Genomic DNA, 46,369 nt, shown 5'->3' with positions numbered 1-46,369 from the left:
AATGCAGCTAAAAAATAAAAATAACAGAAATATCAGCTTATAAAATTGCTTTTCAACATAGAAGAGCACCGAGGACACAAAGCATAAGTCTCTGTGCTCTCCGTGCCCTCGGTGGTTAATAAAACCTACGCGAGCGGTTCTTCTTGTAAACCACAAAGAACACCGAGAACACAAAGCATAAGCCTCTGTGCTCTCCGTGCCCTCGGTGGTTAATAAAACCTACGCGAGCTGTTCTTTTTCTAAACCACAAGAACACGGAGGACACAAAGCAGAAGCCTCTGTGCTCCCCGTGCCCTCGGTGGTTAATAAAACTTTCTACTTTGTAGTGACATCGAGGATAACCATTCCTTTACCAGGAATTCGTACTCTGAATGCTGTGTTTTCAAAACGAACCGGCACGCCGGGAAACGAAGTTTTTACCTGGATCTTTTCTATCGCACGCCCAACATCAATAGACGGTGTTGTGTAGTAAAAACTATCGCTTCCAATAAGCAGACGGCTCCTGTTTTTATCCATTTGATAGGCAAATACCCTGATCACATCTTCTTTTACGGTCACTTTGGGGAAACCGGCATAAGCCATGATGACGTTCGCGCAATTCTTCAGAAAGGACCGAGATACTTTGCGGTAGTACAAACTCTCTGTCCAGGAAAAAGGATCTGCGGGTTCCTGCTCGATTTTCTCTTCGCCCTCCTTTTGCAAGGGCATCAGCTCCAGGGTCCGTTTTGCGCCATACACACTGCATGCAAGTGCGGAAGGACCATATACGTCTCCGAAAGATGCAGCAGGCACTCCCCCCGTGTTCACCTGCCCCCCTATCGTAATCAACGGACCATTTTTGTAGGCAAAAACCTTCTCAAGTTCCGTTGCAGGGAAAAGATGCGGGTTGAGTACCAGCAACGGGCCCTTTGTTTTTCCTATGTCCGCAACGTTGACAACTGCGTTTACAGGGGCTCCGGCAGCCATCAGCTCATACAACAGCTTATGCGTGGAATACCGACGGGTTTTGATATAATCACGCAATTGCTCATCGAGCGCCTGGTCGGACCATACGAGGGTAGCGCCGATTATACTTTGAGGCGTATCCGAAAAGCCGAGATCCCAACGTTGTTTCAGCCACTTCCACTCGTGGCCGGCTACCGAGTCTGACAAACAGCCAAGCGGTCCCGAAGAACACCGGGCAAGCGAGCCGTCACTTTTTTGGAGATACAGATTGGCCATCGAGTAGATTTCCCTTTCCACCACCGTAGGCACATGCCTAAGCGCGTCATATTGTTCCAGCGTATCATGGATACCGGTAAAAGGCCGCAACGGTGTATCGGGCGCCTGGGCCTTTATCAGCATCAGCATCGCCATGGCGTTGTAATGAAACTTCGTGTAGTCGTCGTTCAATTCGGGTTCCATCGCTACTGCCGATGCTGCCGCTTCCACCACAAATCCATCAATTCCTGCCTTGGCAATCCGGCTGTAATCAATACCGTAGCGGTAGATGGCTTCGAAGGGTGCACGCGTCCAGGCCGTATTGAAAACTACCTTTTTCTGAATGCCGTGCAGCATTTCGACCGATTTTTTCCAGAACATTTCCCAGCGGTCTACATGAAAACGAATCCATTCCTCCCTTTTGTTTTTCCAGATCCACCGGCTTCGCTTCGCATATGCTTCTTTGTTAAGATCGAGCGCGCCGGAAATATCACCGGGCAGCGACACCCGGGTATGAGCCACGAACTGCCCAACCATGTCATCGGAATAGTCGATGTCATCCAGCGGTCTTCTACCGCTGGAGTACCCGTCTGCGCCATGAAAACCATCGAATTCATAATCCAGCATCACCTCCTTCAGCTTTCCTAAAAAGAAGTCTTCATACAGCCCCTGCCCTTTTATGTTCTTGAGCGGATTGATGATCTGGTAGGCAACACCGTCTTTGCTTGTCTCGCGGATTTCCGGATATTGATAGGCCCATCTGCCCACACCTTTTTCGTTGATAAACATATCAAAAAAGCTGCAATAGGTCTTCACATTGTGTTTGCGCAACTCCCTGTTCAATCCTCTCAACTGATAGTTGGTCCAGGCCTGGCGGTCGCGTTCCAGGCTGGTGGGCCGTGCGCCGTATGAGCAGAATTCCGGCGGAAAAGTCCATTCCTTTGACATACCCGTATGCGTATGAACAAAGTCTGCGGTAAACATCAGAAATGATATCGCCTCCGGCACAAAACCTGTATTCTCCAGGAAATGCGCTACCCCGTAGTCCGGCCTGGTATTATCAAAACCTATAAGCTCAATCCAGAGCCATCTTTCATATTTCCCGACTGTTGTCGGATCTGCCGCGCCCTGAACCGGGGCAACAGAAACAGCGAGGTTTTCATTTTTCGGGAAAAATACCGGCGCCGCAACCCACGCAGCACCGAGTTTTAGGAATTCTCTCCTGTTATTGATCATCGAGTTAGGATTAGTAGGTATACTTTTGAGAGTGATTTATCAATGGTTCGGGTTCTGGACGAGCGTCGAACTTCCGTCTTTTACACTTAAATCGATCTGAGCCTGCGGAATGGGAAACAATTCATTCTTGCCTTTCTGGAATTTCGCCCCCACAAGATACGCGCAACTGAAATTCGGAACACCCGTTTCGAAGGTAACAAATGCATTTAGTTTCTCTGCCATGTACCCGCTTCCGTTATCATAGCGGCGGAGGTCAAAAATGCGGTGCCCTTCCATGGCCAGCTCAATTTTACGTTCGAACCTGACTGCTTCCCGCGCGAAGTTCTGCCCTTTTGACTCAAATTCACCCTTATACAATCCTATTTTGTAATTCGCTGCGGGCACTGCCGAAAACCCTTTGGAGGGGTCGTTTTTATCAAGATACTGCTTCACCCAGCCGGCCGGGTTGGCCGCCCTCGCCCGTACGCGGTTGACGAGTTCCTCTGCTTTTTTGAGACTTCCTACCTCTACCTCCGCTTCGGCTGCCCAGAGAAGTACATCTGCAAAACGAATCATGTTATAGTTATTTGCCGTCGCGGTTGCCCAGCCATTATAGCTCGTGCTGGTGCTTGCCTTGGCGGCTTTGTAATAGACGTTTTTAATACCAATATACGGACCGGCATCGGACTGCGCGCGTACCCAGGCCGATCCCGGCATGATACCCCAGTCCAGGTACGGAATTCCGCGCCGGCCTACCGTATAGTCAAGCCGGGGGTCAATAGCTCCTTCATCGGGCGTAAATGGCTGTACTGAGGGCGTTCCCTGGTCACTTTTAATGGCATGGTCATTAAACGAATCCAGGTACGGCAACCCGTTGGGATCGGTTCTGAAAGAGTTAACGAGGCTGAACGAAGGCTGATAAAACCCGCAGCAGGAGCTCGGGCCGCCAATCGGCATGGTCAGTACATCGCCGGGATTTCCGGTCTGGCCATTTGTACCGGCCTGGATCGACATCTGCACCGCAAATACCGACTCCGGGCCATTTTTCCGGGAAGGATTAAAATTATCGGAGAAAAGCCCCAGGTCATATTTTTGCCCGGATGCAGTGGTTCCGCCCGCAATTATTTCGGTCAGTAACACCCTGGCCTCTTCATACTTATGCTGAAACAGGTAAGACTTGGCTAAAAATGCTTTGGCAGCCCAGGAATTGGCCCGACCCGGCAAGCTTTTAGTAGGCGTAAGCCGTTCGGCTGCATATCTGAAGTCGTCTTCGATCTTGGGCCAAACCGGTATTTTATTGCTCACTTTGTAGTTCTGGTTGGCAAAGCTTACGTCCTCGCTGATAAAAGGAACGTTTTCCCATATCTTGGCTGCCTCCAGGTGGTAAACTCCGCGGAGAAAAACGGCCTCTGCTTTTATCTGGGTTGCTTCGTCTTCAGAAAGCACCCCGGCCGGTAATTTAGCCAGGATACGGATCACCTCATTGGCGCGCTGAACCCCGTCATACAGCGCAATCCATTTGTCGTTGTAAACGTTGTTAACCGATGTCGCGCTGTAGTTTTCGATTTGCTCAAATGCTACGCCATCTCCAAACTCGGAACCTTTGTGCGCATCGTCAGAAGCCAGAGAGAAAATCCAGTTGCTCACCGCTCCAAACCAGGACCCTTTTCCTACCTCCCGCGTACCTACGCCGTCCAGGTAGGAGTAAGCGCCCGTTAGAAGGCCGTTCACTCCAGCCTTTGTCATCAGCGTAGACTCATTCACAGTACCTTTGGGGCCGATTTCTAAAAAACTCTGCCGGCAATTATGAAACAAAAGGCCAGCCAGGAGCAGATAATATTTGAGTAATTTCATTTGAATGATAGGTTTGAGGTGTGAGCTATGAGGTGTGAGACTTAAGGTGTGAGGTATGCGCTCATACCTTACAGCCCATACCTCATGGCTGTTTAAAATGCCAGGTTAAGACCGAGGAGAAAGCTCTTCTGATTTCCGGGATAATTGCCGAAATCGGCGCCGAAACTGGCGCTGCTCCCGCTGATTTCCGGATCCAGGCCCGTGTACCGCGTGACGGTAAACAGGTTGGCCGCCTGCAGGTATACCCTCAGTTTGCTGAGCCCGATTTTACGAATGGCTTCAGGGGTGAACTGGTAACCCAGAAGTAGTGATTTCAGCCTGAGATAGGAGCCGTCCTCCCGGTAGTAGGAATTTGCCACCCCAGATGTACTGAATGAGCTGACGGTTTCTACTTTCGGGACGGTTGTGTTTGTATTTTCGGGCGTCCAGGCATTCAGCAACACATTGCTTTTCCCACCGGGATTGCTAAAAAAATCGGTAAAATACCGTACGTGGTTAAGCAAGTCATTACCCTGTGAACCGTAGAAAACCGCCGAAAAATCGAATTGGCGAAACTCCAGCCCTGCATTGAGGCCGTAGGTAAAATCAGGATTCGGATTGCCGAAAAAAACGCGGTCGTCGGTTGATATTTTTCCATCGCCATTGGCATCCCGGTACTTGAACCGACCGGGCGCCGCCTCGTTTTGGACGGGCGATTCGGCCACGTCCCGGTCGCTTGAAAACAAGCCGATTACCTCATAGCCATAGAAAGAGCTGACAGGGTGGCCCACCTGGTTGCGAATCAGCGTACCAATAATGGAGCCGCCGCCGGCACTCTCAAAATAACCCGGATCAGGTATATGTACCACTTCGTTGCGGTAAGTGGTTACGTTTACCCCGAGGTTGTACCGCAAGCTTTCGCCGATTCTGTCACGGTACAGAAGCGATATATCGACGCCCCGGTTCCGTATATCGCCGATATTAATGGTAGGCGGTTCTGCACCGCCGGCCGTAGCAGGCAATGGTTCCGGAAAGAGTAAGCCTTCTATTGATTTGTTATAATATTCAACGCCGGCTTCCAGCCTGTTGTTAAACAAAAGTGCGTCCAACCCGATATTCGTCACCACGTTCCGCTCCCAGCCTGTGCGCGGATTGCCATTCCTTGACTGGAAAAAACCTTGTGTCAAGCCGGTACTGCTCCCCGCCAGGTCATAGTAAGAATTGGTCATGGTACTTCCGAACAAGCTGTAGGCATTCTCAGGATTGATATTGTTCTGTGAACCCAGGATTCCGTAACTTGCTTTCAGTTTCAAATCGTTGATCCAGGCGACACCTTTCAGGAATGCTTCATCCGATAAGCGCCAACCGGCGGAAACAGACGGGAAGGTACCGAACCGGTTTTCACTGCCGAAACGCGATGAGCCGTCGCGGCGGACGGTTACACCCAACAGGTATTTTTCGTTAAACGAGTAATCGAGCCGGCCGAAAGTAGAAAAAAGCGCTTCTGCGTATGCGCTGCTGCCTGTAGCAAAATTTTTGGTGCCATTGCCCAGAACCAGGTAGTCAAAGTCAGTGGCATACAGGCTGTTTGAAGAGCCTGAAACGCTTCGCCCACTGCTTTTCAACGCTTCTGTCCCAAGCAGGACCTGCAGCTGATGCCGGCCGAGTTTTTTTCCGTACCGGAGCGTATTGGTCCAGATCATGCTGTTGCCATAACCCGACCCCTCCGAAAGTGCATTTTCCCGGTTATTGAAGAATGCGTCGTTGTAAGAATTGAAAGTAAAATTAACGGCATAATTACTCGAGATCGTTCCGCCGAAGCTGGTCCTGAGCGTCAGGTCTTTCAGTAAGTCTGCTTCTGCATAGACGTTCCCCATCAGATTCCAGGTATTGTTCCTGTTGTTTTCAGTCCTTTTCTGCCTGGACACGGGATTCTCCCCGCTTCCCAGCTCGGGCCCGGCAAATGAACCGCCGAAATTGCCCATAATGTCATAAACCGGTACAATCGGCATCATCCGGTAAATGTGAGATACCGAGTTACCAACGGCAAGGTTGTCAAGGCCGTTATTCTGCCTGTAGTAGCCGTAAATATTTTGACCCACACGAAGGTGATTGCGTACTTTAAAGTCGGTGTTAATGCGCATCGAGTACCGTCTCAGATAGGTATTGAGCAGGGTTCCGGTCTGGTCGAAATACCCCAGGGAGACCATGTAGCTCGACTTGGCGGTGCCGCCGCTGATCGCCAGGTTGTGGTTGGTCATCGGCGCCCTTTTGAACACTTCCCTGAACCAGTCGGTGCCCTGCTTATTGACGCTTTGAATCAGGTAATTGGACGGTGTATTGGACTGGTCAAACACGTATTTCGACGGGTCGGCACCGGGATCTCCCTCCTTGACCGCTCCTACAACGCCCGGGCCTGCATACAAATAATCCGGCATCCCGTTTTTAAAAATATTGCTGGCAGGATTGGCGATCAGCGTCAACCGCGCGAAGTCTTCCGAGTTCAACAGGTTGAAAGGATTTTTTTTCAGCGGCAACTGCTGCCCGTAAAAGGCATCATACGTCACTACAGGCTGACCTGATTTACCTTTCTTCGTGGTAACGACAATTACGCCATTGGCCCCCCGAACGCCGTAAATAGCGGCAGCACCTGCGTCTTTCAGCACCTGCATCGATTCCACTTCGTCGCTTCTGAGGTCATTGATGCTACCAGGGACACCGTCGATCAGCACGAGCGGTCCGGTGCTGCCGAATGAGGTTATTCCCCTGATAAAAACCGTGCTGTTGCCTCCCGGCACACCGGAGCTGATCACGTTGACGCCCGCTGCCTGCCCCTGCAGGGCCTGCAATGCGGAGCCGGTCGGAATGGATTTGAGCGCCCTCACATCCACAGCAGAGACAGAACCGGTGATATCCACTTTTTTCTGCGTTCCGTAACCAACAACCAGTACTTCCTCGAGCGCTTTTTCGTCAACCTGCAGCGTCACCTGCAAATCGGAAACGTTCCCAGCCGTAATTTCCTGCGTCATATAGCCCACGAACGAGAACACCAGCACGGACTCCGGCCCGGCAATATTCAACCGGAAATCACCGGAAGCGCCGGTCACCGTTCCCTGCTGCGTCCCCTTTACCAGGACACTTACACCCGGCAGGCCCTCTCCCTTTTCATCGGTTACTTTTCCTGATATTTCCTGGTTTTCAGCCATTGGCGGGGCGGGATGTTCGGTAACCGTTATACCGGATGGGGCACGTTTCCGAAGCAAAATTCTCGAATCCAGCACTTCGTAGCGGATCTGCAGGGGGGTAAGCAACAATTGAAGCACTTCGGAAAGCGGGCGGCCTACTGTCTGGAGGCTCACCCTTTCACCGGCGTTTATTTTAGTACTGTAAACAAATTTAACGCCGACAGATTTTTCGATTTTTTCCAAAACGCTACCTAACCTCGCATGGGTTTCAGACAGGGTAACAGACTGGTTCAGAATGCGCTGTGCCCGACTGTCGTGTGCTGCCGCCAAGCCGGCAAACAGGCCTGCCAGTAAAACCTGGTACAACGTAATTCTCATAACCATCCACAGCGATTTGTGAAACAATACATTTTTTTTCATAGATTTAACTGTGTTTTTTAGAATGAAAAGATAGGAAACACCACTCCCGCCGGCAGGTCTCAAATGCAGAGGGAGGTAAACTGAAACCGGGAATGTTCGCGCATTACCGGTTTCTTTTTCTTCACTTCAGAACAGGCTGCTAGCAGCCGTCACCGCTGATAAAAACAACTGTTCCGCGCTGTTCATAAGTGGCGTCAATTGACTTGCAGAGCAGTTCCAGTTGCGTGAACATCGGCAGACCGGTCAGGTCCGCGTTAATGCCGCAGTCCCTGATCCTGGGATCCGCAATGAAAAATTCGATGCCATAGTGTTTCGTCAATGCGTCAAGTACATTTCCGAGGGGAACCGACTTAAAATCGAGCGACGGTAAGGGTGCATCCTCGCTGAGGCGGGGAACCGGCTGTTCCACAATTCCGGCCGCAAGATGCTGGGTATCCCTGTTGTACCGAATGAGCTGATTAGCCGTGAGGATCATCCCGTTCAGCTTTTCCTTACTGCCTGGAGTTTCAGTATATACGGAGACCTTTCCTGAGGCAACCGACACCTCCGTGGTAGTCTGCTTCGGGTGGTTCCTAATGAAAAAGCTCGTCCCCAAGACCTCTGTAATCAGGCTTCCTGCGTGTACGACAAACGGTTTCGTCTCATCGCGCCTTACCTGGAAAAATGCTTCCCCGGTCAAAAAAATCTCGCGTTTCTCCCGGTTAAAGCGGTGATCATAGGTGATCCTGCTATTCGGTTTCAAAAGTACTACCGTACTATCCGCCAGTCTCACTTCCTGATCGGAACCGGTAGTGTTCCGAATTTCGAAGTGTTCCGTCCCGGCAACAGCCCGGCTCTCTTCCACCGGTAAACGATCCGGCCAAAACCACCATACCGTCACCAACAAGCATGCAGCAGCAGCGCCCCAGCCCGACCACTTAAAAAACAGCAGGCTCCGTTCGCCAACCGCACCGAAACGTATCTGTCGCCACATCTTTCGCTCCGTTTCTCGCTTCTCCGTTGGTGACATGGGCGGGAATGGTAGCTCGGCCTCATTCCGGTGCCATTCTTCCAGGAAACGGTTCTCCTCTTCGCTGGTATCTCCCTCGAGGTATTTCTTCAGAAGCCTGTTAAATTCTTCCGCACTTTTCATAGATAATTCCTTTCAATTGTCCGACTGGTAGGGCCTCAGATTTTCCCGCAGGAATTTCAGCGACTTCGTAATGTGATACTCGACGGCCTTTTCGCTTAGGTTCAGACCCCGGGCAATCTCCCTAACCGATTGGTTTTCGAACCGGCTGCGTTTAAATACTTCCGCACTTTTTTCGGGAAGCCTGCTCAATACCTGTTCAACTGCCGCCATCAACTCTGTAAAATTCACAATTTCATCCGTAGCGTACTGCCGTGTGATTTCATGAAACACCTGGTATTCCCGGTATTTCCTGTAACTGAGTTTTGACTTGAAATAATCGTATACCTGGTTTTTAATAGCGATGGTCAGGTACAGATCAAGGTTCCTGACTTCCACGCCGGCACGCCGCTTCCACAAATCCAGGAAGACTTCCTGCAAAATTTCTTCGGCTTCTTCTCTGACGCCCGTATGGTGGTAAGCAATACTGAAGAGCTTTTGCCAGTAGCGCCGGTAAATCTCCTCAAATGCAGCCAGTTTTCCCCCTCGTAAAAGAGAGGTAAGCTCTGCATCATCAGATCGTTGAAAATTCATAAGGTCAAAGGTTAGGAGCCCATATCGGAAGACACAGTAGAATATTCCTGAAAAACCCCTAAAAAAGAGAAAAAAAAATTTGGCCGCCGGCGTATTGAAAGGTCCGCGGGACTCAGTTTAATTTGGGGAAGCGCGGCAGGCGCCGGCTTCCGGTTGCGGCCTAGTAAACTACGTTCACCATCCCGCTGTAGTTGTACCGGCCATGCACCATAAGCCTGTAGGTATAAGTGCCGGCCGGTACAGGCTGCCCTTTATAGGTACCGTCCCATTCCCGGCTACCGCCCTTCATATGGAAAACAACCTCGCCCCAGCGACTGTACACCCATACTTCGAGTTCGTCTGCATCCCTGATAGGCTTCCAGACATCGTTGATCCCGTCACCATTAGGCGTAAACGAGCTGGGATAAAGGGTACTTCCGGGCACGTCTTTCCCCATTAACCGAACCGTGGCAGATCCGTCGCACCCGTCTTCAGATTCAATGTAAACGGTATAGGTGGCATCCTGGTTCACGACGACCGTCTGCTTCGGCGCCGTAGGATCGTCAAAAAGCGAACCGGGCTCCCAGGAAACAACCGTGAATTCATCGCGGTTGACTTTCGGGGTCAGCGTAACGACCTCGCCCAAAAATACGGATGCGGGGTCAGAACTGCTCAGGAGTTCGGCTTCAAGCGGCTGAACGGTGATATTGATCACCCGGTGGAGACTGTCGCAGCCGAGTGCATTTTTATAAACCTCATCCAGCACCGTACTTTGCGTATACCGGGTATCCTTATAATCCACGAACTCACAGCCGGATAAATCCCGGCTTTCTTCCGTGACTTTTCCCGGGTAAACCACGATTTCGGTTTCCCTAATGAGGCTGTCGCAGCCGGAAGCCCCCTTGATCGATTCCTTCAGCATGATACTTTCCGTATAGTCGGTACCATTGAAAGAAACCTTCCCGCAGCCGGTCAGTTTTGAGGTTTCTGTTTTAGGCGGATCGGAAAGCACTTTTACCTTAACTTTTTCGGTAACCTTTCCGCACGCGTCCGACAATGTGACGGTATAGTCGGTTGTTTTAGCGGGTTTCACTGTGAGAGTTTCTCCGGAAAAGCCTCCGGGGGTCCAAACATAGCCATAACCGGAACCCACAATGCCAAATGCAGCTTTAGTGGCCAACCGAACTTCTTCTCCATTACAGATTTCTGTCTCCGCGGCCGGAAGAACAAAGGCGGCACGAAGGGTTTCTCCTTCTACGGTAACGACGAAAGGTCCTACTCCTCTTACGCAGTCAGCGCCGCAACCGGCAGTTCCCATGCATTTACGCATTATGGAGAGCCTGATATCGACGGCTGTCGGATCACAGGTTGGTTGAAGACAGTTGTTGTAATTATCTACATCCCGTTTTTCAACAGTTGCAAACCCTGGTTTATTGCCTTCATTGGTTTCAACTTCGGGTATCCAGTAAACTTTTAGTCCGCAATTCCCGGTGCCGATACGGTACTTGTAAAACAAGTTTTTCATCGCGCAGGGGGCAAGCGCCTCGACCCGCGCATCAAAATACAATTTCGTCACGGTAATTGCTCCCGGTACCTGAAGTTTCCATCCGTAGCTGCAGCTTTCAGCGAATCTGTCCTCCGTGCAATTACTATTGTCGCCGTCAAAATGTGAGTTGAGATGCCCGGCCTGGGCAAGTTCGGACCTGGCGCCGGTTACGGTAGGATCAATTACAAAAGATCCGGCTTCCAGCAATGTCCCCAAAACGTTTTCGCTCAAAACGATAGACTGATTGGCTCCTTCCAACTGGTAGGGCAGATCCACCGTGAGGTCGCTCCTGCCTGAGACGTAGGCGAAGGCTTTCCCGATTGCGGCCAACTTTTTGCCGTCAACGGACAAGGCAAGCTTTCCGACGCCTGATTTCAACTTTTTATTAGTTGGAAAGTGTAGGGCAGTGCCCTTTGCATGTTGGTAAGTATCTTCAAAGAAATACTTTTCATAACCGGGAAATTCCCACTTTCTAACGATAAGGCTCGACTTAACCTCGCCTCTTTCTACCCTCATTTCGGCGTCCACGCCAGGAAAGATATCACGCACCAGAACACCATCGTCTCCCGCCTGGCAGTTTGACCAATCAGCGGTAGCCAGCAGTTTTTTCACCTTTCCTTTCCCCCCATAAAGCTTCCAATGGTTAAAAGAAACGGTACCGGTACCGGTCTTGATGTAAGATTCCTGCTTTTTCAGATCGAACCCGACGGGTTCCTCCTGGTGTGGCGCTTCGAGAAGATATTGGCTTTTCTGTTCAAGCCGTCTGTCTATGAGCAGCCACTGGCCATTTTTTTTATAATGCAAGGCACCATAAGCCGACTGGGAAAAAACGCGCCCGGGATTTTTTCCATCTACATAGTAGCGTGACGTTTCGGTTCGCTTTTCCAACACTTCTATTGCGTTGGAATCCGGCTGTTCTGCTGCAATTCTCCCTGCATCCGGATGGCTGGCCATGCCCGGGTTATGACTCAGCCAGGCAGAATCTATCAACCTTTTTTTTGCTGTAAAGTGAGTAAAATTAAGCGGTTTAGACGGCACGCCGACCGCGTCCACACCGGGAATACCGGGCACCCGGGCATTTTGTGCCTGAACGACCGTACCGAGAAAAATCAGCCACCATGCCAGCCACCCCGTGAAACGCCGGCTCCAAAAACCCACTTTCTTCATAGTGTATATATAAAACTTCCATTTTTCTACTTCAAATACAAACGCTTATTCAGGAAGGTTTATCTGCATGATGCAATTCAGACGCAAAATAACGTATTAGCGGTTTAAAAATACGGTTTTTCCTGTTTTTGATGATTCCCGGGCCGCCTCGAGGATTTCTACCGTCGTTACATTCACCGGCAACTCGTACCAGTCGTTTCGCTGCAGTTCGAGCGCGCCGGTAATGACGCCTGCAAAAATCTGGAACGGATTTTCGAACGGAGCAGGCAGAGGCGGCACTTTGCGCGTTTCTTCCTGCTTTTTTGCTTCCAGCCGCTGGCGAACGTTTTCCTTGTCGACAGCGACGGCGTACCCTTTCGTGCCGTACACTTCCATGTCTTTACGGCTGAAACTCCAACTCCAGGAAGCCTGGATCACACATTGTACGCCCGGATACTGCAACACAATAGTCGCTTCATCGTCTACCTTCGGATACAGGTCCGGCCGGTTCTGATGGGTCACCGCCGTGACAGACAATGGCCTTTCTCCTTTCATGAGCCACGTCATCAGGTTCCCGCCATAACATCCGAAGTCGGTTAGCGCACCACCTCCGTTTTTCACCGGATCAGCCAGCCAGGCGATAAAATGCTTGTCCATCTGCGACGGTCCGCCGTGACCGTCGTTGACCATTACCTTACGCAAATCTCCCAAGGCCCCTTTTTCGTACAGATCCTTTACATATTGGTTGCTGGCGTACCAGGAAGTTTCAAAATTGGTCAGTACTTTAATGTGATTTCGGGCAGCGAGCTTTTGTATTTCCAGCGCATCCGCATAAGTAGTTGCCAGCGGCTTTTCAACCATGACGTGAACTTTTCTCGGGGCAGCGGCCCGAACCACCTCCACGTGTTCATTGACCGGCCCGAAAGCCATTACGCCGTCAGGCTTCAACTGGTCCAGCATAGCGCCCAGGTCGTCATAAAAAAGCGTAGCAGGAAGCTTATAGCGACTACGGAATGCGTTGACCAATTCCCGGTTCGTTTCATAAATACCGACAATCTCGATTCCGGTGAGGTCGAATCGATTGAAAATCCAGCCGCTATGCCCATGGCTAATACCGGCTACCGCCAGGCGAACCGGCTTCGCAATTACCTGCGCCGTCGCGGCGAATAAAATGAGTGAGAAAACGAAGAGAATTCTATTCATGGTTATGAGGTGTGAGGTATGAGGTATGAGGTATGAGGTGTGAGGGATTAGGGCTAACACCTCATCCCTCACACCTCACACCTGTTAAAACGGATACGCTACGCCTTCAGGCAGGGCTTCCACCGCTACTTTCATCCACTTTCCTTTGATTTTGATCACGACAATGTCACGATCTTTGTCATAGAAAATAGTCCCGTCCCCTCCGTGCTTCAGTTCGTTGTAGTTCACGTACTTCGCGTCCTGCCCGTAGTTTTGTTCGGCGTCCTTTTCCGGTTTTTCCGCTAACAGGTCATCTTTGCCGATCCGGCCCAGTGTTAGCGCATTGGTCAGCTGCAGGGAACCATAAAAAACTGCCTTGTCGCGACTGAACATGTAAGAATGCTGACGAACGTCGGACCCGATCCGAAACCAGTTATAGGCAGCGTCCGAATGGTCGTATACAGTGCCGTAATAGTACAGCTCTGCCACCGGTCGGGCTTCTTCCGTATGCTTGTTGAGAAGCATGGTAATCCGCGACCGATCGTCACGGGCATAACCTTCAAATACATGAAATCCCCATCTTTTTTTGTTGCGTTCATCCTCGTTGCCGCGGACCTGTACCATGAACGGTGTGCTGAGAATGCCGTTCACGGTTGTATACATGGGGGTCTGATGCTTATTGAAGCCGAAATGATAGCCCCTGTCAGCCCAGCGCGTCCAGTTCGAATCTATGTCTGACGCCAGTTCAAGCACATGCTTGCCGGGTGAAGAAGATTTAAGCCGGATATAGTCCGACAACGTGGCCCGCTGCGCACGGAGGCCCGCCGGGATGAAAAAAAGAGGTAGAAAAAGCAGAAGGAAGCGGTTCATGAACAAGCGGTTAACGTTGATTCGAAAATAAAAAATGGAGCTACGAGCAGTTGACTAGCCCATGGCCTGCCATATACCATACAAACTAACCAACAAAATGGCAATGACGCTTAACCAGAAGAAAAAATCATAGGTACGGGAGGGTGTCAGCGCAGCCGGCAGGGACCGGTACCGAAACAATATGGCCACGTACGCAACCAGAACGAGCAGGATCGAAGTAGCAATACCTCCGAGCACAACCATCAATACGGGCGTCTGCATAAAAAGGAACAAGAGGCACCAGGTCGCGGGGAAAGCCCATGAAAAAATAGCAACACTTTTCTTCCGCTCGGCTTCCGTCCCGAATTTCATCCATCCGAGCTGACCGAAAGCATCTCCCCAGACCAGCGCCCAACTGGCAGTAGCCGTAAACAATGTGGAGTAAAGCACCACAAACGCGCCGGCAAGAAACAACCACCGGGCGCTCTCGCCGAGGGTTTCGGTAAAAATACGGCTCAATACTTCCACCATGCGGTAGCCCTCAGGTACGTGCCCCGCTTTGTGGAGCACCGCCGCGCCCAGCAGATAGAAAGCAGCCGTTACGATGGTATAAACGACCATCGACACCAATGCGTCAAGGTACATTACGTTTATCCAGCCCCTGGCTCTTTCCGCCCACTCTGCAGTTCCATCGTTCGGACCTGTAAAACGGGCGTATCCCTTTTCGATACACCAGTAATTATAAAACATGATTTCATCGCCCCCTACCCCGGTAATTCCAAATGCGCCGAAGGCGATGAGCACCAGTTCGGGCGGCAGCTTGAAACTCAGTCCGGAACTCACTTCGTTCCAGGAAATTGCATACGGCGTAAACTGCAGCATAACCATCGCCACCATCATGACGCCGGTAAAAAAGAGCGTCATCAACAGCGCCCCCTTTTCGATGGTCCTGTAATACCCTTTGTACACCAGGACCGACGTAAAAATTGCCGCCAGAACTGCCCAAAGGTTTACCCCCAATAAAGGGAATACCATGTGCAGTACAATGGCGACGCCGCCTATGATGCCGCCCACCTGGAGCAGCTTCAATCCCTGAACCGAAAGCCAGACCCAGATAGCCCAGTGTGCCTTCCCCCATTTGGGGCCGGGAAGCGTGTTGAAACTTCTCATCGTATACACGCCCGTATAGATGGCGTTTTTACCGAATTCAAGCTGGATCGCTACTTTCACCAGGCAGCTCAGCAACACCACCCAAAAAGTAATAAAACCGGCTTTAGCCCCCAGCGTGGTCGTGGCAATAAGCTCACCCGAACCTACAATCGCAGCGGAAAGAATGAATCCGGGCCCAAGATGCCGGAGCTTCCCTGCCAGGCTGGTCGGAGGAGATTTAACATGCATCATGATATGTCAGAATGTACTGTGAACCGGATGGCCTGCTGACCGGTACGTTTGCAGGAGCGACCGCATACCTGGTAAAGTGCGCGGACCGCGTTTATTACTGAAACCGTCTGCTAACATTCGTGGAACCAGCTTTTTAAGGACAAATCAAATATGAGCGGCCCGATTGCCCCCAAACAATCTTTTACGTACCTTGCACAAGCAACTTAAATACGGATGAAGTTATTTGCCACCGGCCCCGGCGATTCAGAAATCATTGAAGGAATCGTTTCCAACTCACCGCGGAGAAGACTATTTGAGGAGAAACTTTACAGACGTTATGACTATCTCATCAGGGAAGGTGTTTTCAAGCACAGGCTTTCGGAAGATGAGAGCTCGATTGCCTATTCCGATTCGGTACTGTCAGTAATCGAAAACATCGAAAACGGCGCTTTTGAGGGGCGCTCTTCCTTGAAAACCTACATTCATAAAATTTTTTCAAATAAATGTGTTGACCAGATCCGAAAAAATACGACCAATAGGGCGCAGGTCAATTTTGGCGATTCTGTCGAAGATCATCTGAACCGGCTGCAAGACAGTACGCGCTCGGTGATTGAAGACTTAATGGAACAGCATGACAACCGCCTGCTCTGGAGCTGCCTGGCTGCGCTGGGCGAAAAATGCCAGCAGATGATCCGGTCGTGGAGTGAAGGAATCGCCGACAAGCAGATCGCACAGGAACTGGGGTATCAATCGGCAGAAGTAGTAAAAACAAGCCGATTGCGCTGTCTTGAAAAGCTTAGGAATACGTTTTTACAGCATTTTAACTAGAAGCCTGCCCAGGCAACCAGCGGTTTCAAATCTGACCGGATAATGGATAAGCGAATCGAAGCATTCTTAAATAACGAACTCTCTGAACAGGAACTCCAACTGCTGGAGGAACAATTAAAAGCGGACAAAAGCCTCGCTGAAGAATTGGCTTTTTACTTATCTGTCAAAAAATTGGCGGCGCGGTCGCCCAGGGAAGATCGTCTGCAGGACCGGCACCGTGAATGGACGCAAATGCCGAAGAATGGCCAGGCGCGCCCGCTTGGAAAGTGGATTGCCTCCGTTGCTGCGGCTATCATCGTACTGATCGGCGTGGTCTGGCTACTGAACACCAACCGGGGAACAGACCTCCGGGTTGAATCATCGCGCTATATGGCGGATCATTTTCAAACCCTTAGCGTACAAATGAGCGCAGAGCAGGATAGCCTTCAAATGGCAATAAGCGCTTATAATGCGGACCGTCCTGCGGAAACCCTGGCCATTTGTGAACACATACTGGCCGGTCAGCCGGGACATTCCGAAGCCCAGCGAATAGGCGGTCTTGCCGCACTCCGACTGAAAGACTACGACAAGGCAATCCGACTATTCACCGAGCTTGGCGACAATACGTCGCTCTTCGGTAATCCCGGCCGGTTCTACGAGGCAATTGCGCGGCTTCAAGAGGGAAGCGAAGCCAATAGAAAACAAGCGGAATTACGGCTTCACGAAGTGATAGACCAAGACCTTGAAGGAAAAAAAGAAGTACAAAAATGGCTAAACCAACCCTGAAGCACCCCACCCTTAACCTTTGGTACAATGAGCTCTTTTTTAAAAATCATCCTGTTATTCTTTCTTCTGCTGTTCCTCGCGCTCTCTTTGCGGTATTGCTTCAAAAGCGAAACCGAAGGGGCGCCATTTGCAGGCTACCACATTCGCCTGTCCGGTCAAACCGCCGGAGAGTTAAAAAGCCAGCTTGAAAGCGGATTAGGCATCACGCTTACGCCCGAGAACTTCCACGTTTGTCCCTGCGACTCCTCCCTTGTCAACCTGACGCTCAGTGATGTTACCATTGAGGGCCACGGGCCCGCGCAGGTAAAAACAGGCACTGGCGGCGTGGGGCTGGACCTGGATATTGACTACGGTAAAAACTATTTGCTGGCTTCCGAAACCGACTCGCTTGGCCGTAATTTCATTGGGCAGTGGTTGTCCGCACTGAAAGACTCCACTACCGGGTCAGTAAAAGAAGGCCGGTTCAATCCCTATAGCCTTACAAACGAAGAACGGGCGGGCACTGGAGCCGAAAACCTGGTGGCCATTTTCGACAGCGGCATCCACCCCGATTTAATGTCGTTGCCCTATCAGAATGCACTCGGACTGCCGGCATCCGCCCAAAACCTGCTTTGTGTCCCGCCGGTAATGGTACCGCCCGCCAGTCCGCTTGCCAGGTTATTCGGCATTAACTTCATGCCCGAAACAGATGGCAGCCTGAACTATGGCGACATCCGTGATCAAACCCTCATGCAGCACGGCACGAAGGTGACCCACCTGCTCGCCTCGCAGCGCATTGGCCGGGTTAGCGCGCCGCTGCGCGTGATGACAATGAAGGTGCTGAACCGGGAAAATCGCGGCGACCTGTTCTCGCTGATGTGCGCCATGTCACAGGCCAAGAAAATGGGAGCCAGGATCTTTAATATGAGCCTGGGCTATTACGGATCGGAAGACAGCCTGTTCAGATCTTACATTCAAAGCCTTGCAAGTGACAAAATATGGCTGGTCACTGCCGCCGGCAACGCTTTGCCGGGTTCCGACATCGGAAGCACCGACCTGCCCGAAAACCGGGACCTGGATCAAAGACCGCTCGAAAGCAAATTTTTCCCGGCCTTCTTCGCCAGGGACATGAACCATGTAATTGCCGTTACCACCGTTCATGATGGTCCCGATAAGGTTTGCGACATGCAGAACTACGGAAAATCCGTTGTGGACGTAGGCGTTTTGGCGAATGACTGCAAATTTGCATTTAACGCTCCCGGACAACAGGTAACAGTGCGGGGCAGCTCGTATGCTACACCCGTCGTGGCCGGCTGGATTGCCCGCAAACCCAATCTGGGCAGCTACAGCGACAAAGCCGCCTTGCTCGGCGATGCCCTTGCCGATACGGCCCTGGAAAGCAAAATTAAAGGTGGAAAATACATCAAACCGAACGGTAATTAGCTTTGAAAGACGCTTTGGGGTGATATACATCCTGGCCGCCTTCCTGTCATGCGGATCGTTCAATGTACCCGCGATACCGCTTTGCGGAACCAGCAGGGACTTCAGTGACCGCATTGATGCCGCACTTGAAGGAAACCACCCGGCAGGCGTAATAGACCGGCTGGAAAACTTAAAAAATGATTGGGAAAACTGTCACCTGGCGAAGGACTCTACCTTCGCCAGGCTTTACCATATTCTTGGCCGTTACTATTGGGAAAGTGGTAATATTGAAAAAGGTTTGACATATACGCGAACCGCTATCGGGGTTAATTCCGAGACATCGCCCGCCGCATCGGGGAAAGCGCTTGCGAATAGCTTTTTCAATATGGGTGCCATGTACGCCCAAAAAGGGGAAATAAATGCCGCCGTAGAAGCCTACCGGCAAGCCATTGCAATTGGCTCCCGCCATGACGACAAGCAGTTCATCGTGGCGAAAGCCTACAAAGAACTGGCCAGCATTCTTTTTGGCCAGGGCGATCTCGGGAAATCCGTCCTGGCTGCCGAAAAAGGATTCGCCGTCTCCCGAAAACTTGGAGATTCGACACTAATGGCCGAAAACCTTATAGAAAAATCTCAATCGCTGATTGCACTCGAAGCGCTGGCGGAGGCCGAAACCTCCCTCCAAAGCGCCAAGCTACTTGGCAGTGAAAACCAACGATTGCTGGCGGCTATCTATTCACTTTTCGCAGAGTACCACGTCAAAAAAGAGCAGATCCCAGCCGCAATCAGTAACTACGAAATTTCATATCGCCATTTCGTCAAAAGCGGGTTTCTGTATGGATGCGGGCAGGCTTCCGTCAACCTCGGCTACCTGTATGCAGAACGCGCCGGCAACTACAAAACGGCGCTGGAATGCTATCAACGCGCTTTGGGATATTTCCAGGCCCCGCAGGACAAGGCCATAGCCAGGAACGCGATCGCCGGTGTGTACCGCAAGATGGGGGCCGGAGAACAGGCGCTGGCCTTCAATCAGCATGCTATCCGGGAATTTCTCCAGGCTCCCGTTCCCCGCAACCGCTACGAAAACCCGGAAGCGAAACACATCAGGCAAGTAGTTGATAAAACCAACCTGCTCGACATGGTAGTGCTGAAAGGACACCTCTTGCTGAGCGATTATGAGACAAGGGGTGAAACACCGTCACTAAAGGCTGCGCTGGCGACGTACATGCTTGCGGACACGATGATTGATTTCATGCGATGGGAACATGTGGGGACAGTTTCCAAACTATTTTGGCGAAATAAAACCAGGGATGTCTACGAACACGCTATCCGCACCAGCTATTTACTGAACGACCCCGAAAAAGCGTTTTTCTTTTTTGAAAAAAGCAGGGCCGCCCTGCTCCAGGACCAAATAAACGAACTGGGGGCCAATGCGCTTCTGCCTGAAAAGGAGCGGATAAAGGAGCGGCAACTGCAAAGCCGGATCAATGAATTGCTTATCCGGCTCTCATCAGAAGACGGGGGAGAAGCTCAAAAAGGCAGTCTTCGAGCCAGTCTGTATGACGCGCAGGAGGCATTGCAACACTTTGCGAAGCGGGTGGAGGGGTCGCATCCGGCCTACTTTGCCTACAAATACGGTCAGCGTATCTCGACTCTTAAAAATCTGCGCGACCACGTGCTCGGGAGCAACCAGGGCTTTCTCTCCTACTTTATCGGGGAAAAATTTGCCTACGGCTTTTATTGTGATGGAACGTCGGCCTCCCTGCGGGAAATAGATTTTGAACGCTACCAGGAAACGGTCCGGGATTTTGAGCGCTACCTTTTAGCGCCGCAGCTTCAGAACCAGGATTTCAAGGCCTATTTAAAAACCTCGTTCCAATTATTTGCTCTTCTTATCCAACCATTTGGAGTTACTGAGGGCAAGAGGCTGGTCATATCCCCTGACGGAAAATTTCTTCCTTTTGCTGCCTTAAGCCGCAATGCGGACAAAGAAGATTTCCTGGTCCGCCATTCACCGGTCAGCTACGCCTATTCAGCTTCTTTCCTGGCCAGTAAACATACCCCTGCCACGAAGCAGTCCTTCTTTCGTACTTTTTTTGGGATGGCCCCTGTCGCGTTCTCTCCTGAGCTTGGTCAGGCATCGCTACCGGGTTCAGACAAGGCCGTCAATAAGCTCGGCCGCCAGTTCCTTTTTCCCAAAATCCTTTCAGGAAAAGCTGCCTCGAAAAGTGCATTCTTAATGAATATGGCTCAATTTCCGGTAGTTCACCTGTTTACGCATGCCAGCGCCGCTTCCGAGCATATGTCCAAACCCGCACCGGTGCTCTATTTTTCAGATTCGGTCACTACACTATCGGAACTCGACCTACCCTACCGGCCGGCGACAAAACTAATTGTTTTGTCTGCCTGTGAAACGGGCGTTGGTGTAGATCAGTCGGGCGAAGGCGTATTCAGCTTAGCCCGCATTTTCGCCGGGGCCGGCATTCCTTCCACACTCACCACTCTCTGGAAGATTGAAAGCCGATCCGCTTACCAGGTATCTTCCTGGTTTTACGAAGGACTATGCGACGGTCTTCCCCTCGATTGCGCCTTGCAGCAGGCACAGCTCAAATGGCTGAACAGCTCGGACAAGACGGAACAATTGCCCTATCAGTGGGCCGGGACGGTACTGATCGGGAAAACCGGGAAAATCTCCGCCGGGCCTCACCCGATGACCATGTGGTTGATACTGGCTGTTGTTGTTCTTGCCGCTTTCGCTATGGGGTACGGAAGCAGGCTTATGAAGCGAAACAACACGGGTACGTCAAAGCCGGTGCCGAAAAAAAGGCGCTTTGGCCTATTTATCTGAAGGCTGTTCGAGTTGCCGCCTGAAGAATCGCCATACCTCGGTATAGAAATCCATATCGGCCGGCTGACCGTGAACGCCGTTAATTACCTTAATCAACGTCACTTCCGGGTGGCCCTTCTTTTTATGACTATAACGCTCCATCGTGATTTCATTACCGGGAACCGGATCTGGCAGACTTTCTTTTTGGGGTAGTCCTTTGTAGCCCGCCAAACCGGCCCAATAGGCGAAAGAATCATCGGTCGAAACCACGGTTCCAAGCGAGAAACCGGCTTTCATTTCTCCACCTTTATCGGGATTGACAGGATCGGCCGTCCCGTTGATAATCAATACAGGCAGCGCTTTCCCTGCCGCCACGCAATCCATATTTTCCTTTGTCGGAAGGTTGGCGATGAGCGCCGCGATTCCCCTCAGCTTTTCAGGTATCCGCATCCCCATTTTGTACGCCATCTGCCCGCCGCCGGACGCTCCCGAAACAAATACCTTAGTCCTGTCGATGCCGTAACTTTTGACGAAATAGTCAATCATTGCGACAAAAAAGGCTTCCTCATTGATGTTAATCCGGTTCGCTTCCGCTGTTGACGCTTTCCGGCATTCGTTCCAATAGCGCCGGTATCCTTGCGGAAAAACGAGCAGGAAGTTCTCTCTCTCCATCTTGTCGTCTATACGAGCAGTCTGTTTCATATACTGCCTCGCTGCACCGCCCGAGCCATGAATAACAAAAACGAGCGCGTCACCCCCGGTTGAATGTCTGGGCTTGTTAAAACAGAATGAACGATAATACCCCTCGACCAGAATCGAATCTTCAATTACCTGGGCCATCGGGGCACCGGGCAGTGTCATCAAAACCAGCAGGGTAGTCAGGATTCTCAGTTGCATCATCCGGGTATCGGTGTTAGACCTCTATTTGATGGTTAGAATGTACCGCACCATAGTTTCCACGTCCGCCTTTTCCATTCCGGGGTGCGGTGTCATAGGAATATCGCCCCACACACCGGAGCCGCCGCTTACCACTTTCTGGATCAATCTGGGCACATCCGACGGTTTATACTTCCTGGCGATGTCTGCATAGGCCGGCCCGACCAGTTTTTCCTTTTCCTTGTGACAGGCGAAGCAGTCGGAAGCGGCAATCAACGCTTTCGCTTTTTGTTCCGGGCTTTGCATTTCCGGCGTTTCGCTCCGCCTGGCCAGCAGGTCTTTCCTGAACTGCTCAACAGCCGGGTTTCCCTTCAGCATCTCATAGTCGTTATCGGTCAAGGCTTTCCATCCATACTTCGGCCATTCAGGATCATCCGTAATAAAGCCCGGAACCTTCAGTTCTTTTTCGTTGGCAAGGGACCCCAGTAGCAGGGCAGCTTTTTGCGGCTCATTGGCGAGAAAATCTTTTTGTCGCCTGAACAAATCCCACCATACTGGCTTCAGGTACCTGAAGGCCTCTTTCAAGGCATAGTCAATATAATAGTCTGTGGCAAGCATACCGGCCTGCAAAAGCGCAGTCACCGAATGCTCCTCTTTGAAATCGCTAAGCGAGACAATGGCCTGAAGCCTGACTTTCATAGAACTGTCTCTCGAAAGAACCGCCAGCCTTTCTACAGGGTTTTTAACTGCATCTTTCCAGTATCGCAGTACGCGCGTTGCGGCTGTTCTGATACCGGCATCATTGCTCTTCAATAAATCGTCAAGCAATTTCAGGTTGGTTTTATGGAATTGCTGGTACACCCATAGCCCCTCCAGCCGGTGCTGATCATACAAACTGTCGGCTTTATCCAGGCCTGTAAGCCACTTTTCAGTTGCAGGTATGACTGTTCCGGCATCCATTTGGCGAAGTTGTGTTCTTGCACGGTACCGGGCTCTGTCTTCATACGTTTTCAGTTGATCAAGTAACGCGTCAACCGTGAGCTGCGTCATATCGACCGGCTTGAGCTTTTCCTTATTTTTATAGGTAATACGCCAGATGCGACCATGTGTATGGTCACGGAGCGGGTCACGGAGCGCCCGCTCGCCGTGATTAATGATCGGGTTGTACCAATCCACCACATAGAGCGCCCCGTCCGGGCCGAACTGCAGGTCAACAGGTCTGAAGTTTGGATCATTTGATATCAGCAGCGGTGCTATTTCCTGTCCGACAATGCCGCTTCCACTCTCGAAAACACGGTGCTGCTTGACTCCCAAAGATCCGACGAAGGTGTTAAACAACACATCTCCCTGCATTTCTGCCGGGAATTGGCGGCTTGAAATAATCTCGGTGCCGCAGGTTTTCGGCTTGCTGGTCGACGTAAGGAAATCCCGCATCTGTGTTCTCTTTACGGGGTACTCCGAGGCGACCGTGAGCGGTGGGGCGAAGTAATTCATACCGGTAGACACGTCGCTGATGATCTCAGTTCCGTTCCGTGTAAAAACATGTCCCCAGGGATTGGCATAGGGATAAGAAACATACGGTTCCAGACGTTGGGTTTCCGGCTCAAAACGCCAGGTTGCGCCATAGTCGCTTCGCCGGGGCCCATAGGGCGTCTCGACCTGGGAATGGAGAAACGTCCCGGTATGCCAGTACAAGGCGCCATCCGGTCCCCAGGTATAGGTATCCAAAGTGTGATGGACATCTTCTGTACCGAATCCGTGCATAATTACTTCCCGATGGTCGGCTTTGCCGTCGCCATCCGTGTCTTTCATCCACCAGATATTAGGGGGTTGAGATACGTATACACCGCCTTTTCCCAGCTCAATACTATTGGGCATATACAGGCTGTCGGCAAAAATGGTTTCTTTGTCGGCAACGCCATCCTGGTCGGTATCTTCCAGGATCAGCACCTTATCATTGGGCTGCGCACCGGGCAGATACTGGGGGTACGAAGGCATATCGGCCACCCAGAGCCTGCCTTTGGGGTCAAAAACAATCTTGACCGGATTGGTGAGCGAAAAATCAACTTCAGACGCAAACAAATTCACTTCAAAGCCTTCCGGTAACGTGAACTGGTCTGCGGAAGGTCTTTTGAGTTTCGACTTATCCGGGTAGGCAAACTGTATCGTGTCGTTCAGAATTTTATTGGCCGCGGCCAGGTGCGCCGGACTGGCGGCTTCACTTTGTTTCCAGACAACACTATCGAGCCTCGTAACCATGTTTTTAAGCTTGGCAAGCTCCGACGGATACGAAATCGGTCCTCCTGCGGGCTGGACCCACGGCTCCTTACGCCTTCCGACGATATATTCGGCGCTCACCGCCCGGTACAGGTAAAAGAATTGCTGATTCTTCTGGTCAATCACCTTCTTCAGACCGTTGTAGTCCTCCTTCCATGAAATCTCCGGGAAGCCCAGCGACTGCGCCATGATTCCGCTTACCCATTTATACCCTTTGTCATTCAGGTGGATACCATTTATAGTAAGGGAGTCGGGCTCCCGCATCCGCTTTTCGGTAATGCTGAGTAAATCAATGAAGGGAATCTCAAGTTCTCTTGCAACCTCCCCCATTCCGTGCGTGTAGGCTGCCAGATTTTTCTGATGCCCTTCGGGGTCAGGAAACAAGCCGCCAAGCTTTTCATGGGAAATGGGCGAAACAAGGATTACCTGAGGACCGGATTTCCCGTTATATGATTGTGATTTGATTTGTTGTAGAAAACCGGAAAGCTGTTTTTTAAATGACTCCAGGCTGTCCGGACCGTTAAAAGCCTCGTTCATTCCGTAACAAGCGAGAATAATATCCGCTTTCAGACTCGAAAGAAGCTCATCCTGTGTCGGAAAATTCAAAGGGCGCGAGCGGAGCCCGATCTCATCTGCGCTCCAGCCCAGGTTTCTCACCGTTAACTTTTTACCAGGAAAGCTTTTTTGGAGAAGAACCTCAAAGTAGTTGTAGTGTTGCAGGCGGTCGGCAAAAGTATTGCCTATTATCACAACACTGGCATTTTCGGGAGGTGAGAGTTGATGAACCAGCTTTGGTTCTCCCGAACCGCAGGAGAGAAGAAAAGCCGGCATACAAAACAAAAGAAACTTGACAGTGGTGCCCACCAGTCGGTCAAATGCCATCATATTCGGATTTAGGTAGTTTTATTAGGAGGTAAAAGTGATTTTAACACCGATTATATCGTTTTTTAATAAACTATTTAGCCCAAAATTCATTCAGATGTGAAACCACAGTTAAGTTCCGGCGACCTAAACCACTGAGCCACGAAGAACAAGAAGAAAAACCTCTGTGCCCTCCGTGACCTTTGTGGTTAAAATAATCGCGGCGAAGAGCAAAAAAAATAAACCACTGAGCCACGAATTCCAGCGGGCCGGACGACCTGATTTAGGTGTACAACAAATTCTTCAAGTGTTTGATTTTGCCCTGTTTGAACATCCGAAGGCTGTGAGTTTGGGGCATAAAAAGGGTTCGACGGGCTCACCCACCATCCGGACGGTGTCCTCCGGATGGCGCCTGAGCTTGTCGAAGGACGGTGCCTGAGCTTGTCGAAGGCCTTTTATCCTTGAACACAAACTCACTAGAAACCCAGCGTCTGACGATCAGGTACTTGCACTTTGTTGTACAGAAATTCACGAAGAAAAACCTCCGTACGATCTAAATCTGCTGGCGTGCAACCGGATCGGGGAGGCCAAAAGAGTATTTTAACGCCCGGTTCGGATTTACTAAGTGTTTGCGGTTCCCAATGCGGGCTTGTCTTAATGAAGAACCTTATCCAATAACTGTCAAATCAATGTGATAAATGATAAAAAAACACCTTTCACATCTAAAAGCGGCCCCGTTGCTGCTTGCTTCCCTGCTATTGGCCGGGCTATTGGTTACCTCATCCTTTGTCAAAAAAAGCAAATGGATCGAATTGTTCAACGGGAAAGACCTCAACAGCTGGCACAGCTACAACCAAGACAAAGTGACCGGCTGGATGATTGAAGATGGATTTCTCACTACCGATGGAACAGGAGGCGATCTCACCTCCAACCAGGAGTTCGGAGATTTTGACCTTCGCTTCGAATTCAAGATACCACCCGCCAGCAACAGTGGTGTATTCTACAAGGTTATCGAAAAGCCTGAAATTAAAAGAACTGTTCACTCAGGGCCTGAATACCAGATAATCGACGATACGGGGTATATCATTAAAGGTGCGAACGGCGAACAGATAGCTCTGAAGGAAACTCAGAAAACAGGGGCCAATTACGATATGCACCCTCCTCGCGACGCTTCGGCTTTTCTACCCGCCGGAACCTGGAACAAAGGCAGGATCGTAGTAAAAGGGGCTCATGTCCAACATTTTCTCAACGACAAACTCGTGGTTGACTACCAATACGGTGACGACGCCTGGAAAAAGTTTGTAAAAGAAAGTAAGTACAACGAGTGGCCTCACTATGCCACTCCACATCACCGCGGAAAAATTGCCCTGCAAAGTCACAACGCGAAAGAAAAAATGTGGTTCCGTAATATCAGGATAAGAGAGATTTAAAATTCAGCTACATATAGCGACAGGCCTGCAGGATGGAAGATTTCTGCAGGCTTTTTTTGTCAAGTCTTAATCCGTTTGCAGAACGAATAATCGTAATTTGCGGTTCATCAGAAAACCACAAAAAACCAGGACCACGTAATGACATCACCCAATATTTTCACGCTTGAAGTTTCGGAAGGCGCCATCAGCCGCATCACACACCTTAAGCCTGAAAGCACACCGCTTTGGGGCAAAATGACTGTAGATCAAATGCTTGCCCATTGCTGTGTGGCTTATGAAATGGTATATGAGAATATACATCCAAAACCCAATTTTTTCAAACAACTGATGTTGCGCCTCTTTGTTAAGAACCTGGTAGTCGGTCCCAGCCCATACCCGCGCAACGCCCCGACCGCCCCTGCTTTCAAGATCGTCGAGAGAAAAAATTTTGATTACGAGCAGAAAAGACTGATTGACTACATCCGTCGGACCGCAGCCCTCGGAATTAAGGAATTTGAAGGAAAAGAATCCAATTCTTTTGGAAAATTAAGCGGGGACGAGTGGAATACGATGTTTTACAAACACCTGGATCATCACCTCAGGCAGTTTAATGTATAAGTATTGTAACCGGGATTCTAACCAACGTTGGTTAGAATCCCGGTTACAGAGCATCTATCTTTCCTAGTACAGGAATTTGCCGCACTCTTTTTGTTTCAGGCAAACCAGGAACAACTTTCCTCCGCCTACGATACGTTCAATGCGCTCCGCGGGGATGTACCGTCGCACCAGTTGCGGATCATCCGTTACAACGTATTGATAGCAAAACTGACGGGCCGCATTTTTTAAAACCGAATATTCTTTTCTGAAAAATGCATAGTCAAAATCGGCATTCACGTTGGTCGCAGCCCGCAGGGACCCCTGGTAAAAATAAAAACCTTCGCCCTGGTGGCTGATGACAGCCACGCCGGGGTGTTCGCCTTTTATCTCACTAAAGAAAGGTTTAAAAAAATCGTACTTTTCCTTGTCATTGATATAATAGAGTTCGGCACGCGGTGTATTCAGCACTGTTTTCTTAATCGGGTCGTAGTAACCGAGACTGTCCAGGCTTCTGAATATATTCCTCCGCTCGGAATAACCCGGGAAATCTCCAAGTTCCAGGCAGTCTTCCATTTTTGAACGGGGTGTATAATGCCCGCCAAGCAAATGCCTGTAGCTGGTCAGTTCTTGGGGGCTTAACTTGCAAATCGCAGAAGGCACATGCGCAGTGAACCGTTTCGCGTAATAAGGCAACGGCAATACCGGTTTCGACGGATTCCCGAACACAAAAAATAAAGCCGGGACAAACAACACCACCAACACCAGGCTGACGAAGGCGTTTTTGAAATGACTCAGCGTGGCACCGATCAAGACCGAACCCATTACAAAAAAAGGCAGATGGGTCCTGGTACTCCAAAGTTGGAATTTTAATAAAGTGCAGAAAATAAAGAATCCGCAAATACCCAGAAGCCAGAAGATCTTCAGCTCCCGGTTCCCCTTTCTGACAAGCAGCGCTACCGTACAGACGACCAGCAGGTAAAAATGGATGCTGTTCGGCACCATATCCTCATGTACTGAAAAGCGTACCGAAAATTCATCACGCGATATTTGAGGCTCATTTACGTCTACGCCAATCGCCTCATGAATTCCGAGAATGGCATTTTCCAGCATACGGTTGAAACCGGTATAAGGCAAACCCAGGTGAAGGCTGCTGTTTTTCAGGATACTGGAGACGGAAAAGCGGAAATTATGGGTGTCGGCCTGGAGCTTTTCAGCGAAAAGCGGAGTATCCTCCGCCGGGCTCACGATGTTATCGAACAACTGGTAGTTTCGCGACCAGAAGGGAGCATATACCAGGCCCAGCAGGAAGGCGGCAGTGACTGCTACCCTGACGGTGTCGCCCAAACGGAAACGTCTCAGGTAAGAAATTCCGAAATAAATACAAAACGGTAAAGCATAGAAAAAGGCGGGATATTTGGTGAAAGCGGCAAAGCTCAGAGAAAGGCTCATACCCCATAGCATGGTCCAGGAAAACCCGGAGCGCAACCGGTAACCAAAGTACAAAAATGAAGTAAAGAAAAACGACAGGACGTAATCTACCTGGGTCGTGGTGAATTCGAAAATTCCGACCGGCAAAGTCAACAGAACGAACGCGGCCAGCAATTGCCCTCTCCGGTTCAGTCCCACCTGCTTCGCTACGAGCGTGAGCGCAGCCAGACAGCCTAGCCCGAAAACATATTGCACCAGGTTGACCAGTTGATCGCTTCCCGTCACCAGGTACACGCTCAACACCATGTATTCAGCAAAAACATTATGGTAAAGCTGCTGAACATGCAGTGTCGGGAAAAAGTCAAGGTTCTCAAAATGTACCCATGCCAGGATCCGGTGCATGTGGTAGTGGTTGGAATCAAAATTGTTTGGCGGTGTACAAACAGCCAGCAACAACAATGGTAACAGGATAATACCCGACATCACCAATATGCGCCGCGCCAGCGGCTCCGAAGTCAGACGCCCTAAATAGTAGTCGATCCGCTCGATGAATAGCGGAACGGGTGCACGCAGCCGGGCAAAAAAAACCGCTTCTGTCAACAGAACACCACCCCAGAAAACCCGGGCGGAGGTATAACTCAACCCGTTGAAAAGGGATGCTCCTTCCGCGTAAATCCAGCAGAGCGCTGCATTCCACAAAAGGAACCACAAAATTGATTCACGGAGGCCCGCTTTGGGGACTATTCGCCGGAGAAGGGAGAAAGTAAGAAAAATATTAAGGACCCCAAACAAAATAAAAATACCCATATATCCCGAAAGCGCTTTGTAGTATTCGTACTTCCGACCGGCTTGCACCATAAGTTCCCGGTCACCGGGCCTCGGTCGAAAGCGCAATAATAACCAAAAAAGCCTTTGTTTCGCTGCTTTCTATTGTGATCGGCCCGTTTGTTAATACCGGGGAAATGGTCTGACCCGCGTCCTTCAGGTGAAAAGACAAGAGGGGCGGTAATGATTTAGCCGGCTCGCCGGCGCCTAAACGGGGAAACTAAAGTAGAAAGTACTCCCCTCACCCACGGTGCTATCGACGCCTATTGTTCCACCCTGGCTTTCGATAAAATCCTTGCTGATCGAGAGACCGAGCCCCGTACCGCCTTTCGCACCGCCTGGGATCTGGAAATAACGCTCAAAAACCCGTGACCGGTAACCGGCTTCGATTCCCGGTCCATAGTCCCGAACGGAAAAAGTAACGGTGTTATCCGTATTTCGAAGCGTTAGCAATATTTCTCCCCCCTCAGCACTATGTTTGATTGCGTTGGTAATAAAATTGATCAATACCCAGGCCGTCTTCTCCTGGTCGACATTCAAAACCGGGAGATCCGAAGCAAAAGCGCGCCTGATCAAAACACGCTTCTGTTCCGCTTGTCCCCTGGTAGCATCGACAGCCAACCCCACGATCTCTTCGGGCAAAACATATTGTTTTTTCAGTTGTATGTTCCCCGTCTCCACCTGTGACATATTCAGAAGTTCGCGGGTTATTTTCAGAAGCCTTACATTGTCCTCCCGGATGCTCTCAACGAGTTTATGCTGTTCACTGTTGAGCTCGCCTGTACTTTTGTGATCGAGCAGGTCAAGGCTCAGTTGTATAGAGGAGATAGGCGTTTTTAGTTCGTGCGAGACCGTGGCAATAAAATTGGTTTTCGCAAAGTCCAACTCTTTGAAGGGAGTGATATTGCGAAGCCAGATAAAATGACCGATCGACTGGTAAGTTTCTTCACCGGTGGGGAGAATCCTGATTTCAATTATTTCTTTTTCGAAATAGCTCTCTTTCCGATCGGCAAAAATCTTGATCGGCTTCGCTTCCCCGGCACCGTTTTCAGGGTTCAGCAGGTCGCGGGCAAGCATTCGGATCAGGTCGTTGCCGACGGACAACTCGCGGACCGTACGCCCCAAAGCATCCGGCCGTCTTAAGCCTGTGATATTCAGCGCCTCATCATTAATAAAAAGCACCTTTTTTTCCTCGTCTATGCCAATTATCGGGTCATGAATATTGCTGATCAGCGTTTCAATTCTTTTATTTTCCTTCAGGATCTTTTCCAGCTTGCTATTGGCATATTCCTCGAGCTTTTCCGCCATGGTGTTGAACGACCTGGCCAGCGCGCCAAACTCGCTGTGGCTTTCAAAATGCACCCGCTGGTGGTAACGCTGGGCGGCAATGGCCTGGATGCTCCCGGTCAATTCCTCTATCGGATTGGCAATGCTTCCCGGAAGGTTTACCAGCAGCGTAAAGGCAATCAGAAAACATAGCGTGCCGGTAAGGGAAATCCAGATGACAGCAGATTCTGCAGTCTGGTTCGCAATCCCACTCTTTTTCTCGATGGAAAGCATGTTGATTTCCATCAGCTCGGCAATATCCCTCCTTATGGCGGATCGCAACGCAGAATCCTGCGGCATCTGCCTGAGCGCTTCGAAATGAGCGCCGACTTGCCCGGTCACCCGGTCCTCCCCTATTTCCGTGACATTACCCTTCTGCTTCTCCAGGTTGTGGCCAAAGTCATAGGCTGCCTGGGGATTCCGCCCAAACTCTTCGAGTGAAATCAGCATATTCCGCGCGTATTGCAGCGTATTGTAATTGGCAGTGAGGATGTTTTCCGTGTCCGATTTCAAACCGTTGACATACCGGATACTAACGGCCGCCAGCAAAATAATCAGTACGAAGAGCAATCCAACCCCGAATGTGAGCTTTAATTTAATTTTCATTGGATGTGAGGTATGATATGTAAGGTGTGAAGTGCTGTTCCGGCAGGCTCTACGATAAAACAATAAGGTCTATCTCGGTAACCGACATTTTTTTCAGCAAGGTGTTGAAAATTCCGGTAGATAGGATGACCCCGAGCAAAGTTATCGCCGGCTTCCCGAGACATACCGTTGTAATTTTCATCTTGACAGCCTGATCGATAATGGCGGTAGGAATATTCCGGCTGTGAATCTGCACAACAGTACCGCCCAGCTCAGTGGCCAGTTTGAAATTGTTGATGAGCATACGCTGCCTGGCGAGCGAAATTTTGTCAAGCCGTTCTTTCGGGGTCTGGACATATAAAACAAACCATTCGCCACTGTAATAGCCGGCCATCCGGGCGGTTTTCCGGATTACATTTTTGGCCTTCTTCGCGTCGCTCCCGATACAGGCCATAAACCGTTCATGGCGCAATCCGACTCCCTTTTCTACTTCCGCATCCACCTTCCTGACTACGTGGCTGGCAACTTCTTTCAGCGCAAGCTCCCTGAGCTGCAGAATATGATCAGCACGGAAAAAGTTTTCCAGAGCGGTTTTTACCTTATCAGCACCATATATTTTCCCCTCTTTCAGCCGTGTGATGAGGTCGGAGGCCGTGAGGTCGATGTTAACAATCTCGTCAGCAGCAGCCACTATCTTGTCCGGAATTCTCTCCCGGACCTCAATACCGGTTATTTTGTGGACTTCTTCATTGAGACTCTCTATATGCTGGATATTTACCGCGCTGATCACGTTTATCCCGGACTCCAGTATTTCCAGCACGTCCTGCCAACGTTTCTGATTTTTGCTTCCTTCTACGTTGGAATGAGCCAGCTCGTCGACCAGTACCACTTCCGGCCTTAGGTTAATAACTGCCTGTACATCCAGCTCTTCAAGCTCTTTCCCTTTGTAAAAAATTTTCCGCCTGGGTACTATTGACAACCCTTCCGTCAGTGCCTCGGTTTCGGTCCGTCCGTGGGTTTCAATGAAGCCAAGCTTCACATCTACCCCGTTCCTGAGAAGGGTATGTGCCTCCTGTAACATCCTGTAGGTTTTACCCACCCCGGCGCTCATCCCGATATAGAGCTTGAATTTCCCTTTCCGGGACTTCCTGATCAGATCAAGAAAGTGCTCTGCATTTTTTCTGTTATCCATTTCCGGTTACAAGGCGGCTTATCTCTCCCGGCCCCGGCCGAAAGAGACAAGCAATGTTTTCAAAAGCTTATTGCCAATGCGCTTGTCGCCACCCAGCTACTGGTATGCGGTTGATGACTACCATCCGCGAAAATCGCACTGCGCGCATTCAGGTTCCTCACTTCCGCACGCCACATGACGTTTGATCGTATGACCCAATCCGTGTTTAGTGAAAATCCCCAGGTTTCAAAACCTCCGGGTGCTGTCACTATAACCCCAGCCGGGTCGCGGTAGTATTCTCCCCGGCCGCTTATCGAGAACCTTTCGGAGAACGTGCAACGCGCAACCAGGACGGGCGTTAACCACATATTCTTCCGCGCGCTGCCTTTATGCTTTTGTTCTGCACCCACATCAAAGCCGGCCGTTATTCCCCAGCGCGGACCGAGCTGGTAAATCGCGTAAAAATTGTGAAAATAGCGCATTTGCCTGAGGCTGTCCGGTTTGTCATTCCCAATAAATGAAGCGCTGTTGATTACCAGGCTCTCCGTCGGTCTGAACGTAAGCTGATGCCCGAAAGCAGGTGTACTGTTCCCGTCAGCCCGCTGAATTCTCTGCCAGCCATTCAGGATAAGCCCGCTCATCAGCCACCTGTTATCCTGCGACGTATAGGATACCTTAGCACCCGCTTCAAAATAGGGTGAATTGTCTGCAAACAAACTCCTGGTCAATGTCCAGTTGTCTTTTCCGGTCGCGCTCTCAAATCCGAGGTGGGACGGGAAAACGCCTGCATCCAACCATAGATTGTGTTTTTTCGATATTTTCACTCCCGCATAGGCTTCATAGATGTTTTTCAAAACGCCCGGCTCCGCCGCGTAATTGGCATTCATATACGAGCCGGTCGCCAATGCGAGGCTAGCCCGAACGTGTTCGTTCCGGTAGTCGGCTTTCAGATAGGCGAGGTTGACCGACACTTCATTCGCCCGGTTATGACTATACACAAAAGCGGGTCTGGTGTTGGATGCCGGGTTCCGGAAGTCCCTGCTGTAATAAACCTCGGCGTATCCGCTCAGGGTTACCGGTGTTTTTTTTTCGTCCTGCGCAGGTAACAGGGTGCTTTTCACAACAAGTGCCGCAATAAATAAATACTTTTTCATCAAAATTCGATAGGCTTACCGGATATCGTCCAGGGCCAGGTTGAGTTTTAAAACATTAACTTTTTCTGTACCGAACACTCCCAGAACCGGTTTTCGGGTCTGTTGTTGCACAAGCCGGTACACCTCAGACGCGGCAATCCCCCGTGCGGCCGCCACTCTCGGCACCTGTATATTAGCCGCATCAGGTGAAATATCGGGATCCAGCCCGCTCCCGCTGGCGGTAACCATTTCTACGGGCACCGCAGAACGTCTGACACCGGGATGGTATACCAGGAACGTGTCAATTCTCGCGCGTACTTCTGCCAGGTACGCCTCGTTGGACGGCCCTTTATTACTGCCGCCCGAACCGGCGGCATTGTACCCCACCGCCGACGGTCGCGACCAGAAATGGGTTTTGTCCGTAAACGACTGCCCCACGTTGGCAAAATAGGTCCTGCCTTTATGAACAATGGTTTCGCCGGCGCCCCGGTGAGGGGTAATCTGCGCAACTCCCCAGAGCGCCAGCGGATAGGCAACTGCCAGGAGGATTATAGTGAACAGCGTCAGTTTAAACGCTTTAATAAAATGGAGTTTCATCTTTCTTTGAATTAACATCTACACAAAAACAGACACAATAAGATCAATCAGCTTGATACCTGCAAACGGTACAATTAACCCGCCGAGACCAAAAACAAGAAGGTTCCGGCGAAGCAAAGCCGACGCGCCGATGGGCTTGTACGCCACCCCTTTAATGGCGAGGGGAATTAAAAGCGGTATGACCAGGGCATTGAAAATAACAGCAGAGAGCACAGCACTTTCCGGGCTCCCGAGGTTCATGATATTCAGCGACCGGAGGGACGGGATAGCGGTGATAAAAAGTGCCGGGATGATGGCAAAATACTTTGCAACGTCGTTCGCAATACTGAAGGTCGTCAGTGTTCCCCGGGTCATCAGCAGCTGTTTGCCAATTTCCACCACTTCAATCAGTTTGGTCGGATCATTGTCAAGGTCCACCATATTGCCCGCCTCTTTGGCCGCCTGCGTGCCGCTGTTCATGGCTACACCGACGTCAGCCTGCGCCAGCGCAGGCGCGTCATTGGTGCCGTCGCCCATCATCGCCACCAGTCTGCCTTCAGCCTGTTCCCTTCTGATATAATTCATTTTGTCTTCGGGTTTTGCTTCGGCAATAAAATCGTCGACACCCGCCACTCTCGCGATGTATGAGGCTGTCAGGGGGTTGTCTCCCGTCACCATAACGGTTTTTATCCCCATTTTCCGAAGCCGTTCAAATCGCTCCCTGATCCCCGGTTTAATCACATCCTGCAGCTCAATCACACCTAAAATCTTTTCATTTTGCGCAACCACCAGCGGCGTGCCGCCGTTTTCGGAAATTCTCTCTACGCGGTCATCTACGTCAGCCGGAAATGTGTTCCCGGCGTCAACCACCAGCTTCCGGATCGCGTCAGTGGCGCCTTTCCGGATCCGGGTTTGCTCAAAATCAATACCCGAACACCGCGTTTCGGCAGTGAAGCGTATAAACCTGGGAGCACTGACCCTATATCCGAGTGGATTAAGCCCGGCCAGCTCAACCACAGATTTACCTTCCGGCGTTTCGTCCGACATGGAGCTCAGAACGGCCGCTTTAACAAATTCTTCCGGGAGAATTCCTTCCGCAGCATGAAAGTGCGTTGCCCGCCGGTTCCCGATGGTGATGGTCCCGGTTTTGTCTAACAGCAAGACATCTACGTCACCGGCGGTCTCAACGGCCTTGCCGCTTTTGGTCATCACGTTGGCCCGGAGCGCCCGGTCCATACCTGCGATTCCGATAGCCGACAAAAGACCGCCTATTGTCGTTGGGATCAGGCAAACAAACAGGGAAACAAAAGCTGCAATCGTAATGTCTACACCGGCATATTCCGCAAAGGGCCGGAGTGTAACCGTCACCACTACAAATACGAGGGTAAACCCCGCCAGCAGAATTGTGAGCGCTATTTCATTGGGTGTTTTCTGACGGCTGGCGCCTTCTACAAGCGCGATCATCCTGTCGAGAAAACTCTCGCCCGGTTCAGTTGTAACCCGCACTGTGATCTGGTCCGACAATACTTTTGTGCCGCCTGTAACCGAGCTTTTGTCGCCTCCGGCCTCTCTGATAACGGGAGCAGATTCCCCGGTAATGGCACTTTCGTCAATAGTGGCCAGACCCTCGATGATTTCTCCGTCAGAAGGAATCACCTCGCCGCTCCGGCAAACAAAAACATCTCCTTTTTTCAACGAAGAAGAGGCAACCACTTGTCCGTCAGGCAGGTTTGCCGGGGTATCCGCCCGGGTTTTCCGCAAATTGTCTGCCTGCGCTTTCCCGCGGGCTTCGGCAATTGCTTCTGCAAAATTGGCAAACAAAAGGGTAAGCAGCAGCAGTACAAAAATCGTGAAATTATAACCGAAACTTCCCTGGGACGACGCTCCGGCCAGTACCCATAGACTTACCAGGAGCATAACCACCGTTCCAATCTCCACAGTAAACATTACCGGATTGCGGAACATCAACCGCGGGTCCAGTTTGATCAACGATTGCTTCAGTGCCTGTTGAACCAGCTTTTTCTGAAAAATCGATTGTGACTTAACCATATCTTTTCGAATAAGGGATTATTAACGCATTGAAAAATATTCGGCTACAGGCCCCAGGGCCAGCGCCGGAAAAAAGGCCAGTGCCGCTACGATGGCTACGACCGCAAAAACCATCACTCCGAAGGTCGCTGTATCCGTTTTAAGGGTGCCTTCGCCGTCGGGGACCTGCTTTTTGGCAGCCAGCAAGCCGGCGATGGCAACGGGGCCGATGATTGGGAAAAAACGCCCGAGAAGTAGTACCAGGCCGGTTGAAATGTTCCACCAGAGCGTATTATCGCCAAGGCCTTCAAAGCCGCTTCCGTTGTTGGCTGCTGAAGAAGTGTATTCGTAAAGAATTTCACTGAAGCCGTGATAACCGGGATTGTTAAGGGTAGAAGCACCCAACTGGGGAAACGCCGTCGCTAAAGCCGTCCCGGTCAGGATAAAAAACGGATGCGACAGGGCCACCAACATGGCAATTTTCATTTCCCGGGCTTCAATTTTCCGGCCAAGAAATTCGGGCGTGCGCCCAACCATAAGGCCGCTGATAAATACAGCCAGTATCATGAAAACAAAGAAATTCAGGATACCTGCGCCAACTCCGCCGTAAAAAGCGTTGACCATCATGGCAATCATCTGGTTCATACCGGACAAGGGCATATAGCTGTCGTGCATGGCATTAACCGACCCGGTTGAAATAACAGTCGTGGCAATACTCCAAAACCCTGATGCGACGGCGCCGTTCCGTATTTCTTTACCCTCCATGGCGCCGAGGGAATTGTCTATGCCCATGGCAGCAATAGCGGGATTCCCGGCTGCTTCGGTCATTATGGTAGGAATCGTTAAAAGCAGGAATCCGGCAGTCATCACGCTGAATATCATGATCGCAAGCCGTTTCCGGTTCAAAAAATAGCCAAATGCGAACACCATTGCCAGCGGAATGATCATTTGCCCGAACATTTCGACCATATTGGTCAGGTAACTCGGGTTTTCCAACGGGTGACTGCTGTTGGCGCCAAAAAAGCCGCCACCGTTCGTACCGACGTGCTTGATGGGCACGAAAGCCGCTACCGGTCCACGTGATACGTCAACAGAATCTCCTTCCAGCGTCATCATATGCGCCTTCCCTTCAAAAGTCATGGGCATCCCTTCCCACAACAGCACCGATCCGATAAGAAGAGAAAGCGGCAGGAGAATTCTTGTGCATGACCGGACAAAAAACTGGTAGAAGTTCCCGAGAGCGCCCGCCGATTTTTCCCTGAATGACATAAAAACCACTGCGGCGGCGGCCATACCTGTTCCCGCGGTAACAAATTGCAGGAACATCAGCCAAAGCTGTCCCAGGTAGCTGATGCCGGTTTCTCCGGAATAGTGCTGTAAATTACAGTTTACCAGGAAAGAAACGGCGGTGTTAAAGGCCAGGTCTGCCGGCATGTCCGGGTTCTGATCGGGGTTGAGCGGAAGCTTGCTCATATTCATTAAGACCGCCATGCTGATCAGGAACCAGATGAGGTTGATGGTAAGCAGAGCGACCAAATGCTCCTTCCAGCTCATCCCGGCTTTCGGATCGATACCGGACAGGCGGAAGCCCCAGCGTTCCAGCCCGGAAAATACCGGGTCAAGAAAGGTACGCTCGCCGGAATAGACTTTTGCAATATATTTCCCGTACGGGATTGCCAAAAGAACCGTGATAAAAAACGTTGCTGCAACGCCTGAAATTTCTGTATTCATTTTAAAACAAAAAAAAGCTCATACTCTGTAAACTCCTGCGCAGAGGGGCGCCGGTTAGAATTTCTCGGGTTTCAGAAGCACGTACAACATGTAGGCGAAAACTCCGGTTGCGACTAAAAACAAGGCTGTCATAGTGATCATGTATGGGAACAGACGAAAGCTATATTTTTTCGAAGACGTCGATCAAACGGTAAAACATGGCAAAACAGGCAACTCCAGCGGTGGTTAAAACAAGGGTAATCATGATTGATCAATAATTCGTAACGGACTAAAAAACGGAGGACCTTCCCCCTGTGACCGTAACAGCATAAGAATGCTGTGCCAAAAGACAGGACAGACCCACAAAACACTATTAATCAACCACATACAAACAAATCTCCATAAAACAACCCATAAAAAAGCCTATCAAAATGATAGGCCGGTTTTCAAAATGAGCGGTTCGAGTCTGCAAACCGGTGCATTACCTAAAGTCCGAACTCCTCGATTTTCCTGTACAGCGTGGCGATCCCGATTTCCAGAAGCCGCGCTGCTTCTGCCTTATTGCCGCGCGTATGATTCAATACCTTCCGGATATGTAGTTTCTCGGCACTGCTAAGCGAGAAGGCCGACAGCACTTTCCCGGCGGGAGCCCCGGTTTGGAGCAGATCGGCCGGAAGACTATCCAGGTCGAGCGATTCGCCCTCGGCCAAAATAGCGCTTCTCTCAATAATATTCTTCAGCTCCCTGATATTTCCCCGCCAGCTGTTTTGCTCCAAAGCGCCGAGGTAACCGTCAGTCGGGATCAATTGGCGTTTGCCTGTCTTAGCTGCGTAGAACCCGGCAAAATACCGGGCCAATTCCCCTATGTCTTCCCTCCTTTCACGCAACGGCGGCAGAACTATTGAAAAAACCGAAAGGCGGTAATACAGGTCGGTCCGGAAGGTCCCCTGCTCCATTTCTGCGGAAAAATCCCGGTTAGTAGCTGAAATAATCCGGACATCCACTTTTCTTGACTTCGTTTCGCCTATTTTAAGGAACTCACCGCTTTCCAGCACCCGCAACAATTTCGATTGCAGGTCAACCGCCATTTCCCCCACTTCATCCAGGAACAATGTACCCAGATGGGCCTCCTCAAATAACCCCTTCTTGTCTTTAACCGCACCGGTGAATGCGCCCGCCTTGTGCCCGAACAGCTCACTTTCAAGGAGCTCCTTGCTGAACGCCGCACAGTTAATGGCCACAAACGGCTTGTTTCTACGCAGGCTTTCGAAATGGATAGCCTGTGCAAATACCTCTTTCCCCGTCCCGGTCTCACCCTGCAACAATACCGAGGTATCCGAGCGCGCTACTTTTCTGCCAAGCGCCACCGCCTCCTGCATTACCCGGGACCGGCCTATCACCTGGTCGAAGGTGTATTTCTGACCAATCTGCCGCTCTAACTGGCGGACGCGTCTCGCCAGGTCAACTTTTTCTATCGCCTTGTATAAGAGCGGGATAATTTTGCTATGATCATCTCCTTTGGTGATGTAATCGTACGCGCCGTTTTTTATTGCTTTTACCCCGTCCGGGATGTTGCCGAATGCAGTAAGCAAAATTATTTCGGCAAGCGGCTGCCGTGCTTTTATTTCCCGTACAAAGTCAACACCGTTTCCATCCGGAAGCTTTACGTCACAAATGACTACGTCAATATCCTGAACTGCCAGCAACGCCAGGGCGTCTTTTATGTTACCGGCTTCATAGGTTATGAAGTCGCCGCTTTCAAGTTTGATAATACGGGCAACAAGCCCTCTGAGCTTTTCTTCGTCGTCGACTAATAAAATAGTGTTCACAGCAGCAATAGGTAGAACGTTACACCACGAAGTAACCGACCGGACTTCGTTTATGACAAGACGGAAAGACCGTATCTCGCACCAAAGGTAGTGGCAGGCCTGAATGCAACCATAACCAACCCGCTTTTTTTTGGCGCCGCGTGTTGGGACGCTTCGGTATGAAGTAGCAAAAAAAGAAAAAAATATTGTGTAGCCAAATAACTTCATTTATATTTGTAGCCAAATGACTTCATAATGAATTTAAGACGAGACGTATTTCAGGCCATTGCGGACCCAACAAGAAGGGCGATCCTCTTGTTGGTGGCTTCGCAAGCCATGACAGCCGGAGCTATTGCTTCCAACTTTGACACCGCACGACCTACTGTTTCAAAACATCTGCAAATTCTTACAGAATGCGAATTGCTTACCCCTGCGCAGAACGGCAGGGAAATTTACTACCAACTAAATCCGCAGAAAATGAAAGAAGTAGCTGATTTTATCGAACCTTTCCGCAAAATGTGGGACGACAGGTTCAACAAACTCGAAGCACTGATGAAAGGGGTGAGGGGTGAGCCATAAGCCTTGAGCCGCTCACCCGCACCTCAAACCTCACACCTCAAACCTCACATCTCCAACCTATCCGAAACATGGAACAAAAAACAAATGTGACAGCCGAGTCCGGCAAACAGGAAATTGTGATCACCCGGATATTCGATTTACCGGTAGCGCTACTTTTCAGGGCATACGAAGATCCGGAGCTCTTCGAGCAATGGATGGGCACAAAGGTCCTTAAATTCGAAAACAGGAAGCACGGCGCCTATGCTTTTGAAACCTCACACAACGGGAACGTGGTCTTCCGGGCCAACGGGACCATACACGAGTTTATCCCGAACCAAAAAATAACGCGGACCTTCGAAATGGAGGATACTCCGTTCCCGGTTCAACTCGAGTACCTGGATTTCGAAAAGCTGACCGACGACACCAGCAGGCTTACCATGCACATCGTATTCAAATCGGTAGCGCACAGAAACCAGCTCATGCAGATGCCTTTTGCCCAGGGCATTAATATGGCTCATAACAGGCTCCAGGAGATCATTGATCTTATTAAATAGAGAATCATGGACAAAAGAAATAAAGCCGTTTATTGGGCCGCCACTATCCTGCTTGCACTGGGAATGCTTTCCGGCGGGCTTGCCCAATTGTTCCGGGTAAAACAAAATACCGACGGTATCATACACTTGGGGTACCCGGTATACCTGATGTCCATTCTGGGCGTATTGAAATTGCTGGGAGTAATTGCTATTTTGCTTCCCGGTTTCAGGCTGCTGAAGGAGTGGGCCTATGCCGGTTTTTTCTTCGCGATGACAGGTGCCGTGGCATCACACATCGCCGTAGGCGACGGCTTTCCGAAATTTGCAGCACCCTTGCTATTCGTAATCCTGACTATCGTTTCATGGTATTTCAGGCCTGCGGACAGAAAAATAGCTTTCATAAAAAATTAATTGGCATTCATGAACGAACAGGCAGAACGTTTTTTCGAAAAAGCCGGGAACTGGAAAGCTGAATTTTCCTTGCTGAGGGAAATCATCAGCGAAAATAAATTACTGGAAGAAGATTTCAAATGGATGCACCCCTGCTATACTTACCGGGGAAAAAATGTTGTGCTTATCCATGGTTTCAAGGAATATTGCGCGCTGCTATTCCACAAAGGAGCCTTGCTGAAGGATCCTGCCGGCATCCTGATCCGGCAAACCGAAAATGTCCAATCGGCCAGGCAGATCAGGTTTACCGATTCGGAGCAGATCGACCGGCTCAGAGACGTGATCGGAGATTATATCAGAGCGGCGGTCGAAGTCGAAAAAGCCGGGAAAAAAGTAGACCTGAAAACCGTAACCGAATATCCCGTTCCTCAAGAGTTCCGGAAAGCGCTTGATGAAGATCACGAGCTGCAAAAAGCCTTTCGATCGCTCACGCCGGGTCGGCAGAAAGGATATTTGTTTTACTTCAGCCAGGCTAAACAACCGGCAACCAGGGAAGCGAGGATCAGCAAATACTATCAGCACATTTTAGATGGGAAAGGGATTGACGATTGACACAGCCGCGACTCCGGCGGAAGAAACCATCGCGGGCAAAATAATTGCGTTTAACAAAAAATTACGTTTTGAAGGCAAGCTACCGGACGGTTTCCAGGTCCTGAACCCCTATCTCAGCAACCCGGAAACACTGGTGGTTATGGAGCAATTCTATCGCAAATTTTACGGGGATAATCTCCAAAGACGCTTTTTGGTCGGCATCAACCCGAGCCGGCACGGTGCAGGTGTTACAGGCGTGCCCTTCACGGATACCAAGCGGCTGGATCAGGTATGCGGCATCAAAATGACATCGGCATACACGCATGAAATTTCCTCGGTATATATGTATGACCTTATCGAAGCTTATGGCGGCGCCGAGGCATTTTATCAGGACTTCTATATCAATTCCCCATTCCCTCTGGCCATCATCAGGAATACACCCGGTAACCAATGGGTAAATGCCAATTATTATGACACACCGGCCCTTTTCTCTGCAGTCAGGGATTTCATGATTGACGCCCTGGAAAAACACATCAGTTTGGGCCTGTACACCGGCGAAGTCTTTGTGCTGGGAAAGAAAAATGCAACTTTCCTTGAAAAATTAAACCGTGACAAAAGGCTTTTCGAACGGCTGACAGTGCTCGATCACCCCCGCTTTATACAGCAATACAAGTCAAAAGAGCGTGATACCTATCTTCACCGGTACCTGCAGGCGCTCGCCGGAACCACCGGCTACTGAACCACAATTCCTCTCCGAAGCCTCACCTGACCCATACAGACGGCGCGGCTTTATTCCGCCCCGGAAAATCCGTGCCCGCGAAATAAAAGCACTTACAAAAGCGGATCCGGTAATTATTTCGACCACCAACAAAAATTAAGTCCATAAAGAACTTCGTAAAGATTAATTTGTATATTTCAAGTGCCGGTTTTCCGGCAGCATGGCCCTTCATCCACTCTCCCGTTCTGGCTTGTGTCGAGAGATAAAAGCAAAAAAAACGGAGTCTGAAGCCTGCTGTTGGTTTCATTAAACTGTAATACCTTGGAAGAAAGACACGTTAAATTCTATTCCAGGCATTTGGACAAAGAGATCGAAATGCTTGTCTTTGGAAACTGGGGATACCCGATTGTCGTTTTCCCCTCCACACTGAGCCGTTACTATCAGGTCAAGGACTTTGGGCTGATCGATTCGGTGAGGGGTTACATAGAATCCGGAAAATTCAAAATCTACGCCGTCGATGCTATCGACGGAGATTCCTGGTACGCCAGGCATCTGAAACCGGAACAACGCGTACTCAATTATATGAAGTACGATAAATTCCTGGCGAACGAACTGGTGCCTGCTATCCGGAATGAATGCAATACGGACAAGATCGGAGTTGCCGGATGCAGTTTCGGAGGTTATCATGCCGCAAACTTCGCTTTTAAACATCCGGACCAGGTAGCCTACCTGATGAGCATGAGCGGAGCGTTTGACATGAAGACTTTTATGGACGGCTACTACGACGACAATTTTTATTTCAATAACCCGGTCGATTACATGGCCAACGAGCACGGCTGGCGCTACGGGCACATGAAAATCGTCCTCGGTACCTCCGAATGGGACATATGCCTGCACAGCAACGTGCAGATGTCGGGTATCCTTAACCGGATCGGCGTCGACCACTGGCTCAATATCTGGGGTTGGGAAAAGCACGACTGGCCGCTATGGAATAAGATGTTTCCTACTTATCTTTCCCGTATGTTTTCCTGACGGGAAACCAGCATTGAACTAAAAAATCAACTGATACAAATGAAAAAAATTGGCATACTGTTTGGCATGGAAAACACATTTCCCCATGCTTTTGTGGACCGGATCAACAAAAAAAATGTCAAGGGAATATCGGCGGAAGCCGTTCAGATCGGTAGCGTCCAGCAGGCCGTGCCCACCGACTACGCGGTTATCGTGGACCGCATCTCCCAGGACGTACCGTTTTATCGTGCTTATCTCAAGAATGCGGCACTGATGGGGACGGCGGTAGTTAACAATCCTTTCTGGTGGAGCGCAGACGAAAAGTTTTTTAACAACTGCCTGGCCGAAACCATTGGCGTCCCCGTTCCTAAAACCGTGCTGCTCCCCTCGAAAGAGCGCCCCACTGATACCACCGAGACTTCTTTCCGGAACCTGAAATTCCCGATGGACTGGCACCAGATGTTTGACTATGTAGGTTTCCCGGCCTATATGAAACCTCATTCGGGCGGCGGCTGGAAAAGCGTGTACCGCGTGACAGATCCGCAGGATTTGTGGGTCAAACACGAGGAAACCGGGCAATTGGTAATGATGCTGCAGGAAGAAATTGTTTTTGACGACTATTTCCGCTGTTACTGTATTGGGCAGAAAGACGTGCGCATCATGCCCTATGAACCGCGGAACCCGCACCATCTCCGCTATGCTTCGACCATGAAAGCCAGCGGGCCGGCCGGTGAAAAATTGCTGGCAACCATTCATGACTATGTGCTTCGCCTGAACAAAGCGCTGGGCTACGACTTCAACACCGTGGAATTTGCCGTCAGAGACGGAGTGCCATATGCGATCGATTTTTGCAACCCTGCACCGGATGCCGATATCTATTCGGTTGGCCAGGACAATTTTGAATGGGTAGTTGAGGCAGCATCGAATATGGCAATAGAACGGGCATTGGCGCAGGAACCGGGCAAAAATAACCTTACCTGGGGCACATTCATTCATACTTCAGCTGCAAATTTACCGTATACCAACCTGGTAAAAGGTGATACGGCGAAAGGCTCCGCAAAGAAGAGTGCTTCAGGACCGGCTGCTGCGCCTGTTAAAAAAGCGAAGGCGGCGGCTCCCGTCGCAAAAAGCACCGCCGCCGCTCCTGAGAAGCCGGCAGCCAGGTCATCCAAAAAAAATAGCAAGTAGCACGCCCTGTTACCCTACGTCTTAAGAAAGTAACCTATGGCAATGTTCACCCTCGGTATTGAAGAGGAGTTTCAGACAATTGACCCCGTCACACGGGACCTGCGCTCGCACATGTCCAAGATAGTGGATGGTGGGAGAATTACATTAAAAGAGAGGGTGAAAGCAGAAATGCACCAGGCCGTGGTTGAAGTGGGAACCAATATTTGCCACAACATCCAGGAAGCCAGGGAAGAGGTCAACTACCTGAGGAAAATGATTCTCGGGCTGGCCGACGACCAGGGCCTGCAGGTAGCGGCCGCCGGTACACACCCCTTCGCGGACTGGGCCGACCAGCTCATCACCGACGACCCACGCTACAACGAACTAATTGACGAAATGCGCGATGTAGCACGCGGCAACCTGATATTTGGACTGCACGTCCACGTAGGTTTGGAAAACAGAAGCGAAGGGATTCACATCATGAATGCCGTCCGTTATTTCCTGCCCCACGTATATGCGCTTTCCACCAATTCTCCTTTTTGGTGCGGCCGCAACACCGGCTTTAAGTCTTACCGGTCAAAGGTATTCGACAAATTCCCCAGAACAGGCCTCCCCGACTTTTTCTCGTCCATCCACGAATACGATGAATACGTCAACCTGCTCATTAAAACAAAGTGCATTGATAATGGGAAAAAAATATGGTGGGATATCAGGCTTCACCCTGTTTTTAACACGATCGAATTCCGCATTTGTGACGTTCCGCTAAGATTGGAGGAGACCATCTGCCTGGCGGCCATCATGCAGGCGCTTATTGCCAAAATTCACAAATTACACAAGCAAAACCTCAATTTCAGAGGTTACCGGCGTATTTTGATCAATGAAAATAAATGGCGAGCTGCACGATACGGCATACATAGCAAACTGATCGACTTCGGAAAACAGGAAGAAGTTGACTACCAGATACTTGTCTATGAACTATTAGATTTCATAGACGATGTTGTCGATCAACTGGGTAGCCGGAAAGAAATTGAATACGTGCACCAAATTCTTAAAATGGGCACCGGGGCCGATCGGCAACTTGCAGTCTACGAAGAAACAGGAGACTTGAAATCCGTCGTCGATTACATCGTAAAAGAAACCCGCATGGGCCTTTATTAGCACAGAGAATACGAGTCTCTTTGGTTGAGTAACTACGAAGAGCACGGCGAGAAAAAAACCATCGGGAACAAACCTCTGTGATCTTTGTGTCCTCCGTGGTTAAACAAACCACAAAGGTATTATGTTTGAAAGGGGCTAATATAAAGAAGCATAAGCTGATATTCTTTTAGAGTAA

General features: G+C 50.3%; 35 protein-coding genes. 15 read left to right on the top strand and 20 right to left on the bottom strand.

The window, feature by feature from the left end; genetic code table 11:
* Nucleotides 1–315: 315 nt before the first annotated feature.
* The 9 genes from ABD852_RS06835 to ABD852_RS06795 all read right to left on the bottom strand — a co-directional run bounded on the left by ABD852_RS06835 (nt 316) and on the right by ABD852_RS06795 (nt 15,658).
* Complete coding sequence (locus ABD852_RS06835) at nt 316–2,436, bottom strand: hypothetical protein (RefSeq protein WP_345027481.1); 2,121 nt, start codon at nt 2,434–2,436, stop codon at nt 316–318.
* A 39-nt stretch (nt 2,437–2,475) separates the two neighbouring features.
* Nucleotides 2,476–4,269, bottom strand: coding sequence for a RagB/SusD family nutrient uptake outer membrane protein (locus tag ABD852_RS06830; protein ID WP_345027480.1), 1,794 nt, complete (start codon nt 4,267–4,269; stop codon nt 2,476–2,478).
* Between the two features lie 92 nt (nt 4,270–4,361).
* Nucleotides 4,362–7,853 (bottom strand): SusC/RagA family TonB-linked outer membrane protein, encoded by a 3,492-nt coding sequence (locus tag ABD852_RS06825; protein WP_345027479.1) that lies wholly within the window; start codon nt 7,851–7,853, stop codon nt 4,362–4,364.
* 139 nt (nt 7,854–7,992) lie between these two features.
* A complete protein-coding gene (locus ABD852_RS06820) occupies nt 7,993–8,985 on the bottom strand; it encodes a FecR family protein (protein WP_345027478.1) in 993 nt (330 codons plus the stop codon).
* Between the two features lie 12 nt (nt 8,986–8,997).
* Entirely contained in the window at nt 8,998–9,555 is a 558-nt protein-coding gene (locus ABD852_RS06815) for an RNA polymerase sigma-70 factor (protein WP_345027477.1), read from the bottom strand.
* Between the two features lie 160 nt (nt 9,556–9,715).
* Nucleotides 9,716–12,247: a T9SS type B sorting domain-containing protein gene (locus ABD852_RS06810; protein ID WP_345027476.1), complete on the bottom strand. Its 2,532-nt coding sequence runs from the start codon at nt 12,245–12,247 to the stop codon at nt 9,716–9,718.
* A gap of 96 nt (nt 12,248–12,343) precedes the next feature.
* Nucleotides 12,344–13,429 (bottom strand): Gfo/Idh/MocA family protein, encoded by a 1,086-nt coding sequence (locus tag ABD852_RS06805; protein WP_345027475.1) that lies wholly within the window; start codon nt 13,427–13,429, stop codon nt 12,344–12,346.
* 84 nt (nt 13,430–13,513) lie between these two features.
* Entirely contained in the window at nt 13,514–14,278 is a 765-nt protein-coding gene (locus tag ABD852_RS06800; RefSeq protein WP_345027474.1) for a hypothetical protein, read from the bottom strand.
* A gap of 54 nt (nt 14,279–14,332) precedes the next feature.
* A complete protein-coding gene (locus tag ABD852_RS06795; protein WP_345027473.1) occupies nt 14,333–15,658 on the bottom strand; it encodes an Nramp family divalent metal transporter in 1,326 nt (441 codons plus the stop codon).
* Nucleotides 15,659–15,871: 213 nt separating this feature from the next.
* On the opposite strand from ABD852_RS06795, the gene ABD852_RS06790 reads away from it, so the two are divergent.
* Genes ABD852_RS06790 through ABD852_RS06775 form a run of 4 tightly spaced genes read left to right on the top strand, consistent with a single transcriptional unit; the run spans nt 15,872 to nt 21,479 of the window.
* Nucleotides 15,872–16,465 (top strand): RNA polymerase sigma factor, encoded by a 594-nt coding sequence (locus ABD852_RS06790; protein ID WP_345027472.1) that lies wholly within the window; start codon nt 15,872–15,874, stop codon nt 16,463–16,465.
* 42 nt (nt 16,466–16,507) lie between these two features.
* On the top strand, nt 16,508–17,230 hold the full coding sequence (locus tag ABD852_RS06785; RefSeq protein ID WP_345027471.1) for a hypothetical protein: 723 nt from the start codon (nt 16,508–16,510) through the stop codon (nt 17,228–17,230).
* Nucleotides 17,231–17,257: 27 nt separating this feature from the next.
* On the top strand, nt 17,258–18,652 hold the full coding sequence (locus ABD852_RS06780; RefSeq protein WP_345027470.1) for a S8 family serine peptidase: 1,395 nt from the start codon (nt 17,258–17,260) through the stop codon (nt 18,650–18,652).
* A complete protein-coding gene (locus ABD852_RS06775; RefSeq protein WP_345027469.1) occupies nt 18,621–21,479 on the top strand; it encodes a CHAT domain-containing protein in 2,859 nt (952 codons plus the stop codon). Before ABD852_RS06780 ends, ABD852_RS06775 begins: the two co-directional genes overlap by 32 nt.
* Here ABD852_RS06775 and ABD852_RS06770 read toward each other — a convergent pair.
* Both ABD852_RS06770 and ABD852_RS06765 read right to left on the bottom strand, forming a co-directional pair.
* Entirely contained in the window at nt 21,468–22,358 is an 891-nt protein-coding gene (locus ABD852_RS06770; RefSeq protein ID WP_345027468.1) for a CE1 family esterase, read from the bottom strand. The genes ABD852_RS06775 and ABD852_RS06770 overlap by 12 nt on opposite strands.
* 21 nt (nt 22,359–22,379) lie before the next feature.
* Nucleotides 22,380–25,496: a PVC-type heme-binding CxxCH protein gene (locus tag ABD852_RS06765; RefSeq protein ID WP_345027467.1), complete on the bottom strand. Its 3,117-nt coding sequence runs from the start codon at nt 25,494–25,496 to the stop codon at nt 22,380–22,382.
* 172 nt (nt 25,497–25,668) lie between these two features.
* Here ABD852_RS06765 and ABD852_RS06760 point away from each other — a divergent pair, with 172 nt between their 5' ends.
* The 3 genes from ABD852_RS06760 (at nt 25,669) to ABD852_RS06750 (ending at nt 27,499) form a co-directional block, all read left to right on the top strand.
* A complete protein-coding gene (locus tag ABD852_RS06760; protein ID WP_345027466.1) occupies nt 25,669–25,911 on the top strand; it encodes a hypothetical protein in 243 nt (80 codons plus the stop codon).
* Nucleotides 25,912–26,170: 259 nt separating this feature from the next.
* A complete protein-coding gene (locus tag ABD852_RS06755; RefSeq protein WP_345027465.1) occupies nt 26,171–26,902 on the top strand; it encodes a 3-keto-disaccharide hydrolase in 732 nt (243 codons plus the stop codon).
* 138 nt (nt 26,903–27,040) lie between these two features.
* A complete protein-coding gene (locus ABD852_RS06750; RefSeq protein WP_345027464.1) occupies nt 27,041–27,499 on the top strand; it encodes a DUF1569 domain-containing protein in 459 nt (152 codons plus the stop codon).
* A gap of 63 nt (nt 27,500–27,562) precedes the next feature.
* Here the strand turns inward: ABD852_RS06750 and ABD852_RS06745 are convergent, their stop codons facing one another.
* The 9 genes from ABD852_RS06745 to ABD852_RS06710 form a co-directional block, all read right to left on the bottom strand.
* Complete coding sequence (locus tag ABD852_RS06745) at nt 27,563–29,764, bottom strand: ArnT family glycosyltransferase (protein ID WP_345027463.1); 2,202 nt, start codon at nt 29,762–29,764, stop codon at nt 27,563–27,565.
* 174 nt (nt 29,765–29,938) lie between these two features.
* Nucleotides 29,939–31,663 carry a HAMP domain-containing sensor histidine kinase gene (locus tag ABD852_RS06740; RefSeq protein WP_345027462.1) on the bottom strand — a complete coding sequence of 575 codons (1,725 nt, stop codon included), beginning with the start codon at nt 31,661–31,663 and terminating at the stop codon, nt 29,939–29,941.
* A gap of 49 nt (nt 31,664–31,712) precedes the next feature.
* Nucleotides 31,713–32,834, bottom strand: a complete 1,122-nt coding sequence (locus tag ABD852_RS06735) for a sensor protein KdpD (RefSeq protein ID WP_345027461.1) — start codon at nt 32,832–32,834, stop codon at nt 31,713–31,715.
* 59 nt (nt 32,835–32,893) lie between these two features.
* Entirely contained in the window at nt 32,894–33,967 is a 1,074-nt protein-coding gene (locus tag ABD852_RS06730) for a porin (protein WP_345027460.1), read from the bottom strand.
* Between the two features lie 15 nt (nt 33,968–33,982).
* The gene (locus ABD852_RS06725; RefSeq protein ID WP_345027459.1) at nt 33,983–34,543 is read right to left on the bottom strand and encodes a K(+)-transporting ATPase subunit C; all 561 of its coding nucleotides are present in this window, start codon (nt 34,541–34,543) and stop codon (nt 33,983–33,985) included.
* A gap of 18 nt (nt 34,544–34,561) precedes the next feature.
* On the bottom strand, nt 34,562–36,571 hold the full coding sequence (gene kdpB / locus ABD852_RS06720; protein ID WP_345027458.1) for a potassium-transporting ATPase subunit KdpB: 2,010 nt from the start codon (nt 36,569–36,571) through the stop codon (nt 34,562–34,564).
* A gap of 21 nt (nt 36,572–36,592) precedes the next feature.
* Nucleotides 36,593–38,281, bottom strand: coding sequence for a potassium-transporting ATPase subunit KdpA (gene kdpA, locus ABD852_RS06715; protein ID WP_345027457.1), 1,689 nt, complete (start codon nt 38,279–38,281; stop codon nt 36,593–36,595).
* A 54-nt stretch (nt 38,282–38,335) separates the two neighbouring features.
* Nucleotides 38,336–38,413, bottom strand: coding sequence for a potassium-transporting ATPase subunit F (locus ABD852_RS23055; protein WP_425568778.1), 78 nt, complete (start codon nt 38,411–38,413; stop codon nt 38,336–38,338).
* 332 nt (nt 38,414–38,745) lie between these two features.
* Nucleotides 38,746–40,089 carry a sigma-54-dependent transcriptional regulator gene (locus ABD852_RS06710; RefSeq protein WP_345027456.1) on the bottom strand — a complete coding sequence of 448 codons (1,344 nt, stop codon included), beginning with the start codon at nt 40,087–40,089 and terminating at the stop codon, nt 38,746–38,748.
* Nucleotides 40,090–40,323: 234 nt separating this feature from the next.
* Here ABD852_RS06710 and ABD852_RS06705 point away from each other — a divergent pair, with 234 nt between their 5' ends.
* From ABD852_RS06705 to ABD852_RS06670, 8 genes are all read left to right on the top strand, one after another.
* On the top strand, nt 40,324–40,647 hold the full coding sequence (locus ABD852_RS06705; protein ID WP_345027455.1) for an ArsR/SmtB family transcription factor: 324 nt from the start codon (nt 40,324–40,326) through the stop codon (nt 40,645–40,647).
* A 68-nt stretch (nt 40,648–40,715) separates the two neighbouring features.
* Nucleotides 40,716–41,180, top strand: a complete 465-nt coding sequence (locus tag ABD852_RS06700; protein WP_345027454.1) for an SRPBCC family protein — start codon at nt 40,716–40,718, stop codon at nt 41,178–41,180.
* A gap of 6 nt (nt 41,181–41,186) precedes the next feature.
* On the top strand, nt 41,187–41,570 hold the full coding sequence (locus tag ABD852_RS06695; RefSeq protein WP_345027452.1) for a DoxX family protein: 384 nt from the start codon (nt 41,187–41,189) through the stop codon (nt 41,568–41,570).
* 9 nt (nt 41,571–41,579) lie between these two features.
* On the top strand, nt 41,580–42,161 hold the full coding sequence (locus tag ABD852_RS06690; RefSeq protein WP_345027451.1) for a YdeI/OmpD-associated family protein: 582 nt from the start codon (nt 41,580–41,582) through the stop codon (nt 42,159–42,161).
* Complete coding sequence (locus tag ABD852_RS06685; RefSeq protein ID WP_345027450.1) at nt 42,139–42,879, top strand: SMUG2 DNA glycosylase family protein; 741 nt, start codon at nt 42,139–42,141, stop codon at nt 42,877–42,879. The genes ABD852_RS06690 and ABD852_RS06685 overlap by 23 nt, the downstream gene beginning before the upstream one ends.
* Before the next feature lie 300 nt (nt 42,880–43,179).
* Nucleotides 43,180–43,890 (top strand): esterase family protein, encoded by a 711-nt coding sequence (locus tag ABD852_RS06680; protein WP_345027449.1) that lies wholly within the window; start codon nt 43,180–43,182, stop codon nt 43,888–43,890.
* A gap of 39 nt (nt 43,891–43,929) precedes the next feature.
* Nucleotides 43,930–45,057 (top strand): ATP-grasp domain-containing protein, encoded by a 1,128-nt coding sequence (locus ABD852_RS06675; RefSeq protein WP_345027448.1) that lies wholly within the window; start codon nt 43,930–43,932, stop codon nt 45,055–45,057.
* A gap of 36 nt (nt 45,058–45,093) precedes the next feature.
* Complete coding sequence (locus tag ABD852_RS06670; RefSeq protein WP_345027447.1) at nt 45,094–46,194, top strand: carboxylate-amine ligase; 1,101 nt, start codon at nt 45,094–45,096, stop codon at nt 46,192–46,194.
* Nucleotides 46,195–46,369 lie beyond the last annotated feature (175 nt).

This window comes from Ravibacter arvi (assembly GCF_039540405.1).
Taxonomy (GTDB): Bacteria; Bacteroidota; Bacteroidia; order Cytophagales; family Spirosomataceae; genus Ravibacter; species Ravibacter arvi.
The sequence above is the reverse complement of the archived record's forward strand: the minus strand, read 5'-3'. Positions and strand labels throughout refer to the sequence as shown.

Coding starts and splice junctions, on each gene's coding strand:
- ABD852_RS06675 (WP_345027448.1), top strand. CDS start 43,930: ATGAAAAAAATTGGCATACTGTTTGGCATGGAAAACACATTTCCCCAT.
- ABD852_RS06735 (WP_345027461.1), bottom strand. CDS start 32,834: ATGGATAACAGAAAAAATGCAGAGCACTTTCTTGATCTGATCAGGAAG.
- ABD852_RS06685 (WP_345027450.1), top strand. CDS start 42,139: ATGGGAAAGGGATTGACGATTGACACAGCCGCGACTCCGGCGGAAGAA.
- ABD852_RS06825 (WP_345027479.1), bottom strand. CDS start 7,853: ATGAAAAAAAATGTATTGTTTCACAAATCGCTGTGGATGGTTATGAGA.
- ABD852_RS06805 (WP_345027475.1), bottom strand. CDS start 13,429: ATGAATAGAATTCTCTTCGTTTTCTCACTCATTTTATTCGCCGCGACG.
- ABD852_RS06755 (WP_345027465.1), top strand. CDS start 26,171: ATGATAAAAAAACACCTTTCACATCTAAAAGCGGCCCCGTTGCTGCTT.
- ABD852_RS06690 (WP_345027451.1), top strand. CDS start 41,580: ATGAACGAACAGGCAGAACGTTTTTTCGAAAAAGCCGGGAACTGGAAA.
- ABD852_RS06765 (WP_345027467.1), bottom strand. CDS start 25,496: ATGATGGCATTTGACCGACTGGTGGGCACCACTGTCAAGTTTCTTTTG.
- ABD852_RS06820 (WP_345027478.1), bottom strand. CDS start 8,985: ATGAAAAGTGCGGAAGAATTTAACAGGCTTCTGAAGAAATACCTCGAG.
- ABD852_RS06670 (WP_345027447.1), top strand. CDS start 45,094: ATGGCAATGTTCACCCTCGGTATTGAAGAGGAGTTTCAGACAATTGAC.
- ABD852_RS06695 (WP_345027452.1), top strand. CDS start 41,187: ATGGACAAAAGAAATAAAGCCGTTTATTGGGCCGCCACTATCCTGCTT.
- ABD852_RS06785 (WP_345027471.1), top strand. CDS start 16,508: ATGGATAAGCGAATCGAAGCATTCTTAAATAACGAACTCTCTGAACAG.
- kdpB (WP_345027458.1), bottom strand. CDS start 36,571: ATGGTTAAGTCACAATCGATTTTTCAGAAAAAGCTGGTTCAACAGGCA.
- ABD852_RS06815 (WP_345027477.1), bottom strand. CDS start 9,555: ATGAATTTTCAACGATCTGATGATGCAGAGCTTACCTCTCTTTTACGA.
- ABD852_RS06810 (WP_345027476.1), bottom strand. CDS start 12,247: ATGAAGAAAGTGGGTTTTTGGAGCCGGCGTTTCACGGGGTGGCTGGCA.
- ABD852_RS06740 (WP_345027462.1), bottom strand. CDS start 31,663: ATGAAAATTAAATTAAAGCTCACATTCGGGGTTGGATTGCTCTTCGTA.
- ABD852_RS06830 (WP_345027480.1), bottom strand. CDS start 4,269: ATGAAATTACTCAAATATTATCTGCTCCTGGCTGGCCTTTTGTTTCAT.
- ABD852_RS06705 (WP_345027455.1), top strand. CDS start 40,324: ATGAATTTAAGACGAGACGTATTTCAGGCCATTGCGGACCCAACAAGA.
- ABD852_RS06835 (WP_345027481.1), bottom strand. CDS start 2,436: ATGATCAATAACAGGAGAGAATTCCTAAAACTCGGTGCTGCGTGGGTT.
- ABD852_RS06700 (WP_345027454.1), top strand. CDS start 40,716: ATGGAACAAAAAACAAATGTGACAGCCGAGTCCGGCAAACAGGAAATT.
- ABD852_RS23055 (WP_425568778.1), bottom strand. CDS start 38,413: ATGACAGCCTTGTTTTTAGTCGCAACCGGAGTTTTCGCCTACATGTTG.
- ABD852_RS06770 (WP_345027468.1), bottom strand. CDS start 22,358: ATGATGCAACTGAGAATCCTGACTACCCTGCTGGTTTTGATGACACTG.
- ABD852_RS06730 (WP_345027460.1), bottom strand. CDS start 33,967: ATGAAAAAGTATTTATTTATTGCGGCACTTGTTGTGAAAAGCACCCTG.
- ABD852_RS06800 (WP_345027474.1), bottom strand. CDS start 14,278: ATGAACCGCTTCCTTCTGCTTTTTCTACCTCTTTTTTTCATCCCGGCG.
- kdpA (WP_345027457.1), bottom strand. CDS start 38,281: ATGAATACAGAAATTTCAGGCGTTGCAGCAACGTTTTTTATCACGGTT.
- ABD852_RS06790 (WP_345027472.1), top strand. CDS start 15,872: ATGAAGTTATTTGCCACCGGCCCCGGCGATTCAGAAATCATTGAAGGA.
- ABD852_RS06725 (WP_345027459.1), bottom strand. CDS start 34,543: ATGAAACTCCATTTTATTAAAGCGTTTAAACTGACGCTGTTCACTATA.
- ABD852_RS06795 (WP_345027473.1), bottom strand. CDS start 15,658: ATGATGCATGTTAAATCTCCTCCGACCAGCCTGGCAGGGAAGCTCCGG.
- ABD852_RS06780 (WP_345027470.1), top strand. CDS start 17,258: ATGAGCTCTTTTTTAAAAATCATCCTGTTATTCTTTCTTCTGCTGTTC.
- ABD852_RS06750 (WP_345027464.1), top strand. CDS start 27,041: ATGACATCACCCAATATTTTCACGCTTGAAGTTTCGGAAGGCGCCATC.
- ABD852_RS06745 (WP_345027463.1), bottom strand. CDS start 29,764: ATGGTGCAAGCCGGTCGGAAGTACGAATACTACAAAGCGCTTTCGGGA.